Origin of the sequence: Enterovibrio norvegicus, from assembly GCF_002876705.1 — a bacterium.
GTDB classification, from domain to species: Bacteria; Pseudomonadota; Gammaproteobacteria; order Enterobacterales; family Vibrionaceae; genus Enterovibrio; species Enterovibrio norvegicus_B.
Window position 1 is genome coordinate 1 of the sequence record NZ_MDAG01000016.1, and the last position, 45,287, is coordinate 45,287.

Annotated in this window: 32 protein-coding genes; 19 read left to right on the forward strand and 13 right to left on the reverse strand. The window is 48.2% G+C overall.

Annotated elements, in window-relative coordinates; all coding sequences use genetic code 11:
• Positions 1 to 274: 274 nt before the first annotated feature.
• A complete protein-coding gene (locus BCT27_RS11155; protein ID WP_102395838.1) occupies positions 275 to 1,216 on the forward strand; it encodes a hypothetical protein in 942 nt (313 codons plus the stop codon).
• 389 nt (positions 1,217 to 1,605) lie between these two features.
• Positions 1,606 to 2,952: an NADP-specific glutamate dehydrogenase gene (gdhA, locus tag BCT27_RS11160; RefSeq protein WP_102316727.1), complete on the forward strand. Its 1,347-nt coding sequence runs from the start codon at positions 1,606 to 1,608 to the stop codon at positions 2,950 to 2,952.
• 91 nt (positions 2,953 to 3,043) lie between these two features.
• Here the strand turns inward: gdhA and BCT27_RS11165 are convergent, their stop codons facing one another.
• On the reverse strand, positions 3,044 to 6,586 hold the full coding sequence (locus BCT27_RS11165) for a beta-propeller fold lactonase family protein (protein WP_102395839.1): 3,543 nt from the start codon (positions 6,584 to 6,586) through the stop codon (positions 3,044 to 3,046).
• A 173-nt stretch (positions 6,587 to 6,759) separates the two neighbouring features.
• Between BCT27_RS11165 and BCT27_RS11170 the strand changes: the two genes are divergently transcribed.
• The 5 genes from BCT27_RS11170 to rodA all read left to right on the forward strand — a co-directional run bounded on the left by BCT27_RS11170 (position 6,760) and on the right by rodA (position 10,422).
• The gene (locus tag BCT27_RS11170; protein WP_102395840.1) at positions 6,760 to 6,972 is read left to right on the forward strand and encodes a hypothetical protein; all 213 of its coding nucleotides are present in this window, start codon (positions 6,760 to 6,762) and stop codon (positions 6,970 to 6,972) included.
• Between the two features lie 186 nt (positions 6,973 to 7,158).
• A complete protein-coding gene (locus tag BCT27_RS11175; RefSeq protein WP_102395841.1) occupies positions 7,159 to 7,890 on the forward strand; it encodes a phosphatase PAP2 family protein in 732 nt (243 codons plus the stop codon).
• A 166-nt stretch (positions 7,891 to 8,056) separates the two neighbouring features.
• Positions 8,057 to 8,434 carry a hypothetical protein gene (locus BCT27_RS11180; RefSeq protein WP_102395842.1) on the forward strand — a complete coding sequence of 126 codons (378 nt, stop codon included), beginning with the start codon at positions 8,057 to 8,059 and terminating at the stop codon, positions 8,432 to 8,434.
• 139 nt (positions 8,435 to 8,573) lie between these two features.
• Positions 8,574 to 9,245: a DedA family protein gene (locus BCT27_RS11185; protein WP_102391474.1), complete on the forward strand. Its 672-nt coding sequence runs from the start codon at positions 8,574 to 8,576 to the stop codon at positions 9,243 to 9,245.
• 67 nt (positions 9,246 to 9,312) lie between these two features.
• Entirely contained in the window at positions 9,313 to 10,422 is a 1,110-nt protein-coding gene (gene rodA / locus BCT27_RS11190) for a rod shape-determining protein RodA (protein ID WP_102316721.1), read from the forward strand.
• A gap of 123 nt (positions 10,423 to 10,545) precedes the next feature.
• Here rodA and BCT27_RS11195 read toward each other — a convergent pair whose 3' ends face one another.
• The 4 genes from BCT27_RS11195 to BCT27_RS11210 form a co-directional block, all read right to left on the reverse strand.
• On the reverse strand, positions 10,546 to 11,037 hold the full coding sequence (locus BCT27_RS11195; protein WP_017015266.1) for a peptidylprolyl isomerase: 492 nt from the start codon (positions 11,035 to 11,037) through the stop codon (positions 10,546 to 10,548).
• A 186-nt stretch (positions 11,038 to 11,223) separates the two neighbouring features.
• Positions 11,224 to 14,331 carry an efflux RND transporter permease subunit gene (locus tag BCT27_RS11200; RefSeq protein WP_102395843.1) on the reverse strand — a complete coding sequence of 1,036 codons (3,108 nt, stop codon included), beginning with the start codon at positions 14,329 to 14,331 and terminating at the stop codon, positions 11,224 to 11,226.
• An 11-nt stretch (positions 14,332 to 14,342) separates the two neighbouring features.
• Complete coding sequence (locus BCT27_RS11205; RefSeq protein WP_198597549.1) at positions 14,343 to 15,446, reverse strand: efflux RND transporter periplasmic adaptor subunit; 1,104 nt, start codon at positions 15,444 to 15,446, stop codon at positions 14,343 to 14,345.
• A 407-nt stretch (positions 15,447 to 15,853) separates the two neighbouring features.
• On the reverse strand, positions 15,854 to 16,840 hold the full coding sequence (locus tag BCT27_RS11210) for an ABC transporter substrate-binding protein (RefSeq protein ID WP_102391472.1): 987 nt from the start codon (positions 16,838 to 16,840) through the stop codon (positions 15,854 to 15,856).
• Between the two features lie 380 nt (positions 16,841 to 17,220).
• Here BCT27_RS11210 and BCT27_RS11215 point away from each other — a divergent pair, with 380 nt between their 5' ends.
• The 4 genes from BCT27_RS11215 to BCT27_RS11230 all read left to right on the forward strand — a co-directional run bounded on the left by BCT27_RS11215 (position 17,221) and on the right by BCT27_RS11230 (position 21,860).
• A complete protein-coding gene (locus BCT27_RS11215) occupies positions 17,221 to 18,381 on the forward strand; it encodes an ABC transporter ATP-binding protein (RefSeq protein WP_102395844.1) in 1,161 nt (386 codons plus the stop codon).
• A 207-nt stretch (positions 18,382 to 18,588) separates the two neighbouring features.
• A complete protein-coding gene (locus BCT27_RS11220) occupies positions 18,589 to 19,674 on the forward strand; it encodes an extracellular solute-binding protein (protein ID WP_102391470.1) in 1,086 nt (361 codons plus the stop codon).
• A gap of 72 nt (positions 19,675 to 19,746) precedes the next feature.
• Positions 19,747 to 21,003: an ABC transporter permease gene (locus BCT27_RS11225; RefSeq protein WP_102391469.1), complete on the forward strand. Its 1,257-nt coding sequence runs from the start codon at positions 19,747 to 19,749 to the stop codon at positions 21,001 to 21,003.
• A gap of 8 nt (positions 21,004 to 21,011) precedes the next feature.
• Positions 21,012 to 21,860, forward strand: a complete 849-nt coding sequence (locus BCT27_RS11230; RefSeq protein ID WP_017011539.1) for an ABC transporter permease — start codon at positions 21,012 to 21,014, stop codon at positions 21,858 to 21,860.
• A gap of 248 nt (positions 21,861 to 22,108) precedes the next feature.
• Here the strand turns inward: BCT27_RS11230 and BCT27_RS11235 are convergent, their stop codons facing one another.
• The gene (locus BCT27_RS11235) at positions 22,109 to 22,462 is read right to left on the reverse strand and encodes a DUF6404 family protein (RefSeq protein ID WP_017010053.1); all 354 of its coding nucleotides are present in this window, start codon (positions 22,460 to 22,462) and stop codon (positions 22,109 to 22,111) included.
• Between the two features lie 286 nt (positions 22,463 to 22,748).
• On the opposite strand from BCT27_RS11235, the gene BCT27_RS11240 reads away from it, so the two are divergent.
• From BCT27_RS11240 to BCT27_RS11255, 3 genes are all read left to right on the forward strand, one after another.
• A complete protein-coding gene (locus tag BCT27_RS11240) occupies positions 22,749 to 23,651 on the forward strand; it encodes an AraC family transcriptional regulator (RefSeq protein WP_102391468.1) in 903 nt (300 codons plus the stop codon).
• 382 nt (positions 23,652 to 24,033) lie between these two features.
• A complete protein-coding gene (locus BCT27_RS11245; RefSeq protein WP_102395845.1) occupies positions 24,034 to 24,798 on the forward strand; it encodes an AraC family transcriptional regulator in 765 nt (254 codons plus the stop codon).
• 730 nt (positions 24,799 to 25,528) lie between these two features.
• Complete coding sequence (locus BCT27_RS11255) at positions 25,529 to 26,008, forward strand: Hsp20 family protein (RefSeq protein ID WP_198597551.1); 480 nt, start codon at positions 25,529 to 25,531, stop codon at positions 26,006 to 26,008.
• A gap of 102 nt (positions 26,009 to 26,110) precedes the next feature.
• On the opposite strand, the gene BCT27_RS11260 is transcribed toward BCT27_RS11255, so the two are convergent.
• The 5 genes from BCT27_RS11260 to BCT27_RS11280 all read right to left on the reverse strand — a co-directional run bounded on the left by BCT27_RS11260 (position 26,111) and on the right by BCT27_RS11280 (position 31,460).
• Positions 26,111 to 26,566 (reverse strand): GNAT family N-acetyltransferase, encoded by a 456-nt coding sequence (locus tag BCT27_RS11260; protein WP_102395847.1) that lies wholly within the window; start codon positions 26,564 to 26,566, stop codon positions 26,111 to 26,113.
• A gap of 73 nt (positions 26,567 to 26,639) precedes the next feature.
• Positions 26,640 to 27,326, reverse strand: a complete 687-nt coding sequence (locus BCT27_RS11265) for an SDR family oxidoreductase (RefSeq protein ID WP_102395848.1) — start codon at positions 27,324 to 27,326, stop codon at positions 26,640 to 26,642.
• 683 nt (positions 27,327 to 28,009) lie between these two features.
• Positions 28,010 to 29,053, reverse strand: coding sequence for a choline metabolism transcriptional regulator GbdR (gene gbdR, locus BCT27_RS11270; protein ID WP_241905188.1), 1,044 nt, complete (start codon positions 29,051 to 29,053; stop codon positions 28,010 to 28,012).
• Positions 29,054 to 29,460: 407 nt separating this feature from the next.
• Positions 29,461 to 30,375: a pseudouridine-5'-phosphate glycosidase gene (locus tag BCT27_RS11275; protein WP_102395849.1), complete on the reverse strand. Its 915-nt coding sequence runs from the start codon at positions 30,373 to 30,375 to the stop codon at positions 29,461 to 29,463.
• Entirely contained in the window at positions 30,369 to 31,460 is a 1,092-nt protein-coding gene (locus tag BCT27_RS11280; protein ID WP_102395850.1) for a PfkB family carbohydrate kinase, read from the reverse strand. The genes BCT27_RS11275 and BCT27_RS11280 overlap by 7 nt, the downstream gene beginning before the upstream one ends.
• Positions 31,461 to 31,729: 269 nt before the next feature.
• Here BCT27_RS11280 and BCT27_RS11285 point away from each other — a divergent pair, with 269 nt between their 5' ends.
• The 4 genes from BCT27_RS11285 to BCT27_RS11300 are packed head-to-tail and all read left to right on the forward strand — an operon-like array spanning position 31,730 to position 37,037.
• Positions 31,730 to 32,275: a formate dehydrogenase subunit gamma gene (locus tag BCT27_RS11285; RefSeq protein ID WP_102395851.1), complete on the forward strand. Its 546-nt coding sequence runs from the start codon at positions 31,730 to 31,732 to the stop codon at positions 32,273 to 32,275.
• Entirely contained in the window at positions 32,272 to 33,870 is a 1,599-nt protein-coding gene (locus BCT27_RS11290) for a formate dehydrogenase beta subunit (protein ID WP_102395852.1), read from the forward strand. The genes BCT27_RS11285 and BCT27_RS11290 overlap by 4 nt, the downstream gene beginning before the upstream one ends.
• Before the next feature lie 21 nt (positions 33,871 to 33,891).
• The gene (fdhF, locus tag BCT27_RS11295; RefSeq protein WP_102395853.1) at positions 33,892 to 36,765 is read left to right on the forward strand and encodes a formate dehydrogenase subunit alpha; all 2,874 of its coding nucleotides are present in this window, start codon (positions 33,892 to 33,894) and stop codon (positions 36,763 to 36,765) included.
• Between the two features lie 35 nt (positions 36,766 to 36,800).
• Entirely contained in the window at positions 36,801 to 37,037 is a 237-nt protein-coding gene (locus BCT27_RS11300; protein ID WP_017010068.1) for a formate dehydrogenase subunit delta, read from the forward strand.
• Positions 37,038 to 37,133: 96 nt separating this feature from the next.
• Here the strand turns inward: BCT27_RS11300 and BCT27_RS11305 are convergent, their stop codons facing one another.
• Positions 37,134 to 38,699, reverse strand: coding sequence for a glycoside hydrolase family 16 protein (locus BCT27_RS11305; protein ID WP_102391457.1), 1,566 nt, complete (start codon positions 38,697 to 38,699; stop codon positions 37,134 to 37,136).
• Positions 38,700 to 38,812: 113 nt separating this feature from the next.
• Positions 38,813 to 40,207 (reverse strand): carbohydrate porin, encoded by a 1,395-nt coding sequence (locus BCT27_RS11310; protein ID WP_102316702.1) that lies wholly within the window; start codon positions 40,205 to 40,207, stop codon positions 38,813 to 38,815.
• 678 nt (positions 40,208 to 40,885) lie between these two features.
• On the opposite strand from BCT27_RS11310, the gene BCT27_RS11315 reads away from it, so the two are divergent.
• Positions 40,886 to 45,287: hypothetical protein (locus BCT27_RS11315; RefSeq protein ID WP_102395854.1), on the forward strand; the 4,402-nt coding region annotated here is incomplete at its 3' end.

The window sequence follows — 45,287 nt, forward strand, 5'->3', positions numbered from 1 at the left end:
ACACCGAGCATGGCGTCAGTAAACTCGCCCGAAGGGAGGCCCTCAGTGCGTCCACTTCATCGTTAAATTCCTGTGAAATAGAATGACTATTCCTACAAGAATTTGCCTTGAACTGAACGCACTGATGGCCTCTGAAATCGAGCATCTTCAGGTTGTTTGGGTATATGCGTTAGGCGAGCCTGAAACAAAGAAGCCGACTTTGTCGTCGCGCGAATAGATACTTTGTTCGCATTCCAACGTAAACTGCCCTCATTCGTTCAAGTATATAGCCGCCATGCAAACTGACTCTCATACCCTGATTGATATCCCGTTCAACTTTCGCCACACCTGTTGGTTTTGTGGCGAGCCAGCCTCTCGAGAGTTGAACTTTCCGCGTCGCGCCAATAAAAACGTAGAACATGCATTGTTGGCGATCCCTGCTTGCAAAGAGTGCGAGGCAATCTCACACCCTCGTGACATTAAATCGATTTGGCAATTGCGCGCCCATATCAAACAGCAACTGATGACCAAATACACCAAACACCTGGCAGTCGGTGAGAACTGGACGAAGGAAGAGCTCGAAGACAGTGAGTTTTCAGGCTCGATATTGGGTGGATTCGGAGAAAGCGCATGGCAGATGTATGAAATCGCCAAGCAGCGAATCGCTTACGAAGGTTGGCCGCTTATCGTCGATGGTCTGCCTTTTTACGCCATTGATGACACGAGCAGTTTTGAATTTGACGGCATGCACTATGCCTCGCTTGCTGCGTGTGTCGAATTCTTCGTGAACGCGAGTGATGTAGACAGAGACCTGCTGACGCAAGTGGTGGATATTGTTACGCCAGCCCGGTTCGGCTACGCATTGAAAATCGCCAAACTCAACAAACGCATTTCTCCCGCACGACGCACCCAGATCATTGATGACATCGCCGTTCAAGAAGTCGAAGACCGAGAAGCCGAGCGCGAACGGTTGGCGATGAATGCCCAAGATCATGCCGTTGTTGAAGTCACGGTATCAGGTGCCATCGCACCCACCTTCGCCATTCAATGGGCGATGGACAGGGGCGCACATACGCTATCAGCCCTGTGCCTGTTGGAAGATGATTACTTTGATGACTTTCAACACCTCGGCGGCGCTGCGGCTTTCGCATCCTACAATGGTCTGCAGTTGTATTTAGAAGCCAGAGAAGATGCTGCGTGGGTGGAGGAGAGTGATCCCAATAAGGGTATGTGGTGAGAATGAGCAGGCGGGGTGACTTAGTGTTTCCCCACAATCCTTAAACCAACGCTGTTAACCCTGCTTGTCTGTCGTTGTAACTTCCCTTTCTCTCAGGTTTTAAAGTGGTAGGCGTAAATCGCATCAGGCAATATGCATTGTTTACACACCTTAAGGCTATCTAATTAGCTGTTTTTTCGAAGTATGTGGCTCTACCGATTTACATTACTCCTAAGTCAAAATAAACAAAACAAAATACTTTAATCTCGGACTTAGATGTGTGATTAAAAATCATCGCTTCTTATTTATAGCGAGGGTGATGAACCTGATATAACCGTCGATGGAACAAAATATACCCACCTAAGTGCATATTAATTCATAGGGGGTGACTTTCAGAGACGGAGTTCGTGATGACAGAAGTGATGCTTAAAGACGCGTTTTTGTCGCGTGTTGCTAAAAACAATCCCAATCAGCCTGAGTACCTTCAGGCGGTGACAGAGGTAATAGCCTCTATATGGCCTTTCGTTGAAAGGCATCCAAAATACATTGAAGCGGGGATCCTTGAGCGTCTGGTTGAGCCGGAGCGTTTAATTCAATTCCGCGTAAGCTGGGTTGATGATAACGGCAAAGTGAACGTCAACCGCGCGTTTCGTGTTCAACATAACTCTGCGATAGGGCCATACAAAGGAGGAATGCGTTTTCACCCTTCGGTCAATTCTTCGGTACTCAAGTTTTTGGCCTTTGAGCAGACGTTTAAAAATGCGTTAACAACCTTACCAATGGGCGGCGGTAAAGGCGGCAGTGATTTTGATCCGAAAGGTAGAAGTGACAACGAGATCATGCGTTTTTGTCAGGCATTGATGCTTGAATTACACCGTCATTTAGGCGCTGACACTGATGTGCCTGCGGGCGATATCGGCGTGGGAGCGCGTGAAGTTGGCTTTATGACTGGTATGATGAAGAGGCTTTCTAACAGCGCTGAATGTGTATTCACAGGCAAGGGACTGACTTTTGGTGGCAGCTTGATTCGCCCAGAAGCGACGGGCTATGGCCTGCTTTACTTTGTTGAGGCAATGCTAAAAGAGAAAGGGCAAACACTAACAGGTAAGCGTGTGGGTGTGTCGGGTTCAGGCAATGTGGCGCAATTTGCCATTGAAAAAGCGATGCAGATGGGAGGGACCGTGATCACGGCGTCTGATTCATCCGGTACTGTCTATGACCCCGAAGGCTTTACGCCCGAAAAGCTCGCGATTCTGATGGACATTAAAAATGTAAAACGTGGTCGCGTTGCTGATTACGCACTTAAAATGGGTCTGACCTACGCTGAGAATGCGAAGCCTTGGCAATATGAAATGGACATTGCGCTTCCTTGTGCAACGCAAAATGAACTCACAGTTCACGATGCCGAAATGTTGGCTGGCAACGGCGTTCAACTGGTTGCTGAAGGCGCGAACATGCCAAGTACGACAGATGCCGTCGCGGTGTTCAACAATGTCGGTATTCTCTATGCGCCCGGCAAAGCAGCCAATGCGGGTGGTGTGGCAACGTCAGGTCTGGAAATGAGCCAAAACGCGCTTCGTCTCGGTTGGAGCCGAGAAGAAGTTGACCAGCGTTTGCAAGAAATCATGCGCCGTATTCACGATACATGCGCGGAGTATGGCCGAGATGAGTCAGGGACAGTGAATTATGAACTTGGTGCGAATATCGCGGGGTTTGTGAAAGTGGCAGATGCGATGTTGGCGCAAGGTGTGTGCTAATGCTTGATTGCTATAGCGCCCCAATTTATCGAATGGAATAAGAAAAACGGCCCTGTTGGGCCGTTTTAGTTTTGTGTGTAAGTCAGTTCAATTATGTGAAATCGAAAAGGTCTTCATTCAAGGTATCTGCTGAGACGTTCTCTAGCGTAATGGTTGCTGCACCGTCGTTAACTGAAATTACTGTGTCAGCGCCGCTTTGTGTGAATGACAGCAGGGCGTAATCATTCGCAAGTGAGCTGTCGATTTCGATATTGTCTTGGCGTGAATTGAAATCAGTGATGATGTCGTTACCGGATTCACTGTCAAAGTAGAAGGTATCGTCGTTCTTACCACCGGTTAGCGTGTCGTTACCTGCGCCGCCAGTGAGGAAATCGTTACCGTTTCCGCCGAGCAAGGTATCGTTGCCCTCACCGCCATCGAGCATGTCATCGCCTTGATTACCTTCCAGTAAATCGTCGCCGTCTTCCCCGTAAAGTGTATCGTTGTTGGTCGCGCCTTCAAGGCTGCCCGTGTCGTAGTTGAAGAACAGTTCTACACTTGCGGTTGCGCCGTCAGCATCCACTAAGAAGTAGCTGCCGTCTTCCGTTTGAACAATCACCGGTGGCGTTTGGTCGTTCTGAATGCCTGTGACGTTCAATTGGAATACGAAGGCGCCATCTTCACCAATGGTATACAGATCCACACCTGCTAAGGCATTCGGCATTACAAACACAGGTTCGCCATCCACATAACCTGCCGAAGACATGTAAGCGCCCGCACCATCTACCGTGTCTGTCAGTGTCATTACGCCATTTGATCCCAACTCAAAGAGTGACGCCTGATCGCTGCCATTGCTTGATGTGATCACATAGGTTGTGCCATCAGCTTTTTCGTAGAAGTTTGCAGAGTTTCCGCCACCTGCTTTAACAGATTGAGAGTCCACCAACGTGAGGTTGCCTGTCGCGCTGCTAACGGCATAGGTATTCACACTGTCATTACCGCTAGAGACGACGAAGGTGCCGCTCTCTGTGGTGATAATATCGATACCAGACACAACATCACCTGCCTCGATGGACGTGCCTGTTTCAGCTATTTTTCCCGTTTCAGGATCGTACGTCAGGATATCTATACGATTATTTTGCGCACGTGTTGCGTATATGTACTCCGTTCCGTCGTTCGCTTCATAGGTGACGTTTTCGCGCACGATGCCACCGCGCAACCCCGTCTGTGAACCACCAAAGTAAGACAGACCGCCATCTAAAGACAATTCACCGTTTTCAGAAATGTGCCATGTGGTGATGGAGCCACTGTTTTGCGAAGTAACGAACAGGGTCTCTTGGCCATCAATGTTCGAGACGTTGGACTGGGTTAAACCGTTGCCCATTGAGCCAACAGACAGGCCAGCACTTGCAAATTGCGCGGTGATGTCGCCGCCAGATGTTGAGGTGACGGTTCCCGTGCTGTTGTTGTAGCTGATGCGGTCGGTTTCGGTGAGTGTGCCGTCATTTTCAACGCGCGAAATGATGGTGGTGCCGCTGTAACCGAAACTGGTGGAGATGACGTATGGTACGCCGTCAATATCAACCGTGGTGGTGTTCCAGCTTGAGTTGGTTTCGTTGGTGACGGTGTTGTTACTTGCACCGATCGAGATGGTTGATGACGTGCCGTCGTCGCCGACGAGGTGGTCGTTGCCATCACCGCCATGAAGCTCGTCGTTATCCGCGCCGCCTTTCAGTAAGTCGTCACCGGTTCCGCCATCAAGATAATCATCCCCTTCTTCGCCGAACAGTTTGTCGTTAAACGCGTTGCCGTGAACGAAACCTGTTGCGAGTTCGACAGTGGACGCATTGCCGTCACCATCGACCAAGAAGTATTTACCGTTTTCGGTTTGAACGATGACAGGAGGCGTTTGATCGTTTTCCATGTCAGTAATGGTAGTGCGCAGAACCAGCGTGCCGTCTTCGGCGATGGTGTAGAGATCAACACCTTCTGTGGCATTTGGCATGACGAAGACAGGTTCGCCTTCCACGTAACCCGCAGAAGACATGTACGCACCGCCGCCATCAACGGTGTCGGTCAGTGTAAGAGATCCGTTAGCGCCTACTTCAAACACGGATGCTTGGTCGCTGCCGCTGCTTGATGAAATGGCGTAGGTTGTGCCGTCAGCGGTTTGGTAGAAGTTTACAGAGTTGCCGCCGCCTGTTTTTACGGATTCTGTGTCTAGCAGCGTTAGATTGCCCGTTGCTGAGTCCACAGCATACATGTTGACGCTATCATTTGCGCTAGACGCGAGGTAAGTGCCGCTGTTGGTCGTAATGATGTCGATGCCAGATACCCAATCGCCTGCTGCAACAGAGGTGCCTGTTTCTGCGATTTTACCCGTGGCCGGATCGTAGGTCAGAATATCGATGCGATCATTCTGAGAACGGGTGGCGTAGATGTACTCGGTGCCATCGTCGGCTTCGAAATTCACGTTTTCACGCACGATGCCGCCGCGCAACCATGTTTGAGAACCACCGAAGTGGGACAAACCGCCGTCTAAAGACAGTTGACCATCTTCAGAGATGTGCCACGTAGTGATCGAACCGCTGTTTTGTGAGGTTAAGAACAAGGTAGCTTGGCCATCAACCACAGACATGTTTGATTGTGTCAATCCATTGCCGAGTGCACCCACCGACAAACCAGCGTCGGTAACTTGTGACGTGATGTCGCCACCAGAGGTGGACGTTACCACGCCTGTGCTGTTGTTGTAGCTGATGCGATCTGTTTCGGTGAGTGAGCCGTCTGTTTCCACGCGTGAGATGATGGTTGTGCCGCTATAACCAAAGCTGGTTGATACCACGTAAGGGACGCCATCAATGGTGATTGTGGTGGTGTTCCAAGCGCTATTGGCTTCACCGTCTGTTGCTGGGCCTGCCGCTTCAATGCGCACAACGCCATTTTCGCCAAGGGTACCTGAACCTGCATTGGGGTCAGTGCCGTCATCGCCAATCAGGCGATCATTACCGCTGCCACCAAACAAGGTGTCGTTATCGTAACCACCGTCTAGTTGGTCGTTACCGTTTCCACCGCGCAGGGTATCGTCACCTTTATCGCCGTAAAGAAAATCATTGCCTTCTTGGCCCCAAAGGGAGTCATTGTCGTCACCACCACGCATTGTGTCGGCGCCGTCGCCTCCCCAAAGCACATCGTTTCCTTGGTCGCCATTCACGGTATCGTCGCCGTCGTCACCGAAGATGACGTCGTTACCCTCGCCGCCATTAGCCACGTCGCTATCGTCGCCAGCGCGGATTTTGTCGTCGCCAGTGCCGCCGTAAAGGGTATCGCTGCCTTCGTTACCGAAGAGGCGATCTGCGCCGCTGCCACCTGAGATGGTGTCATCACCTAGGCCACCTTCAACGAGGTCGTCGCCATCATCACCAAATAGGTTGTCGTTATCGAAACCGCCGCGAACCCAATCGTTACCGGCATCGCCATGTACTTCGTCTGTTCCGTCACCGCCGATCACCGTGTCGTCGCCGTCACCGCCGTAAATGAAATCCGTATCGCCGTCGCCTTGAATGTAATCATTACCGTCGTGACCATAAATTGTGTCTACGCCCGTGGTTCCTCGAAGTCTATCGTCACCGTTTGTCCCATTGATGATGTTTGACATTCCTTTTATCCCTCTGTTGATGAATGCGCTTCTTGTTGTGGTTATTAAATGAGCGCGTGGTTGAGTGACATTAATATAAGTGTGGTTATTCTGACGTTGAAATTAGAAATGCCTCACTATTGAAACAGGGTGATCATATGTAAGGGGTGAGGATGTAAATAAAGGAGAAAAGCATGAGGGGCGAGTTATGGCGAGTGAATAAGCCTGCATGTTTAATCGGCAACGAAAAGTACTCAGAATATGAAGGTGCATTAAAAGCGCCAAAATACATTGGGTTATTGGACGGTGCTTTTTGTGGCATATCAATTCAAAATTTTTCAGGTTATGCGCAATGTAAATGTGCAGTTCTAAATGATGAAAAAAGCATGAAGTTGATGTTTTGGTGATGGTTGGAATAGGAATCACTCACTGAGGGTTTCGCTGTTTTCGCCGAAATGGTGTCGGATCTTGTGAAAGCCATGTAGAAAGTGAAATCTAAGAATTCACCGGGTTCTTACACGCAACCTTTGGCTTGGCGGTAAACTGCTGAATCCAATTATCTTGTTCTTAGAGAGTGAAAGGTCGCGCTGTTTATGGTTTTTCAGAAAAAATACGGATTGATGTGCGCTGTATTGCTTTGCATGTTTTTGTCTTTCTCTGCGCTTGTTTCAGTGCGCTTTTCGTTCGTTGGTGAAGTGAATGACGCGCTCGGTGCAGCGTTTTCTTTTTTGTCCTGGTCTGCGGGATCTAAAGGGTTCTTGTTCACCACTGCATTATTCTGCGCGATCCCCTTTTTCTTAAAATGGCCTCGTCAGCGAGTGCTGGTGTGTTTGTCGTGTTTTGCGTTTGTACTCGGCGCGAGTTTCGTGACCAAAACCGTGCTGAAATCGGTCACTCAAGAAGCTCGTCCCTATACGCATGTATTGCAGGATCTAGGCGCTGTGGATTCTGCGGATGGTTTCTATTCGTTGTCTTCAGCACAACGTGTCAAGGCGATTGATACGGTGAAGGACTCAGTAAGCGAATGGCGTTTGCCGCATTGGGAAGGGGAAACAAACTATTCGTTCCCGTCTGGGCATACGATTTTTGCGGCTTGCGCTGCAATTTTCTGGGGTGCTATTTTGTTGTCTGAAGGCTATCGCTTGCTCGCTGTATTGTTGGCAATGTGGGCGGGGCTTGTAGGCATGAGCAGACTTTGGCTTGGCATGCATTGGCCTGTGGATCTTTTCGGTTCACTCATCTTCGCGACGGGCATTTGCTTCCTTGTTCCCTTGGCAGAAAGTGTGATTTATCGGCAAGGTCGAATACTAAATAACCAAGCGTGATATGTAGGTTGATGAGAAGGGCGTATGCCCTTTTTTTACGCTTACTCATTAGATTTTTAATCCGTGGGTGTTTGCTCAACTTTACACGCATTGTCCCTGACAAAAATGTTGTCTTTTTTCAGGTTTAGAAGTAAATAGTTACTACCTTCATTCTCTTGGTTCTCGCGTGGAAAAACTGCTCAAAAAGCTACCATTTATCATGGTATTGCTTACTGTGTTATTTTGCAGTTACGCCCTTGGTGTGATTGGGTTAAGTCATGCTAAAAATGTGATAAATAAGGCTGTCAGCCAAGAATCCGCACCAGACACTAAAATCGATACATTAGCCCCGCGTATTGCGTCGCCTCGAATACTCGTTTCAGCGTCAGACCCACTGAATAAAGATCCTCTCTCTTGGCCGATGCTGTTTGCTTCTTTTGCAAGCCTACTGGTGTTGCGACGCATCTTGTATGGGTTTCCAAGAACACATTTGTCCATCGACTCCGATCGCTTAGGAGGTTGGCAAGACGCTAATCTGCAATATCGATTTATTCACTCCCGCTAAAAGCCCAACGTCGAGCAACACATCGACGCCCCTGTTTTCTGTGATCACGCCTCACGTGGCGGAACACGTCGTGTAGAACAATAAAAACCAATGACTCCGTAACACGCATTTCTTGAACCTTGGTATTTTTGGAGAAACCATGTTTGAAGCAATCCAAGAAGTTTTGGTCGCCATTTGGCACCAAGATTTCAACGCACTTCTCACCCCGGGCAGCGCAACCCTTATCTATATTCTCGTGGCGATTCTCATCAGCCTTGAGAGCGGTTTTCTCCCTGCAGCACCTTTGCCATGTGACAGTATCGTCGTGTTAGTTGGCACCTTGTCAGCGGTGGGTGTGCTGGATCCTTTCCTTGCGTTCCCAATGCTGATCATTGCGGCTTCCATGGGCAGTTGGTTGGCATTCTCTCAAGGTCGATGGCTGAACAGATTGCCGTTGGTGCAGTCATGGCTGTCAAAAGTGCCTGAGAAGCAAATGCGCACAGTCGATGCGCTGTTATGCCGTCATGGTCTGGTTGCGTTGTTTATCGCGCGTTTTGTGCCAGGGGTGCGCTCTGTGCTGCCAATGATGATGGGGATGCGTGTTCATGAGGCACCGCGTTTCCACTACTTTGCGTGGTTGAGTGCAACCATGTGGGTGTTCTTGCTGTCGGGATTGGGTTACCTCTTACCGTCGCTGCCTGAGCCGATCAGTCGTTTGGTGACCATGGGGCTGATGGCAGCACCTGTGATCACTCTGTGTATCGCGATTTTGACGGCGGTAACGTGGCGCATTCGTAAAGCGCTGCAAGGTAATTTGAAACCCTCCGCATAAGATTGCATTTGTGCGCGTTGGCGTTACTATGGCGCGCTTTTTTTAACTGAGTGAGATAGAGAGTTCCGTGTTTAGCTTTCGCTTGCGGATAGATTATCCGCTGTTTTTTGCGATTTGTGCGTTGATTGCCTTCGGATCGCTAAGTGTGTGGAGTGCGAGTGGCTATAGCTTGCCCACGCTAGAACGCCATTTAGCGCGTGCCGCGTTGGCCATTTTGGCACTCATAGGTTTATCAGCCATTCCTGCAAGAAGCTATAAAGATTTTGCACCCAAGCTCTTCATTATTGCAGTGGTGTTGTTAGTTGGGGTTATCGTTGCTGGTGACACAGTAAACGGTGCAAAACGTTGGTTGGCGCTCGGCCCAATCCGTTTTCAACCCTCTGAGCTAATCAAAGTGGCTATGCCAATGATGGTGGCATGGCTCATTGTGAAAGACCCAGGGCGACCGGGGTTTCATAAAATCGCCATGTGCGGGTTAGTCACAGCGCTACCTGCTGGATTGATTGTTATTCAACCTGATTTGGATGGTGCGATTTTCACCGTGATGTACGCGCTGTTTGTGCTGTATTTAGCGGGCATGAGTTGGAAAATTATTGGTTCGGTGTTGGCAACGGTGGCAGCGACTGTGCCTGTGATGTGGTTTTTCTTTATGAAAGACTATCAAAAAATGCGTGTCACTCAGTTTCTGAATCCTGAGTCTGATCCCTTGGGTTCTGGCTATCAAATCATCCAATCTTTGATTGCGATAGGTTCAGGTGGCGTGAAAGGCAAAGGGTTCATGAGCGCGACACAAGGACAACTGGGCTTTATTCCTGAAAGCCACACTGACTTCATTTTTTCGACATTTGCGGAAGAGTGGGGCTACTTGGGCTGTGTTGTAGTGATCTTGTTGTACTTGTTTATTTCAGGTCGAACTCTGTGGCTTGCGAGCCAAAGCCCATCCGCGTTTTCTCGTCTTGTGAGTGGCGCGTTGGCAATGAGTTTCTTCCTGTATGCCTTTATCAACCTTGGCATGGTGAGCGGGTTGCTGCCGGTGATGGGGAGTCCGTTGCCGTTCATTAGTTACGGTGGCACGGCGATGATCACGCAAGGTGCGTGTTTTGGTATCATCATGGCGCTGTGCTGTGGGGTACAACAAGCAGAAGCTACATGGTCTCAACGCAGCTTTGCACGTTAGTCGTTAGCGAGTTGAACGCACCTTAATCGAGTAGCAGAAATCAAAAAGGCAGGTTTAAAAACCTGCCTTTTTTGTGTCTGTTTTTCACTGAATGCTGTGTCGTTAAACAACGGTAAGTCAGTGTTATTTGATGGTCACGCTTTGGATAACGATCGGATCCATCGGCACGTCATCGTGGCCTGCAACGCGCGTGGTCATTGCGTTACCAATGTTGTTTACCACATCCATACCCACGGTCACTTTACCAAACACGGCGTAACCCCAACCTTGGTTGGTCGTTGCGGTGTGGTCAAGGAAATGGTTGTTTTCCAAGTTAATGAAGAACTGCGCAGTTGCTGAATGTGGGGCATCTGTGCGCGCCATTGCGATAGAGCCTGTGACGTTTTTCAAACCGCGGTTTGCTTCGTTCACAATCGTTTCACGTGTTGGTTTTTCTTTCATTTTCGCGGTGAAACCGCCGCCTTGGATCATGAAGCCTTTGATCACACGGTGGAAAATCGTGTTGTCGTAGAAACCATCTTCGCAGTATTTCAGGAAGTTTTTAGACGTGACTGGCGCTTTGTCCATGTCGAGTTCGATTTCAATGTCGCCGAAGTTGGTAGATAAAATAATCATAGGTCGTGACCGATAAGGGTTAAATCAAGGGGGGCGCAGTATACGCAAAGCAAACGAGCACGCAAAGCCAAGATGCATGTAAACGCGCCTCGTTTAGTGAGTTTCCCTCAATGGCATGACGCGGATAAAACGGACATGCTCGGCGATGTATGCCGAGCATGGATACCGGTCTATCGGTGTTAGCGATCAATGGCTTGGTTTTGGCTCGTTATCTCCAAATTCTTCTTCGGCCTCGTCCATGTCTCCTTCGTGCAGTTTGTGTTGATCGGCAATAAAGGTGTACATCACGGGAAGCACGAACAAGGTGAACAAGGTGCCCACGGCGAGCCCTGCCACAATCACGAGCCCGATGTTGTAGCGGGATGCTGCGCCCGCACCTGTGGCAAACAGTAAGGGGATCAAACCTGCAATCATGGCGGATGTGGTCATTAAAATAGGACGAAGACGCACAGTTGCCGCTTCAATGATCGCGGCTTGTTTAGACGCACCTTTCAATATTTGCTCTTCTTTGGCGACTTCACACATCAAAATACCGTGCTTGGTGATAAGCCCTACGAGGGTAATCAATCCGACCTGCGAGTAGATGTTCATCGAGGTTTCCCCTGATATATGTGTCCACCCCAAGGCAATTAATGCGCCACTGATGGCAAGAGGAACGGTGAACATGATCACCAAAGGGTCACGAACACTTTCAAACTGGCTGGCGAGCACCAAGAAGATGATGGCTAATGCCAGCGCGAAGGTTTGGTATAAGGAACTGCCTTCTTCCACGAATTGACGCGCTTCGCCCATAAAGGAATAGGTGTAACCCTGCGGTAAGTCAGTGACCGCTAACCCCTCAAGGAAGGCGATGGCATCGCCCATTGCAACATTTGGGGCAGGCACGGCTTCAATCGAAATGGAGTTCATTTGGTTGTAGTGGGGCAGTGATTTCGCTTGTCCATCCACAGTGAAGCTGACCAAGCTAGAGAGCGGAACGGCGGATCCGTCTTGCGTCGTCACGTAGAATTTATTGATGTTACTCGGGTTGGCGCGGTTAACCCGATCAAGTTGCGGAATGACCTCATAAGAACGGCCATCAATGTTCACGCGATTGATGTACCCGCCACTCATCATGGTGCCTAACGTCGCGCCTATCTCTTGCATGGTTACGCCATATGCCCCCGCAGCATTTCGATCAATGTGCAGACGCACCAAGCCCGAATCATATTTTAAATTCACGTCCGAATAGACGAAAAGCGGGCTGGCTTTCACTTTTTCTAGGATCTTGTTGCCAATGTTGAACAAGGTTTCGAAATCAGCGGGGCTGGTGATCACGAACTGAACCGGCAAGCCGCCAGATGCGCCGGGAAGTGAAGGCATTTGATAGGCAGTTGCATTGATGCCCGGAATGTCTTTCGCTGCCTTATTGATGTTGGCGGAGATCTCTTTTTGGCTTAAGGCTCTGTCACTCCACGGTATCAATGGGCCAATCGCAATGCCTTGGCTACTGGTCGGCACGCCGACAAGGGCTAGCGACGCTTCTGCTTGTGGTTGATCGGCGATGATGTTCGCGATCAATTTCATGTTGGCTTGAATGTAATCGTTGTTTGACGTGGAAGGTGTGCTGCCTATTACCACAACCACGCCCTGATCTTCATCAGGCGCGAGTTGGGAAGGTACAAAGGTAAACAGCATGGGAAGGGCGACGAACACGGCAATCGCGAAGGCAACCACGACGCGTTTGTGTTCCATGACTGCATGTAAAGCATGTTCATAGCGTTGGGTTAACCCACCCAAGACGCGCTCGACGGTGGCCTCAAAGCGGCTCGGTTGGGTGTGTGGTTTGAGCATTTTGGAGCACATCATCGGCGATAAAGTGAGCGCCACGAAGCCGGAGATAAACACAGCGCCAGCGAGTGTGAGTGCGAATTCTTTGAACAATGCCCCTGTTACGCCGCCCATCAGTGCAATCGGTGCGTACACGGCAGCAAGGGTGATGGTCATTGAGATAATAGGGACGGCGATTTCTCGTGTCGCTTCGAGCGCGGCTTTGAAAGGTTTGGTGCCCATCTTGATGTGTCGATCGACGTTTTCCACCACCACAATGGCATCGTCTACCACCAGCCCGATGGCCAATACCATGGCGAGCAAGGTCATCAAATTCAGCGTGAAGCCAAAGGCTTGCATGACGACAGCGACGCCAATGAGTGACAAGGGAATGGTAACAATAGGAATGACAACGGCGCGAAACGATCCAAGGAACAGCAAGATCACCACAATCACAATGAGTGCAGCTTCGCCAATGGTTTTAACCACTTCATCGATCGAGTCTGTGATTGCCAGCGTGGAGTCATACAGTACGCTGGCTTTCATGGTGGACGGCAAGTTGTGTTGAATCGAGGTGAACAAACCACTGATGCCTGCTGCCACGTCCAACGGATTGGCGGTTGGGGTGGCGTTAATACCGATAATGACCGCTTCTCGTCCGTTGGCTAACGCGCGGAAGCTGTCGTTACTTTTGCTCATGTTCACTTCGGCCACGTCACTGAGCAGCACAACTTGGCCTTTTTGGCTTTTGATGATGAGGTTGCGTAACCCTTCTACCGTGTCAACTTGGCTGTCGATCGTACTGTTTAGCACAGTGAAATAACTGCTGAACTGGCCGACCGCTGATTGATAGTTGTTTTGCTGCAAGATGCCGACAAGATCGGAGGTGGAGAGATCGTACTGCCCCAGCTTTTCCGGATCTGGCCATATTCGCAAAGCGAAAGGGGCGCCGCCCATCATGGAAATATTGGACACCCCGTTGATGGTCGAAAGTTGGGGGTTCACCACCCGCTCAAGGTAATCAGCAATCTGACTGGAATTGAGGTCTTCACTGAAAAACGACAAGTACATGATTGACGTTGTTGAGCCCGTCGATGAAGTGACTGACGGATCGTAAGCTTCTTGCGGCAATTGGTTTGTGACGGAATTGATTTGGGAGAGGACGTTCGCCAGTGCCTCATCTGGGTTGGTGTTCAGCATCATGTTCAATACGATGCTTGAACTGCCAAGCTCGCTGGCGGAGGTCATGAAATCGAGGTTGTCCACTTGAGACAACGCTTGTTCTAAAGGCTGGGTGATAAAGCCTTCCACCAATTCTGCATCTGCCCCCGGATACGCGGTGCCAACGGTGATGACGGTATTTGTCATTTCTGGGTATTGCCGCACTTGCAGATCTTTTAACGCATTCAGGCCGAGCAACAGCAATAAGATGCTGAGTGATGCCGCCATCACAGGGCGGTAGATGAATATATCTGTAAATTTCATCGTCTGACTCCTTACAACTGTGGCATGGAATCAGGAACAGAAATGGGGTTTGGCACAATCTTCACTTTGGTGTTGTTGCCTAAGTTTAAAATGCCTGTGGTGACAACGTCTTCGTTGAATTTCAGCGCCCCCGATACCAATGCGTTGTTACCGTTTCGCGCAACCACTTCAACCGTGACCTGTCTTACCCGTGTTTCGTCGTCTTTCTTCTCGGTGACATACACTGAGTTACCGTACAAGGCGAAGACGATGGCGGTTTGTGGAACCACAAACTGTTTGTCCAAATCTGTCAGTGCAACGGCGACGTCGGCAAACATACCGCCGCGTAATGACCGGTCCTCATTGGGCAGTTCAGCTTGAATGGCGACTAAACCTGTTTGGGCGTTGACCACAGGTTCAATGGCGTTGATTTTTCCTTCATAAGTGCGGTCTGGGTATGCTTCCACGGTCAGTGAAATAGGCTGACCGATGCTGATTTTACCGAGTTCCGATTGCGGCACACTGAATCGTACACGCATGACGGACAAATCATCGAGACGAACAATGTCAGAACCTACAGAGGCATATTGACCGAGATTAACGTTGCGAATACCGAGTAAACCATTAAAGGGGGCTTTGATTTCTCGGAGGGCAATGGTGGCTTGCAGGCTCTCAATACTGGCAAGCAGCGCCTCATATTTTGATTGCGCCGCTTCAACACTTTGTTCTGATACTGAGCGCTCTTTGTAGAGTTTGACGAGGCGGTTGTAGTCATCGCGCACCGACGGCAATTGCACTTGCTGTGCTTTCAGATCGGCGGCTTGCACGGAAGCATCAAGATTGACCAACACGGTGCCTTTTTCCACGGATTGGCCGTTTTCAAAGTTAATGCCGGTGACGATGCCCGCGACCTCATTAGAGATATTGACCCCTTGGTTAGGTTCGATAAACCCGATCGCACTGATATTTTGCGGCCACACTGTTGGGGTGAGCGTTTCAATCGTCACGGGATAAACAGGCTCTGGCAGGTTGGCGAGGGTATTTTTAATCTTATTGTTCACGAAAAGGTTAAAGCCAATAACGGTGCCAAAGGCGAGCACGACCACCACCAGCATTCCTAAGACCCATTTGTTCATGCGTAATGCTCCCTGCTCGAGTTAGTGTGTGTTGACAAGGAATTATGTTGGTGTACGTCAGTGAAACGTGGTGGCTGAATGTCCATTTTTACTGCCTCTCCAGTGCGGTAGGAAAAAGTATAAGCAACCTGTCACATTGGGTTGTGTCCATCTTGGGACGAATGAAACGCGAGAATTGCGCGGCAAGGAATAAACATTTGAGGTGTGAGAAATGAACAATAAATCAGACAGTTGAAGGAGGCGCGATGTGCGAGGGAAAAGTCAGAACGCGTTGATCTTTTTCATTGAGGGTGTGAAAGACACGAAAAAGGAGGCGTTGCGCCTCCTTTGGTTTTTAAAATGTCCCCGCAATATATATCGAAAACAGTGTCGATAAATGACGGTGAACATTTGTCGAGATGATGTACCTACAATGCGTCTTTCACTTTAGCTGCAACGTCAGCTGGCACCCATTGGCTCCATAGCTGCGGGTAGGATTCAAGGAATTCCAGCGCCGCGATTTCACCATCTGCTTGGTTTTCTTCCATCCATGCCATCATCGCGCTCATGTCAGCATTCGGGTACGCACGATTGGCGATGTATGCGTAAGCCTCAGGGGATTCCGTTGCGAAAGACTCCGTTGTGATGGTGTTTACGGCAGACGGTGGGTAAGCCGTCACGTTTGGCGACTCACAGTCTTCTTGTGTAATGCATTCTTCGTAATGCACGGGATCGGCTTCTACACCGAAGTCGACTTTTACCATGTCGTAGCGACCAAGCACGGGCGTTGGAGACCAGTAATAACCAAACCAGGGTTTCTCGCGGTCATACGCACGGGCGATTGAACCTGCCAGCGCAGCGCCTGAACCTGGGTCTACCATTTCAAAACCGGCGTCTTCAAGATTGAGTGCATTAAATAGATGGCCAGCGGTGATTTGGCACGTCCAGCCTGACGGACAGGTCATGAAGCCTGATTTACTGTCATCTTCTGGGTGAGGGAAGAGCTTGGCATTCGCCTTCACACCCTCAATCGTGGCAAGTTCGGGATGTTTCTCGACCATGTATTTTGGTATCCAAAACCCTTCTTCGCCGCCTTCAGCAAATGCTTTACCGGCAAAGCGGAGTTTTTTCTCGCTCACGCCTTTTTCAAGCATTTCCTTGTGTGAGTTGCTCCAGAATTCAGGGGCAATATCTGGTTCGCCTTTTTCCGTCATGGAGATGCCCGTTGGCATGGTATCTCCCGGCACAAGTTCAGCGTCACAGCCGTAGCCATTCTCTAGAATAAATTTATCTACGTTTGCCATGAGTGTGGCCGAATTCCAGTTCATGTCCGCGATGGTGACGTTGCCACATTCATCTGCAGATGCGAAAGGAGAGAGAGCTAGCAGCGCAAGCGGAAGATAGCGTTTTTGCATGTGAAAATCTCCGGCAGTCGACGATGTTCGTCTTTGTTATTTTTTGTGTGGTAAACCTTATGCCAAAGCAACATCAAGGTGCAGAACTCAGGGCGTTTTACGGGTGTTGTGAGCGCCTCTGAACTCAAGCATCTTCAGGTCGTTTGAGTATAGTTTTCAGCGTAATGCCTTCAGTGAAAGACGATAACAAAGTGTATGAATGAAGCGTGTGAATTTAACGGTAATCGTGACGTTTGTTAGATTTTGCTAATTCAAAGTTAAAAATGAGTGTTTCATAACTGGGAGCAGGATGAATTGATCAGTCTCTCATTGGGGGTGCATGCTCTTTGATCAATGTTAATGCCATGTTATACGCTCTAAGTTGGTTAAAAGTGTAAAGGATGGCATTCACCATGCAAGATGCTGGGAACGGACAAGGAAACATCCGCGAAATCATTCAGGAACAGACAAGCGACAGTGGTTCTCCTTTTGTGCGTTTCGACAATGTTCAAAAGAGTTATGACGGGAGAAGTTTGGTCGTCAAAGGGTTCGATCTTGATATTCAACAGGGTGAATTCATCACGCTTCTCGGCCCATCTGGTTCGGGGAAATCGACTGTTCTTATGATGATGGCGGGTTTCGAACAACCTACCCATGGTGAGATCTACCTGAACAACCAACCGATTAAGACGTTGCCTCCTCACAAACGTGGCATTGGATTGGTATTCCAAAACTACGCGTTGTTTCCTCATATGACGGTGGAAGAAAATCTCGCCTTTCCTTTGCAAGTTCGCAACCTTTCTAAATCTGACACCGAAAAAAAAGTGAAACGTGCCTTAGACATGGTACGTCTTTCTGAGTTTGGGCATCGCCGTCCGGCCCACCTTTCGGGTGGTCAGCAACAACGCGTTGCCGTGGCTCGCGCTTTGGTGTTTGAACCAGAATTGGTATTGATGGACGAACCACTCGGTGCGCTGGATAAAAACTTGCGTGAAGAGATGCAGTACGAAATTAAACACATTCAGCAAGATCTGGGTGTCACCATGATTTATGTCACGCATGATCAATCCGAAGCACTGACCATGTCTGATCGTATTGCTGTATTTAATGACGGTGTCGTCCAGCAACTAGCGACACCAGAAGAATTATACGAGCGACCCGTGAATGCGTTCGTGGCGCAATTTATTGGTGAGAACAATCGTTTGAAAGGCGATGTCATCGAGTTAAGCGATTCGCAGTGCCGCGTAAAAGTACCGAATGGCGACATCATTACGGCGAAACCCGTGGCGGTGGACAGCATGGGGTCGCAGTCAACCTTGTCACTTCGCCCTGAACGTATCGTCATTAACCCTGAAGATGGCGCAATGGCGAATGTGTTTGATGCGAAAGTCGAGGAAGTGATTTACCTCGGCGATCATTTGCGCACTCGCGTGAATGTTTGCGAAAACAACGAATTTATTATCAAAACCCCCAATGCTGACGGTCACCCAAACTTGCGCCGCGGAGAAATGATCCGCGTCGGTTGGGCTGAAGAAGATTGTCGCGCATTGGATGCCTCATAGCATCACCTCATCCTGTTTAAATTGGCGTGTATGCCCAGTTTGAACGTGACGTAAAAACGTACAACACATGGAAAACGAGGACTGAAAGACGGGCACTTAGGAACGCAGTTTTTTGCATGGCATGAAAGAGGACTATTGATGCCATGCAAAAGTGGATTCCTACACCTGTCTAGATGTTAACAAGCGATAGACTTGAGGAAGAAAACAATGAAAAAACTCGCGTTGCAAGTTGCAATCCTGACAGGACTAACGGGTGTTGCATCCGCGTCTTTTGCAGAAGAGTCGTTAAATGTTGTGTCTTGGGGTGGTGCGTATACTGCCAGCCAAACGAAGGCATATCATGAACCTTGGACGGCTAAGACGGGTCAGAAAGTCATCAATATCGATAAATCTCAGAACGGTCTTTCAGGCCTGCGCGCGCAAGTTGAAGCGGGCAATGTTAGCTGGGATTTGGTAGACATTCTGCCTTCTGATGCCATTGTCGCGTGTGATGAAGGCTTGGCTGAGCCTCTTGATCACGATGTATTGCTTGCTGCTTCGCCAGATGGCACGCCAGCGACAAAAGACTTCCTTGCGGGCTCTTTGGGGGAGTGTTTTGTTCCTTCCATTGTTTACTCGAACATCGTTGCGTTCAACACCGAAATGTTTAAAGGCAAGCAGCCAAACTCTATCAACGATGTGTTTGACCTGAAGGCTTTCCCCGGCAAGCGTTCACTTCAGAAAAAACCGATCAACAACCTTGAGTGGGCTTTGATCGCGGATGGTGTACCAGCGGGTGAGGTTTACGACGTGTTAAGCACCGAAGAAGGTGTTCAACGTGCCTTCAAGAAACTCGATACCATCAAAGATTCTGTGATTTGGTGGGAAGAGGGCGCGCAGCCACCACAACTTCTTGCTGACAAAGAAGTGGCCTTTGCTTCTGCGTACAACGGCCGAATCTTTAACGCGGCGGTGAATGAGAAGCAGCCGTTTGACATCATTTGGGACGGCCAAGTGTTTGAGCTAGACGGTTGGGTTGTGCCAAAAGGTAAGCTAGACAAAGTGAAAGATTACCTGCGCTTTGCGACAGACTCTCAGCGTTTAGCTGACCAAGCGAAATACATCTCGTATGGCCCAGCAAGAAACTCTTCCGCGGCGATGGTGACAACGCATGCGGATACGGGTATCGACATGAAACCGCATATGCCAACCTTTGGTCCTAACTTCAGCACTGCAATTCCGAAAGATGATGAGTTCTGGGCTGACAATGGTGATGAACTGGCACAACGCTTTAACGCGTGGTTAGTACAGTAACGTAACAAAAAGTCGGCGGATGACGTACGGTTATCCGCCGACTTTTTGTGAGCAAGCGGTTGGAGAGAGCACGTGCAGGGAAGTAAAACACAAGAATTGACGACAGCAGATGGCGTTTCACTTCGCGTCAGTCAAGAACGATCAATTCGACGCAACAAAATCAAAGCGTTTTTATTGGTGGCTCCGCTACTGATATTCCTGCTGGTGGCGTTCGTTTTACCCATTGTCGATATGCTAAAACGCAGTGTCGAAAACCCCGAAGTACTCACTTACCTTCCCAGCACGACTGTTGCGCTGCAAGAATGGAATGACGACGAACTGCCAGATGAAAGTGTGTTTGCTGCATTGGCTGTGGATCTAAAAGCAGGTGCAGAAGCGCGAACCATTGGTAAAGTCGCGTCACGACTAAACTACGAAAAATCGGGCATGCGCTCGCTGATCATGAAATCAGCGCGTAAATCCAAACGCTTTAAAGAAGGGGCATACAAAGAACAGTTGTTGAAGGCAGATAAACGCTGGGCAGATGTCGGAGTGTGGAAACTTATTCAGCGTGAGTCTAGTCCTTATACGTTCTCTTATTATCTTAACGCGGTTGACCACAAATACGCTGACAATGGCGACATCGTGGCACAGCCCGAACATCTCCAAATCTATAATTCTCTCTTCTTCCGAACGATTTACATGAGTATCGCGATCACTTCCTTGTGTTTGTTGTTGGGATACCCGATAGCCTATTTGTTGGCAAACCTGCCACTTCGTCAGGCGAATTTGCTGATGATTTTGGTGCTGTTACCGTTCTGGACGTCATTACTTGTGCGTACTGCAACATGGATTGCGATTCTTCAACAGCAAGGCGTGTTGAATGACCTCATGGTGGGGGCTGGCATTCTGTCGGATGAAGACCGGATACAGATGATCTATAACCAGACCGGCACCTTGATTGCGATGACACACATATTGCTGCCGTTCATGATATTGCCACTCTATTCCGTCATGAAAACCATCTCTCCAAGTTACGTGCGTGCAGCGCGTTCTATGGGCGCGACACCGTTTACCGCGTTTAGGCGTGTTTACTTCCCTCAAACATTGCCCGGTATTGGTGCTGGCTCGATTTTGGTGTTTATTCTCGCGATTGGTTACTACATCACCCCCGCATTGGTGGGCGGACAAACCGGTACCTTTATCACTAACTTTATTGCGTACCACATGCAAACCTCGCTGAACTGGGGCTTGGCAGCCGCCATTGCGTCGATTCTTCTGATCATCGTTATCGGATTGTATTGGCTTTATAACCGCCTGATTGGCGTCGATAACGTGAAATTAGGGTAGGAGATAACATGGCTATTCCAGAGTGCGCCACCACGAGTGAAAAGGTTTGGTATGTTGCGTTTCGTATCATTTGTGCCGGTATATTCTTATTCCTTATTGGCCCTTTGTTGGTCATTATCCCGCTAAGTTTTAATGCTGAACCCTATTTTACGTTCACACCTGAAATGTTGAGCTTTAGTCCCGAAGGCTTTTCTCTGCGTTGGTATGACGACTTCTTTAGCTCCGAATCTTGGCAGACCGCCATTAAGAACAGCCTGATTGTGGCGATAGCATCGACGATCCTTGCGACAGTGCTCGGAACCACCGCCGCGCTTGGTTTATCAAGCCGTTACATGCCATACAAAGATGCCATCATGGCGATTCTTATCTCGCCAATGATTGTGCCGTTGATCATCTCAGCGGCAGCAATGTTCTTCTTCTTCTCCCGATTCCAAATGACACATACGTACATTGGCGTCGTGCTTGCACACACAGCATTAGGTATTCCGTTTGTGGTTATCACGGTGACGGCAACCTTGAGCGGCTTTGACCATTCACTTACCCGCGCTGCGGCGAGCTTGGGGGCAAACCCGGTTTACACTTTCTTTAAAGTTGTCCTGCCGCTGGTAACGCCCGGAGTGATTTCTGGTGCGTTGTTCGCGTTTATTACGTCGTTCGATGAAGTGGTCGTGGTGTTATTTATTGCAGGGCCTGAGCAAACAACGTTGCCGATTCAGATGTGGTCGGGGATCCGTGAAGAAATCAGCCCAACGATCTTGGCTGCAGCAACCTTGCTGGTGGTCTTATCGATTGCATTGCTGACAACGTTAGAGTTTTTACGCCGTCGAAGTGCACGTTTGCGTGGCATTGAAGAGTAGTCTGTGGCGCGCAGTTGTTGAAAAATAGGTGTGAAACCGGTGTAGGTTTTTGGCGGCGGCTTATTGATGTTTGTCAGTAGACCTTCGTTTGATGGTTTTTCTTAGAAAGGCTGGCTTGCCAACGACCCATTCCCCCAAATAAGGTCATTGGCAAACCAAGCACAAATCGCAGATTATTTTCTCGCTTCTCGCTTCTCGCTTCTCGCTTCTCGCTTTAGATAATCTCGTATCTCGTATCTCGTATCTCGTTAACGCATTACCTCTTTCCAGCTCGGTACACCTTTGCGCTTCGCAGAAAACTTGTACCAGCTCGCCATCAATAGGCCAAAGACAACGCCCGTAAACAATGATGCGTTGAATGCGTAAAACACAGAGACACCTAAGCTGCGCCACTGCATAAACCACATGATCACACCCCAAATGGTGCCAAACCATGCAATCCCGAACAGCACGTTAACGGCAAACGCGCAAAATTGCGGTGGCGGAACCTTAATGCCAACGCGACGCGCTAAACGGTAGATGATTGGGCTGATAGAAGAAGGAAGAAAGCCCTTTTCGAGCAGTACTTGGTGTGCGTGGTCTAATTGTTGTTCGAATTTCATTCTGACTAACTGTATTCAATAGATTGCATGCACTTTAACGCATTGAAATTCGTAGGGTAGGGGCAGTTTAGCGTTCGGTGAGCTTGCTCTCACTCGCCAATCCAAGATGGGCGATTCGTGAGACAAACATAGAAGTTATTATGGATTTTTGGGTGATTTTTAAGCATGCAGCAAGGCTTGGCCTTATCTCGGTCTATGTACCATTTCACTTACCATAGAGAAGACTTATTGGAATGAGTTCGATAGTCTCGAGTTACGTTACGCATCTTTGGAGCATCATTCAGCCATGAAAGTGGATTATAAGAAGCGCCTATTGCCTGTGATTCGGTTTTTGGAGGCAAATTTCAACGAACCGCTCAATCTGATTGAAGTGGCTGCGCTTGCCAACCTATCTCCCTACCATTTTCATCGAATGTTCAAAGCGGTGCAGCAAGAAACCCTGGCCGACTTTATCCGTCGTCTACGGCTAGAAGCGGCGGCCGAAGAGTTGTTCAAGGCCAAGCCTCCGGTGCTGAACGTTGCGCTTGATTATGGGTTCTCATCGTCACAGAGCCTTGCTAAAGCCTTTAAACAGCACTTTGGTGTTACACCTTCAGCGTTCAGAGACTGTGAAGACTGGCAAATGTTTGGTCAGCTTTCTCGAAGCAGCAAGATTGGACACACGTTGCGCAAGATTGGAAACGCAGATCGAGACACAGAATTATATATTGACTCAACGACATCAACGAGGAGTGAATTTATGGAAACGCAACATTTTGAGCCAGCCAAATTGGCGTATGTACGTGTCACAGGCCCTTATGGTGAAGGCTATGAGCCAGCGGCAGGTAAGCTCTATCAATGGGCTGGGCCGAAAGGACTTGCTGAGGCCACTTGTCTCTTTATTTACCACGATAACCCCGAAATTACGCCAGCTGAGAAATGCCGGACCGACATTTGTTTGATGGTGCCAGAAGACACGACTGTGCAAGGGGACATCGAACTGCAAGACTTTCCAGGGGGGAATTACGGTGTGATGCGCAAAACCATCACCGATTTTTCGCAGTATTCTGGGGCGTGGGATGACATCATGACAGACATGATTAATTCTGGTCTTGAGCCTGATAATCGCCCTTGCTTTGAGTGGTACCACACTTACGACCAAGAACATCACATTGCTGATGTGAGTTTTTGTACGCCGATCAAGGCCTAATCTGGCTCTATGGCTATTTCATTTCTTTATAACAGCAGTTCTGTCTCAGTGCTGCTGTTGTGCCTTCTATATTCCCTTTGACACTCTTCAACCTCAACCTCAACCTCAACCTCAACCTCAACCTCAACAGACCTTAAGCACTCCAGAAATACCCTATACCCATAAAGTAATCCGATAGACGTGATAGCGCCGTATAGATTTCTATTCGACGTATCGATGTAAACGCTATCTCACTTAAAGGTGATTTCAGCGTAAGCCCCTAAGGCACGGTTTTGTCTACGGGATTGTTACTCTGCGGAACGGTTTCTTAATGTAACTACTGCTCAACGGAGCTATTACTCAAAGGAGCCATGGTTAAAAGGAGCTATGGCTAAAAGGCACTATGGCTGATATTTCTGAAACGACTTCGTTCAATGCTGATCATTTGAACAACTTGGTGATTGGTGTTGCGGCTAACGTGGGCATACATGATGTGTGTATGCATCATCATGCCAAACCGCAACTGCTGTTCGCATCATCTGGTTGCATGAGCATTATGCTGAATGGTGCTTGGTGTGTATTGCCACCAACCCGTGCGGCATGGATCCCTGCGGGCATTGATCATTGTACTGAAATGTTAAACGTAGAAGCCTATCGTTCTCTCTATTTCCACCGTGACGTCGCACCCATGTTGCCATCAGAGATAAAGATCATCTCGGTTAATGGGTTGATGAGGGAGTTGATTGAGCGCATGGCGTATTGGGATTGGGAGATGCCAATGCAGGCACAAAAGCCTGCGTTTTCACTGTTCTGTGAGGAGCTCAAATCCGCAAAGGAAGAACAGTTCTCGTTGATATTGCCCACGGATCGACGCATCGTGCGATGGTTACAGGGCGTGTTAGACGGTGAGTATTTGCCTGCGCCATTAAATGAAATGGCACAGGATATTGGCGCGAGCGCCAAAACCATCAGCCGGATTTTCACGCGGGAAACGGGCATGCCCTATCAATCATGGCGGCAGCAATGGCGTTTGCAGACGTCTGTTGAGCGTCTCTCACAGGGTTACAGCGTATCAGACGTTGCAAGTGGGCTGCATTTCTCCAGCGACAGCGCCTTTATCAGTTTTTTTCGTAAGATGACTGGAAGCACACCCGGGAGATATGTTTAACATTCTCTATCCGTTGTGCTGAACCTTCTCCAAAATGCCTTAACACCAGAGATGAACGCTCAAAATTTACACTGTAATTTTACCGTCAGTTTGATGTTGAATTATTGTAATGAGAGTTATTCTCATCTAATCTTAGTGGCAAGGCAGAGATTGGAGCGTCATCATGGTTCATGGAAATATCGTTACTCATCCTCCAGCAGAGATAACGCCGAAAAGGCGAACGGTACAGATAGAGATATCAGTTGATAGCTTGGAGAGGCTGTTTCTCAATGGGCAATTGTGTGCTGCAGAGTTTAGTTGTCTTGATGTCGAATCTAAGCAAGCAGTCCAAAAGTTATGTTTGAATGCATGTGTTCATCGTCTTCAAAAGGCGCAATAACCTACGAATCACCATGATTGATTCGTTAATTAATTGTTGGATTTCTTTGCTGTTATATTGAAATTTAAAATATTTATAGATCTAGCCTTGAAAACAGTCTTTCCTGCCACCATATCTTTAAGATTATAGATTTTATTTATGTTTAAAATTAATGTTTCTTTAATTTTCAAATGTGAAAAATAACGCCTTGTATTTCTTAATCTTAGAGGTTAATTAAAAATATTTTCCAATTTAGCCTTGAAAGTGAATGGGGTGGACACCAAATAGAGTGATGTAAGGTTGTGGCGATATTCGTGCGGCCTTTATATGAAAATTCTATTAACCATATCGCTTCATTTGGAGGATATTATGATGAAAACTATCGATTTAACCCCACTGTACCGTAATAGCGTCGGCTTTGATCGCTTTGCATCTTTGTTGGATAACGCATTCCGTGCAGAAAGTGCTGCAGGCGGTTACCCTCCGTACAACATCGAGTCTCTTGAAGAGAATAACTATGCCATTACCCTTGCTGTTGCTGGGTTTACGCAAGATGAGCTAGACATCAATGTTGAACGTGGCGTACTGACCATTCGTGGTGAGAAAGCAAAAACCGAAGACAAGCATTACCTCTACCAAGGTATTGCTAACCGTACGTTTGAGCGAAAGTTCAACCTCGCTGATTATATCGAAATCACAGGTGCTGATTTAGAAAATGGTTTATTGACCATTAAGCTTCTAAAGCGTATTCCAGAAGCAATGAAACCAAGAAGCATTGCAATTAATGGACAGTCGCGTGTTGCGCCTAAATTTGAGCAATCCATTGAAGAAAAGAACGCTGAACTCGTGTGATTCTTCTGTTCATCTTGAACGATAGATTACATTTAGTTTTGGGTTAAATAATAGTAGGGCCATTTTAATTAATGGCCCTTTGTTGCGTTTTTTATTTTAAGGCTATGTTAGTTTTAGGTGCATGTTTATATGCTCAACGCCTGTTCTTTTCGATAAATAGGTGTCGCCTGAGACAATAAACCCAACAGAACGATAAAGACGAATAGCATGCAGCCTTGCACTCAGTGTGACATCCGTGGCTGACCGTGCTCGTAAGTATTGAATGGCTTCGGTGACAAGTCGATGTCCTAACCCTTTTCCTTGATCTTTTGGCGTTACGACCATTTGCGACAATTGATAGTGGTTTTCCGATGTTTCAGTCAGCCGTAAATAGGCCACCAGCGTGCCTTCTCGCGTGAGCGCGAGGTGATTACTGCTCGCTTCAGCGTCATCAAAAAGCACGTCCCTCGAAAGATTGACGGGCTCGAAGAACAAAGTGAACCTCAAATCCAGCGCATCTTGATAAAATGGTTCGTCGCGATTGAGCGTAACAAATTCAACATCACTGTTAGCTTTCATTCATGCCTCCTTTCTTTTGCGTTTTCATGCCCTAAACGATGCGCCTTGTTGTCTTAAAACGGCGAGAAGTTACTCACCAGACGTGCTTTTTGCCTTCCCACGTAAAGAACTTACCGCTGTCTTCCATGGTTAAACGGTGAGCCAGTAAGAGAATACCCGATGCGCTCTGTTCTGCAGTAATGTCCGCCTCACTGCCTCCCATGTCCGTTTGTACCCAACCAGGATGAACAGGGCAAACAACAATCTTCTGTGCCTTCAGTTCTAGCGATAATACCTGCATGACTTTGTTGATGGCAGCCTTAGAGCTTCTGTAAGCAATCATGCCTGTAGATTCTCTATGCAGCGCCCCCATTTGGCTGGAAACCGTCACAACGCGTGGTGATGAACTTAGGGATAGATTCTTTAAGAGGGCGTTTGTCACCATCAGTGGAGCAATGGTATTCACTTCGAATGTGTGTAACCAGCCTTGTGTGTCCATGTCGTTGTAAGACTGTCTATCAGGACCGATGACACCCGCGTTGTTAATGAGGATGTCTATGGGCTGATTCGCTAACACTTCTGGCAGACGGGCGAGATCAGTCGCGTTGGTAACATCAAGTTGTAACCATGTGAGTCTGTTTTTCTCGTCGTGGGTAAGTGGAAGTTCAGGAGGCGTATCACCGCGATAAGTGGCAAGTACGACATCTTTGTTTTTCAGGCTTTGCTTCACGAGTTGTAAGCCAATACCCCTGTTACCGCCAGTGATGAATAATGTTTGCATATTTCCCTCGCATTTGTGTCTCTATAAATGGGCACATCATGTTACGGCTAGGTGATCATTTGATGTCAGTAACTTTCACATTTAAGACGCTTGTTGGCAACGCTTACACGTGTTTTCCCCTTATAAATTCAATGCATTACGATGACTTTAAGAAGTTACCCACAGAAACGGTGGATAACCCTTTGGGTAACATTGGATTAATACAAATGTCATCTTGAATAAAGTCGTTGAGTGCTTTTGTCAGGCGGCTTTAGCACAATTGCCTAAAACATGATTCGCCATATTTGGAGGCCGAAAATGCTCGATATTGCTCGCACATTTGACGCCTACTTACATCAAAACTGGGTGAATTTACATCCAACTTTATTGGCAAGAAAGAGGCGAAGAGACTTGAAGAAAACGCGGTGGTTAAAAAGTATACAGCCCTTGTGGGTGACGGGTGACGGGTGACGGGTGACGGGTGACGGGTGACGGGTGACTAGTAACAGGTAACAAGTTACGGCGTTCGATGGTATATGAGAGAAAACAGAACATCACATGGCAACATTGGCGGTGAACATTGGACAGCGCCGACCAATAAACGGCGATAGAAACAGAAACGAACGAAAAACGCCCTCGTTGGGTTTCGAGGGCGTTTACGTATTTACTGAGCCATTTATTCAAGCAAAGAAAGGGTTGCCTGATTAAATCGCGATCTGCTCTTTGTTTTCTTCGTCCGCAACAAAGAGCTTATTCTTGGTTTGTTGTTGCGCGGTTTTTTGGCTCAACCCCAAACGTTCTTCTCTTGGCGGAATACCAAAGTAATCACGGTAGCACTTGCTAAAGTGTGGCGTAGATACAAACCCACACGCAATCGAAATTTCGATGACGGACAGGTTGGTCTGCGTGAGCAATTGCCTTGCGCGGCTTAGCCTCAAATGCAAATAATAGCGAGAAGGTGAGCATTGAAGATGGCGTTGGAAGAGGCGCTCAAGCTGCCGACGAGACAGCTCGACAAGTCCTGCAAGTTCATCAATGCAGAAAGGCTCTTCGAGGTTAGCTTCCATCAGGGAAACCGTTTCAAGTAGCTTGGGTTGTGCTGTGCCAATCAAATTCCGCAGCGGGACTTTCTGCACATCTTCCGTGTTTCGCACGCGCTCGCACACAAACATTTCAGAGATGGCAGCGCTCAGCTTGTTACCATGCTCGCGAGTGACCATGGTAAGCATCATGTCCATTGGCGCTGTGCCACCCGCGCTAGTCATGCGCGTGTCACTGATCGTGAAAAGCTTGTTGCTGATGCGAACGGTAGGGAAGGCTTCTTGCAGTCCTGCTAGGTTCTCCCAATGCACAGAACAGGCTTTGTCATGCATAACGCCTGCTTTTGCAAGGACATAACTGCCCGTACAGATGGCACCAATTTTAAGATGTTTTCTGTCTTGTTGAGCAATCCAACTGAGCAACTTGGGGGAGCAGTTTTCGTGGACATCAATCCCGCCGCATATGATCACAACATCAAGGTCCATACTGTTTGGGATCTTGTCGTCGACATTAATGGCGAGTGAATCGCTGGCTGATACAGGCTCTCCGTCTTCGCTGAACGTGTACCAACGGTAGAGGGTTTCCCCAGAAAGTTGGTTCGCCATTCGTAACACTTCGATTGCTGACGCCATTGCAATCATGGTGAAGCGTTGGCAGAGGAAAAATCCTATTCTCACTGGTTGGCGGAGTGATGATACTGATCCCATCGTAAATCCCTTCTATCTCTTTGCACTGCTCAATTATTTTATTGATATCAAGGTTGAAATGATTACAACACGTAGAGAATCGCATTCGACAGAAAAACGGCATCTCTTCTCTGCATATACCAATGTTAAAAAAAAGTAAATGTCGCGTTGACAGTTAAAAGGAAATAGACGTGAAAAAGACTTATAAATAGCGTTTAGAACGCGGTCGTATCATAAATGAAGCAATCTATTCTGGGTGTCTTGTTGTTACATGTCGTTAACAATGTTTAGTGCTGTAAAGAAAAAATCGATGTTATCTTTGTTTTTTTGACGTGCTAGAAAATGCTGGCGAATCAACATAGAAGAGTTGGGTGTAAAAAAGGTGCGGCACTGAAAGTTAAACGCATGCCGCACCTGGATAGAGGGAACTAGTCGCAATAAGCAACGGCAATCTTCGACGCGAGCGCCGCGTTGTTTAAAACTAAGGCGATATTGGCCTTTAAACTTTCGCCCTGTGTTTTTTCAGCGACTTTGGCGAGCAGAAAAGGGGTAGAGGCTTTGCCTTTGATGCCTTGGGCATCCATTTCCTCAATGGCACTTTGAATGACATGGTCAATGTCTTCATTTGCCATGGCATGTTCCGTTGGAATCGGATTGGCAATGATGGCACCGCCTTCTAAAGACATCGCCCATTTCGCTTTTAATGCATCGGCGATTTGCTGCGGCGCATCGAGGCGGTAATCAACGTTAAATGCGCTCTCTCTGCTGTAAAATGCAGGTAACGTGTTGGTTTGGTATCCCACCACGGGCACACCCTTGGTTTCGAGGTATTCCAAGGTTAAACCAAGATCTAGAATGGATTTGATACCTGCACAGACTACAGCCACTTTGGTTTGAGCAAGTTCTTCCAAATCCGCTGAAATATCTAAACTGTTTTCCGCACCGCGATGCACGCCGCCTATGCCGCCTGTGGCAAACACACGAATTCCCGCCATGTCCGCCAATATCATCGTTGAAGCAACCGTTGTGGCGCCATCGCCTTTTGTGGCAACGATGAATGGGATATCACGTCGGCTGGTTTTCATTGCCTTTTGACCCTGTTGGCCGAGATAGGTGATTTCTTCTTCAGAGAGCCCGACTTTTAGGCGGCCTTTCAAAATGGCGATGGTCGCGGGTATCGCGCCGCTATCTCGTACTTTTTGCTCTACGCGTAGCGCGGTTTCAACATTTTGTGGGTAGGGCATGCCGTGAGAAATGATGGTGGATTCTAACGCCACGACAGGTTTTCCCTCTGCAATCGCGCGTTCGATATCAGGATGGATATCGAGATACGGGTTTAACATGGCACGTCCTCTATGCGTTGTTGAACCAACAATTCATTGATGTTGGGGTTGATGGTGTTGGTGTGTTCCAATGCGATGGCCGCGCAGCCCGATGCAAAATGACAGGCTTCGATGTCTGATAGCCCTGCGAGTTGGCCATGAACAATGCCTGCTAAGAATGCATCACCCGCACCGTTGGCGTTAACGACCTTAACCGGTAGCGGTCGGACTAATTTTTCATTGTTCTGCGTACGGTACAAAACACCGTCTGCTCCCATGGTGAGAAATAGCCTTTGTACGCCGTGCTGAATGAACCAATCCGCGATGTTGTCAATGTCTGACTCCGATTCAAGCGGCTGGCCTGATATGGCTTGTGCCTCGATCAAGTTAGGTTTCAGCGTGTGGATTCGAGACAGATAAGGCTTTGCTTTGTTTGCTTTGGCTGATGAGACTGAGTCGAGATAAATGTTCTTGTCAGAGAATTTGCTAAAGATATACGCGAGCGTGGTATCTGAGAGGTTGGTATCCACAATGACAGCCGCGGCGTTTCGAATGAGCTCGACGTATTGCGACAGCAACCCCACGTTTAAGTGCTTTAAGATCGACATGTCAGACACTGCAGCCACCATGTCGCCCTGATTGTCGAGTAAAGACAAATAGGTGGACGTGGTTTGGTTGCTGATCTGGTTGACGGCGTTGATATTCACTCCCGCCATTTTGGTTTGATTCAGGATCAAATCACCGTAGGCATCATCGCCAACGACGGATATAAGTCTGACATCTGTCCCTAACCGTGCGAGGTTTTCGGCGATGTTTCTGCCTACGCCGCCAGCAGAGCCTTTCACTTTCCCTGGGTTTGAATCACGTTCGATGAATGCATGATCAGGTTGGCCAAGGATGTCCATGTTCATGCCACCAATCACCACGACATATTGTTGGTTGGCGATGAAATACCCTTTCCCTTGGATTATCCCTTTCTTCGTCATGTTCATGATATGAACAGCGACAGCTGATCGGCTAATGTTGAGTAAATCCGCAATGGCTTGCTGCTGGATGAAGGGGTCGCCTTTTATCAGCTGCAATATCTCATCTTCACGTGATGTCATCGTTACCTCTACAGCTCAGGATAAACATATGTTCAGTTGTTAAACAAGTGTGAGTGTTGGTGTGTTTGAGTTAATAGTCAATTGCAAACAAACAACAATTGATAAGATTGTGAACAGCGCATTTTTTTCGCTTGGATTAGCAAGTGATTAGGTGTTGTTTGCGTCCTCTTGCACGTCGCAACTCGACCATGAAACGTCTCAATTCGCCAACAGGCGAGGAAGTAAATCGCACTACACTTAGACTATTGGTCTACTCGCAAGGAATGCAAATGGAAAAGACGACACCTCCCACATCATCATGTGGTGCGTCGTTGGCGATCCCTCCGCTAACTGAATCTCAATGTCAGGTCGTGAATGAAGCATTGAATTTACTCAGCACAACGCCGGGCGCATTGTTGCCTGTGCTGCATCATATCCAAAAGGCACTGCGCTTTGTTCCGCCTGCCGCCATCCCTCAGATTGCCAGAACGTTGAACCAATCTGAGGCCGATGTTCATGGCACCATGAGCTTTTATCATGAGTTCCGAAATTCGCCGCCTGGTGCAACCGTCATTCAGGTGTGTCGAGCAGAGTCCTGTCAATCCATGGGTTCTCTCGCGCTTGAAGCCTACGTTCGTTCGCGACTCGGCATCGATTTTCATCAAACGACGCGCGACAACAACTTCACGCTTGAACCGGTTTATTGCTTGGGAAATTGCATGAATTCTCCATCGATCCGCGTCGAAGATGAGATCCATGGCGATATGAATGCAGCGCGTTTTGATGCGTTGGTGGAAGGGTGTTTAACACAAGTGATCGAGGTGAAAGCACCATGACATATAAAATCTATGTGCCCCTTGATACGTCAGCGGTTTCACTTGGTGCTGACAAAGTGGCAGCCAGAATGGAACACCTCGCCGTGAACAGCGGTGAAGCAGTGTCCGTGATTCGAACGGGATCCCGAGGCATGTTCTGGCTGGAACCCATGGTGGAAGTGGATACGCCGCAAGGCCGTGTCGCTTTTGGGCCTGTGTCGGAAGACGACGTGGATGCCCTTATGGCATTGCGCTTTTTTGATATCGAAGGTTCAGGAAAGGGAGGCCAAGAACACGCTCTTTATCTCGGTCCAACCGAAGCGCTTCCTTGGTTGAAGAAACAACAACGGCTCACCTTTTCACGCGTGGGCATTGTCGATCCTTTGGATGTGAATGACTACAAACGTCATGGTGGGTTTGAAGGGCTCAAGAATGCCTTGGCAATGAATGCACAAGAAATTCTGGATGCGGTGAAACAATCCGGATTAAGAGGGCGTGGCGGTGCGGCTTTCCCGACGGGCATTAAATGGCAAACCGTCGCCGATCAGCAAGAAGGCCAAAAGTACGTCATCTGCAATGCGGATGAGGGGGACTCTGGTACGTTCGCAGACAGAATGTTGATGGAAGGCGATCCGCTCACTTTGATTGAAGGCATGATCATTTGCGCCATTTCCGTTGGTGCAACACAAGGCTATGTCTACACACGCTCTGAATACCCGAAAGCTTGCGAGATTTTTATCAAGGCGATAGAAAAAGCCTATGAAGCGGGCTATCTCGGTGAGGACATTTGCGGTTCTGGCCATCATTTCGATCTTGAACTTCGTATGGGCGCAGGCGCGTACATTTGTGGCGAAGAAACCTCCTTGATGGAAAGCCTTGAAGGTAAACGCGGCATAGTACGAAACAAGCCACCACTGCCTGCGATTGAAGGCTTGTTTGGTCGCCCAACGGTAATCAACAACGTGATTTCGTTAGCGTCTGTCCCAACCATTTTGGCGAAAGGCGCAAACTACTATGAAAACTTTGGGCAAGGCCGTTCTCGAGGCACCATGCCGTTGCAATTGGCGGGCAACATTAAACGTGGCGGCTTGGTAGAGTTGGCGTTTGGTGTATCGCTCAATGAGCTGATGTATGACTTTGGTGGCGGCAGCAAAACAGGCCGCCCGCTAAAAGCTGCGCAATTGGGTGGGCCGCTCGGGGCGTATTTGCCGGCTTCGCAGTGGGATGTCGACATGGATTATGAGGCGTTGTCTTCTAAAGGCGCGATGCTCGGTCATGGTGGCATCGTGGCGTTTGATGATCAGGTCGACATGAGCCACATGGCGCGATTCGCCATGGAATTCTGCGTGCTGGAATCGTGTGGTAAATGCACGCCTTGTCGGATTGGTGCTGTACGTGGTGTGGAAGTGATTGACCAATTGGTCGACGCGACAGGCGATGAAAAGCTTGAGCGACATGAATTGCTGCAAGACCTCTGTGACACCATGGAGTTGGGTTCTATGTGCGCCATGGGTGGAATGACACCGTATCCTGTGAAAAGCGCCCTCTTGCATTTTCCTGAAGATTTTGGCCTCGCGGCCATTCACCATACCAACGCTGCGGGCAACGGCGAATAGTTTTCGCCAAGGAGTATTACAATGGTTGAGTTTTACATTCCCATTGATCAAGACCGAAAAGATTTTGGTACACCCAATGTCACCGGCGAAGATCTTAAGCAAATTACGTTAAACATTGATGGCTGGCCTATCACCGTCCCAGAGGGGACGTCGGTGATGCGTGCGGCATCCATGTTGAATATTCAAATCCCCAAATTATGCGCGACTGACAGCTTGGATGCGTTTGGATCGTGCCGCATGTGCGTGGTGGATATTGAGGGCATGCGCGGAAAACCCGCGTCTTGCACCACACCTGTGTCGGAAGGCATGAAGGTCACCACACAAAATACGGCACTGTCAAAGTTACGCCGTAACGTCATGGAGTTGTACATCTCTGATCACCCCCTTGATTGTTTGACCTGTGCCGTGAATGGCGATTGTGAATTACAAGACGTCGCCGGTGCTGTCGGCCTGCGTGATGTGCGATATGGCTTCGAAGGTGAAAACCATCTTAAGATGGAAAAAGACACGTCAAACCCGTATTTCACCTTTGATAGCAGTAAATGCATTGTGTGCTCGCGTTGCGTGCGCTCGTGCTCCGACATCCAAGGTCAGTTTGCGTTAACCGTTGAAGGCCGTGGGTTTGATTCTCGCATTGTGGCGGGTAGCAACAACTTTATGGATTCTGAATGTGTGTCGTGTGGTGCGTGTGTCCAAGCATGTCCTACGGCAGCATTGACGGAAAATAGCGTGATTGAGCAAGGCACGCCGAGTCATTTTCGTGTCACAACGTGCGCGTATTGCGGCGTAGGTTGTTCGTTCAGAGCGGAAATGAAAGGCGACCAGCTTGTGCGTATGGTGCCGAACAAAGACGGCAAAGCGAACCAAGGCCATTCTTGTGTGAAAGGGCGCTTTGCATTTGGTTATGCAACACACAGTGATCGCATGCTTGACCCAATGATCCGTGATTCCATCGATCAACCGTGGCGCAAAGTGAGCTGGGAAGAGGCCATCGCCTTTGCCGCCAACCGCATTAATACGTTACGTGACAAATACGGCGCGAACGCGCTGGGCGGGATCACCTCTTCACGTTGCACCAACGAAGAAACCTACTTAGTGCAGAAATTGGTTCGAGCAGGGTTCGGGACGAACAATGTCGATACCTGTGCGCGTGTTTGCCATTCACCAACGGGCTACGGCTTGAAAACCACGTTAGGTGAATCCGCAGGGACACAGACGTTTGATTCGGTGCAAAAAGCGGACGTGGTGGTTGTGATTGGTGCGAACCCCACTGATGGGCATCCTGTTTTCGCCTCGCAGCTTAAACGTCGCCTACGCAATGGCGCGAAGTTGATAGTGATTGACCCTCGCGAAATTGATTTGGTGAATGCACCGCATGTGCGCGCCAAGTTCCACCTACAACTTCGTCCGGGCACCAACGTTGCTGTGCTGAATGCATTGGCGCACGTGATTGTGTCGGAAGGGTTGGATGCCAAAGCATTCATTGACGAGCGTTGTGATACGGCGGAATTCGAAAAATGGCGCACATTTATTGCCGATGAGCACCATTCGCCAGAAGCGATGGAAAGTGAAACTGGGGTGCCAGCCATGCTTATCCGCGAAGCGGCTCGGCTTTATGGCGGTGCGAACAACGGTGCGATTTACTATGGTCTTGGTGTGACAGAACACAGCCAAGGCAGCTCCGCTGTGATGGCCATTGCTAACCTTGCCATGGTCACGGGCAACATTGGCCGTGAAGGTGTAGGTGTGAATCCGCTTCGTGGGCAGAACAACGTGCAAGGCAGTTGTGACATGGGCTCGTTCCCTCATGAATTGCCGGGCTACCGACATGTTTCAGACCCAGACGTTCGCGCGTTGTTTGAAGGCGAGTGGGGCGTGAAGATTGATGACGAACCAGGGCTGCGTATTCCTAACATGTTCGATGCTGCGATCGCAGGTCGATTCAAAGCCTTGTATGTGCAGGGCGAAGACATCGCGCAATCAGACCCCAATACGCAGCATGTAGAAGCTGCACTCTCTTCGCTTGAATGTTTGATCGTGCAAGACATCTTCTTAAATGAAACCGCGAAATTTGCGCATGTGTTCTTGCCAGGTGCAACCTTCCTCGAAAAAGACGGCACTTTCACGAATGCTGAACGACGAATTTCTCCGGTAAGAAAAGTCATGGCACCTCTATCAGGGAAAGCAGATTGGGAAGCAACTGTTGCGCTGGCGAATGCGCTGGGTTGTGAAATGACGTATCAACATCCGTCAGAAATCATGGATGAAATTGCCAAGCTGACGCCGACATTTCATGGTGTGAGTTATGAAAAATTGGATGAGCTAGGTTCTATTCAATGGCCATGTAACGATGATGCGCCGCAGGGTACGCCAACCATGCACATTGACGCGTTTGTGAAAGGCAAAGGCAGCTTTGTGGTGACGGAGTATGTTGCATCGCAAGAGAAAGTGAACAAGCGTTTCCCATTGCTGCTGACCACGGGCCGGATCCTGAGCCAATACAATGTTGGCGCGCAAACCCGCAGAACGGAAAACTCGCGATGGCATGAAGAAGATGTGCTTGAGCTTCATCCATTAGACGCGGAAGATCGCGGCATCGTGGATGGAACGCCGGTTCGCATTCGCAGCCGTGCAGGGGAGGTAACGTTACCTGCGTTAATCAGTAATCGCATGCAACCGGGTGTGGTTTATACAACCTTCCACCATCCTGTTTCGGGTACCAATGTGATCACCACGAATAACTCTGATTGGGCGACCAATTGTCCAGAGTACAAAGTCACCGCAGTACAAGTGCTGGTGGCTGCAGATCAAGCACAGTGGCAAGAACGCTTCCGCGCGTTTGATGAAGAGCAGCAAGCACACGTGTCAGCGGCTTATCAAGAAGATACAGACTGAGTGTCACTCAATAAGAAAGAAGGAAGAGCCTGAGTATGGATGGCGAAGCACATAGAAACGAACAGCTGTATGCGATGGCAAACCAAATTGCCGATAATCTTGCCCATGGACGAAGTGAAGAAGAAACCATCGATGAAGTGGCATCCCATATTCGTCGTTTTTGGTCTCGAGACATGAAAGACAGTTTGTTTGATGCTCTCGAATCGGGCGAACTCAATCCGCTTGCAGAAGAAGCGGCGTCAAACTTAGCAAGAGAATATCAGTTTAAATAGACCCAATCTTGAATAGCGGCGAAAGCAACTGAACCTTATGTGTGATCCAATAAAAAAGCGGCTGATTCAGCCGCTTTTTTCATACCAAAGGATGGGTTACTTTTCGTATCGAATGTTATCGATGTAAAGCACCATTGGCCCTGTTGGTTCAATAACGAAGATGTTTTTCAGACCTTCTACATTGGCTTTCGCGCCAGGTGCAAAACGGTTACCGTTATTGATCAAATCAGCGAAGTTAATACGCACTTCACGCCATTGACCAAGAGGTGGGATTTCCACATCTACGTCACTCGCTGCCGGCCAACCGCTGTCGACTTTCAGCATCAAGTTAGCGTTTGGATCTTTCTCTTCAACCAGAAGGTCAAAGACAATTTCACCACCGCTCATCCACTCGCCCATGTTGACTTCTGGTGATTCGAAGTAGAAGTTACCGATGTCGCCAGTCTTCTTAATCGCCAGGATGTCACCACGACCTTCAGCTTGCTTGGTTTCAACATACACCTTGAACTGCGGATCGTATTCTTTCGAGCGCAGGTGCTTGTCTAGGCTATCGCCGTACAGCAAGAACTCAGGGCCTGTTGCATAGTCTGGACCCGGAATGATGATTTCAGGTGCTGGTGTACCCGCAACAAACTTGGCGTCTTCCGACACTGTCGCACAACCTTTTCCGTTAACCGGATCTTTCGCACATTCGTAGACACGAACGTAGTCAACCTCCATGGTTTGCGGGAAGATTGAGTCATCGATGCCGCCTTCGTTGGCATTCGACGCCCATGAACCGCCGATAGCAAGGTTCAAGATCATGTGGAAACGTTGGTTGAATGGTGCGTCTTCTTCACCAGTTACAATCTTGCCACCTTCTTTGTATTGACTGAACCAACCATCAGAACGCTGTGTTGCGTAGTGGATATCATCGATATACCAACGCATTTCGTTCTTCTCCCACTCAATGGCATACGTATGGAAGCCATCAGCAGGGTTGACGTGATCAGGGAGATGATATTCTGCCGCAGTGCTCACGTTGTCAGGCCATTCGCGGCCGTAGTGCAAAGTACCGTGAATACGTGCTTCTTCCTTACCCGCTTCAGCGCCCAACTCATCCGTCGCTGATTTTAGGTTAACCGCTTCGACGATGTCGATTTCGCCAGAGGCAGCCCAGCCGCCGTAGACATAATCAGTCGGTAGCATCCAGATTGCAGGCCATGTGCCTTGTCCGAACGGAAGTTTAGCGCGCACTTCAAAACGACCATACTGCCAGTCGCCTTTGTTCATGGTTCTGAGGCGAGCAGAGGTGTAAGGCAGTGTCGCTTTATGACGGCTCTTCCCTTGAGGATCTGAGGAGCCGGTGAATTGGAAGTCACGCGCAACAATGTGCAGTTTGCCATCTTCTACAAACGAGTTAACCGGGCGATCTGTGTAGCACTGACGCTCAGCATTACCACCGCCGTAACAGTTTTCTTCGTGACTCCATTTGCTCTTATCAATGGCCGTACCACTGAATTCGTCGTTCCATACCAGCGTCCATGTTTTTGGTGCTTTGATCATTGGACCACTGGTATCAGGCCCTTGAGAAATGGGTTGATAGACTTTCGACGAACACCCAGCCACTGCAGCAACTACTGCAGTCGCAATCAGTGCGCGACGATAGGGGAAATTAGTCATTTTCGTATCCTTACAGGTCGAACTTTTGGCGCTCAAAAAATACGCAACACATACAAACTTAAGATAGCTGCCGATTACTCAAAACATAGAAGTAATTGGCATCACCTCATCTGTTACCAGTAGGCATCTGCCTGAATACCAAAGACGAAGTCATCCGAGAGTTTTACATTTGGGTCGGTTTCGTCACCCGTTGTCCAAGACAATGGAAGGTAAGTGGCAGTGAATCGAATTTCTGCGGTAGACAGCCCATCAGAGAGAACGAAAGTCGGCGCAACCGTGAGCTTAGACTGATGCCATGTACCGCCATTTTGCGTATTTTCGTAATAGCCGGCTTCGGTCTGGATGATGAAGTTATCTCGTACTGGGAAGATGTTACGCATCATGACGGAGACCCAATAGTTGTAGCCGCCATCGGCGCCTTCGTCATTGGTGCCTTCATCATTGTATTGTGCTTGGATAGAAGGGAAAAATCCGATTCCGTCGCTGTTGGTGTACCCACCCCACAATATAGCGCGTGCGGAAAGCGCATCTTCTTCACGTTGAGTGATGAGGTAGTATGGGTCGCCGAAGTAATCACCCCATTCACCCGTATGATAACCTTGAGTTAACGATCCTGGGCGAAGAGAACCATAATCCGTAATAGTTCCGCCAAGTAGGTTACCTGACCCTAGGCCGCGACCTACTTGGGCAATGGCATAAGAAAAGGCATTACCTTTGAGCCCGAAAAAGTCGAGCATATGATAAATAGCGGTGGTGTCGTAACCCGTTTCTGCCCACTCTTTACCGTTTAGCCCCCAGTTATCTGGCAAATACTTGTAATTTGCTTGAACTGTCAATGCACCTAAAGTGTAGGAAGCATGGAATGTGTGCATTGAGTTATTCTGGTTATCAAAGATGTTGGCGCGTTGCTCATCCGTAACATAACGTTGGTTTTGAGAGATAATGATGTCGTCTTCGGTAGAAGCTTTTTCTACGAAGTCTTCATACTCACCATAAGTAAGACTTATATTTCGATCGCTGGAAATGTATGCGAGATCCAAAAATGAATCACCGATTTCAATATCTTGAATACCGACGCCAATACCTTCTAAGTCGGTATAAAAGAAGTCTGTCATGAAGACATAGTTTTCTTCAGCGAGCTTTCTCTTACCCCCCCATAAGGTGCCTGATGGTAAAACACCATCCATTTCCAGATAGCCAATGAGATCATCAAACTCAGTGTCACCCACACCAATGTGGATACGAAGCTGTTGGTCATCATTAATATTGGTGATAGTAGTAAAACCAAAGTTACCATCATTGTCGGATTCTAAACCTAGACGACCCAACAGTTCTTTTTGCCCACCAATATCTGCTTTCTTAAAATCATTTTCTTTACTGGCAAAAAAGCCAGCGCGAAAGTAACCGTGAAATTCGACTTCGTCGATAATAGCGGCGTTGGCAACAGGTATGCTTGACAATACACCTGCAACACTTAGCGCCGCTATCGACAATTTTGACTTTTTCATTCTGACTCCGTGAAGAGATCTTAAAGGTTGTTTCGCAAGAAAGCGCTTTCTTTCTTTGCTTGTAAAAACCCTGAAAGGTCCACCGAAATTACCTGACACCCAGAGAGGCATTTTCGAGAAAAGTTCGAGGTTGACTAGCTGTTTAACTTTCAATGTCGGCGATGATCAACATGGTTTTGTTATAGCTCTCAAAGAAAGCGCTAGGCAACATGACGTTAAAAAGGTCTGTCTTTAACTGCAATCAGTTACTGCAAAAACCTTTAACCAATTCACATAATATTTACATTTGGCCTTAATTATTAGTCATAGAGACCATGATTATCGGCCTTGTCTCAAGAATGAATCACATTTTAATGTGACGTATCATTATTGAGTCTTATTGCAAAGAGAGCGCTTTCTTTTGTGAGTGTTTCTATTAATTGGAAGCATGAAATCAAATTCATGTTGTGCATAGCTATCTGTTAACAATATTTTTACACACTAAGCGATGGTTTTAACTCATCGCAGAATAATGTCAGCTCGCTGACTTTATTTTTAACTATTGCTGAAAGCGCTTTCTTTCGACTAGTTACGACACCCAACTCAAGCAAGTTTCTCCAGTTCGCTGGAGAGTTCTGAATTCCATTGATTGCCCTTGTGCAAAGTGGATATGACGTAGACTGAATTACGGACAATATGATGAAGAATATATTTGCGAAAATGCTGCTTATGTCTTCTGTCGCGCTGAGTGGGTGTGGCGGTGGAGATGATGAAGCTGGTGGATCCCCCCCAGATGTGCAGCCTTCAGGTGCCGACACATATGAGGTTCATAGAGTCGGAGAAGGTGCAAGTAGTAACCTGACTGTCATTCCTTTTCAAAATGAAGCGGCGTCGGAAGCTCAAGGTAGTTTTGTAGGCACCTCATTTATGGGCACGTCTAATGATGCCTTGAGTGTGCCTGCGCCTTCATCAACTAATAGTTTTGTTGAAGCTGAATGGGGTTGGGGTACAGCATTAGTCACAACCGACAACTCGGCAGAAGCAGCCATCAACTTATCTGGGTTTAACAGCGGATATTTAAATTTTGAGGCCAAAGCTTCTAAAGCCTCACTTCCATTTGTTTTGGGCTTTCAAACGGGGCTTTCAACTAGTATTGAAGGTAACGAACAAGGCCAGCGACCAGCAAAAGAAGCTGGTGCAGATTTTGAATCAAACGGCAGATCTATTACCACCGAGTGGGTTAGCTATAAAATTCCCATGTCTGAATTGATTGGTGATCAGATAATTGATCTATCTGATGTCACAATGCCTTTGTTTGTTAGGAGCGAAGGCATAAACGGTGAAGTGATTGAGCTGAGAAATGTTTTTTATGGAAAAACATTCGATTCTCAACCTGATACTTCAGACACTGGCGGCGGAAACAACATCATTGGTGGCGAACCTCAAGTTGGTTACATTCTTTACACCGGTCAAGAAGCCAATGTTGCTTTTGAAGAATTGCAGGCATGGAATGGCGCAGGAATCTCAGAAGTTTCTGGTGGTACTTATGACCCTGTACTTGAGCTAACTGTCACTGGTGGCTGGGGCGCTTTAGCGTGGGCTAGCTCATCAAGCGTTGTCGATTTCACTCCGTACACTCATGCACAATTCAAAGTGAAGACTGATGCTTCTCAAGTACGAGTGTCTATCACTGGTCAAAGCGATGGCGAAGTTGCGGACGATTACGCGCTTTCAACAGGCACAGCATTAGCTGACGGCTGGGTACAAATGGAAATACCGGTCCCTGCCTTTGCAGATGTGACTACATTCGCGGTGGTGCTAGGACAAGATGGCACCATGGAAGTTGCAGACATTGCTTTGGTTAACAATTCTAGAGGAAATGTTGGTCCAGGTTATATCGCTTACAGCGATCAAGACGACTCGTTCAGCATGGCTTTTTGGGGTGACAACTGGGGAAGCGGTGCAACGTTAGCCGACCTTAATGACGCGCCTTACTCGAAAGCCTTTACTGTTACTAGCGGCGCAAATTGGGGCGCTGATGCAGCAGCAGTTGCTTGGGGTAACGAGCCAGAAAATGCGGTAGATGCTTCTGCGTTCTCTTACCTTCGTTTCAAAGTCGAACCAGGTTCTTACTCTGCAGTTGACGTTGTTTTCCAAAGCGCAAGCCAATCGGAAGTTAAAAATACATATAACTTCTCTAGCGGCGATACCTTGGATAATGGTTGGGTGCAAATGGAAGTTCCATTCCCGGCATTCTCTGATATGACGTGGATTGGTCTTATCTTCAACGGTGCAGGTTCAGTGAACTTTGCTGATGTTGTTCTGGTTTCTCAAAGTGGTTCTGACGGTAATACTGATGGCGGCACCGGTGGTGGAACTGACGGCGGCACCGATGGTGGCACTGACGGCGGCACCGATGGTGGAACTGACGGTGGCACTGATGGTGGAACTGATGGCAGCAGCACTGACTACTCAGTAGCGCCTGAAATTGCGCCACAACCAACGGTAACGGGTGACTTCCCAGTTTCAACCGTTACTGGTGGTGATGCATCAGGACAGCCTGTGCTTGGCACTGCTGCACTTCCTGCGATCTCTTACGGCGCATTCCGCACAGACGTGCGTTCTAACGAAAATGCCCCAAGCGTTGCGGAAGTTAAAGAAGACCTGAAAATCATGCATGCAACTGGCATTCGTATGCTGCGTACATATAACACTCAGGACTTCGTAGACACTGAACGTTTACTTCAAGCGATTGATGAGCTTCAACAAGAAGATCCTAGCTTCGAAATGAACGTCATGCTTGGTGTGTGGATTTCAGCACTCAATGCATTCTCTAATGTAGAAATAGACAGTTCACAAGAACATGCCAACAACCAATTGGAAATGGATAAAGCGGTTGAGTTCGCTCAAACCTATCCAAACATTATCAAAGTGATTGCGGTTGGTAATGAAGCAATGGTTGAGTGGGCGAGCAGCTACCGTGTTGAACCAGGTATTATCCTGAAGCGTGTTAACGAACTTCAAACAATGAAGGCCGACGGCACAATCAGTGAAGATATTTGGATCACCAGCTCTGAAAACTGGGCGGTTTGGTCTATCAACAATGGTTACTATCAAGCGCATGAAGCAGACATCAAAGCACTGATTCAAGCAGTTGACTATGTGTCCGTTCATGTTTATCCATTCCACGATACTTTCCATGACGGTGATTTCTGGCCAGTTCCTGAGTCAGAGCAATCGCTTACTCGTCAAGAACAAGCTGACAAAGCCATGGAGCGCGCGTTCAACAAAGCGCTGACTCAGATCGACGCCGTTAAAGATAGCGTTATGGCAATTGACAGCACTAAACAGATCCACATTGGCGAAACAGGTTGGTCGACTGAGTCGAACACTGGTTTTGGTGCTGGTGGAACGGGTGCTTCTGATGAGTACAAACAGAAGAAATACTATGATGCGATGAGCCAATGGGCTATCGACTATGGTGCATCTGTATTCTTCTTCCAAGCATTTGATGAACCATGGAAAGGTGGTGCTGAAAACACTGGCGATCCAGAGAAGCATTTTGGCCTGATCGACATTGATGGTAATGCGAAATATGCCATCTGGGATCTGGTTGATGCTGGTGCGTTTGAAGGCATCACTCGCGGCGGTAATGCGATTGTTAAGTCAAACGGCGGTGTTGAGCAAAACGTCATTGACGCGATTCACGCCATTCCATACGAAACGGGTTCTGATACCTCCGGTACTGGATACGTTATGTATACCGGTAAGGACACTGTTCACGGCTTCGATGATATTCAAGTATGGTCGCAAGACGGTTCGGGTGCTTCTATCGGCGCTGGAAGTGACAGCACTTATTCACCTGTTCAGGAACTTACGGTAACGGGTGGTTGGGGTTCTGCTGCTTGGTTGTTTAACACAACACAAGTAGACCTTACGCCATACTCACATGCCGAGTTCAAAGTAAAAACTTCTGCTGCTAACGTTGATGTCACCTTTATCAACCAAGCAGATGAAACAACAGCTAACCCATACTCACTGTCGTCGGGCACTTCGCTTGATAACGGCTGGGTTCAAATGAGCGTGCCAGTGCCTTCTTATACTGATATGAAGACATTCGCACTGACGCTCGGAGAAAATGGAACACTTGAGATCGCTGACATTGCATTCGTGAACAACGATAGCAATGGCGGTACTGACGCTCCAGAAACGGGCTACGTACTTTACACCGGTCAAGAGACAAACATTGTCTTTGAAGATGTTCAAGTATGGAACAATGCTGGTTTAAGCGAAGTCGCTAATGACACGTACAATCCAGTACTAGAGCTAGACGTAACAGACGGTTGGGGTGCGGTTGCTTGGGTTAGCAGCTCAAATCCAATTGATATCTCGTCTTACACACATGCGCAGTTCAAAGTACGTACAGATGCAAGCGTCGTTCGATTGTCTATTCAGAGTCTGTCACAGGACGAAGCAGCGAATGACTACTCACTGTCACAGGGTACTGCCCTGACTGACGGCTGGGTGCAAATGGAAGTACCATTACCCGCATTCACAGACTTGACAACCTTCGCGATGGTATTGAGCCAAAACGGTACGTTGGAAGTTGCAGATGTTGCTTATGTGAACAAAGACAATGGTGGTTCTGCGCCAGAAGTTGGCTACATCCTGTACACAGGCCAAGAAACCAACCTTGTTTTCGATGATGTTCAAGTCTGGAACAATGCAGGTCTTGGTGATGCTACCAGTGACTTGTATAACCCAGTACTGGAATTGACAGTCACTGATGGTTGGGGCGCATTGGCGTGGTCAAGCGCGCTTAACCCAATTGATGTTACGTCATACACACACGCACGCTTCAAACTTCTGACAGATGTTGCTCAGGTTCGCATCTCGATCCAAGGTGTAACTGATGGTGAAGTGGCAGATGACTACTTGCTTTCAAATGGAACAGCGCTGACAGATGGCTGGGTACAAATGGAACTACCACTGCCTGACTTCGCGGATTTAACAACCTTCGCAGTTGTCCTGTCAGAAAACGGTAGCTTCCAGATTGCAGATGTTGCGTTTGTAAACGCTGATACTGACGGCGGCACCGATG

Bases quoted from the DNA above. Each gene is read 5' to 3' on its own strand.
- BCT27_RS11205 (WP_198597549.1), bottom strand. From the start codon at position 15,446: ATGAACAAATGGGTCTTAGGAATGCTGGTGGTGGTCGTGCTCGCCTTT.
- BCT27_RS11210 (WP_102391472.1), bottom strand. From the start codon at position 16,840: ATGCAAAAACGCTATCTTCCGCTTGCGCTGCTAGCTCTCTCTCCTTTC.
- BCT27_RS11260 (WP_102395847.1), bottom strand. From the start codon at position 26,566: ATGAAAGCTAACAGTGATGTTGAATTTGTTACGCTCAATCGCGACGAA.
- BCT27_RS11305 (WP_102391457.1), bottom strand. From the start codon at position 38,699: ATGACTAATTTCCCCTATCGTCGCGCACTGATTGCGACTGCAGTAGTT.
- gdhA (WP_102316727.1), top strand. From the start codon at position 1,606: ATGACAGAAGTGATGCTTAAAGACGCGTTTTTGTCGCGTGTTGCTAAA.
- BCT27_RS11310 (WP_102316702.1), bottom strand. From the start codon at position 40,207: ATGAAAAAGTCAAAATTGTCGATAGCGGCGCTAAGTGTTGCAGGTGTA.
- BCT27_RS11155 (WP_102395838.1), top strand. From the start codon at position 275: ATGCAAACTGACTCTCATACCCTGATTGATATCCCGTTCAACTTTCGC.
- gbdR (WP_241905188.1), bottom strand. From the start codon at position 29,053: ATGGGATCAGTATCATCACTCCGCCAACCAGTGAGAATAGGATTTTTC.
- BCT27_RS11170 (WP_102395840.1), top strand. From the start codon at position 6,760: ATGAGGGGCGAGTTATGGCGAGTGAATAAGCCTGCATGTTTAATCGGC.
- BCT27_RS11300 (WP_017010068.1), top strand. From the start codon at position 36,801: ATGGATGGCGAAGCACATAGAAACGAACAGCTGTATGCGATGGCAAAC.
- BCT27_RS11195 (WP_017015266.1), bottom strand. From the start codon at position 11,037: ATGATTATTTTATCTACCAACTTCGGCGACATTGAAATCGAACTCGAC.
- BCT27_RS11255 (WP_198597551.1), top strand. From the start codon at position 25,529: ATGAAAACTATCGATTTAACCCCACTGTACCGTAATAGCGTCGGCTTT.
- BCT27_RS11240 (WP_102391468.1), top strand. From the start codon at position 22,749: ATGAAAGTGGATTATAAGAAGCGCCTATTGCCTGTGATTCGGTTTTTG.
- BCT27_RS11245 (WP_102395845.1), top strand. From the start codon at position 24,034: ATGGCTGATATTTCTGAAACGACTTCGTTCAATGCTGATCATTTGAAC.
- fdhF (WP_102395853.1), top strand. From the start codon at position 33,892: ATGGTTGAGTTTTACATTCCCATTGATCAAGACCGAAAAGATTTTGGT.
- BCT27_RS11215 (WP_102395844.1), top strand. From the start codon at position 17,221: ATGGCATTCACCATGCAAGATGCTGGGAACGGACAAGGAAACATCCGC.
- BCT27_RS11175 (WP_102395841.1), top strand. From the start codon at position 7,159: ATGGTTTTTCAGAAAAAATACGGATTGATGTGCGCTGTATTGCTTTGC.
- BCT27_RS11280 (WP_102395850.1), bottom strand. From the start codon at position 31,460: ATGACATCACGTGAAGATGAGATATTGCAGCTGATAAAAGGCGACCCC.
- BCT27_RS11235 (WP_017010053.1), bottom strand. From the start codon at position 22,462: ATGAAATTCGAACAACAATTAGACCACGCACACCAAGTACTGCTCGAA.
- BCT27_RS11285 (WP_102395851.1), top strand. From the start codon at position 31,730: ATGGAAAAGACGACACCTCCCACATCATCATGTGGTGCGTCGTTGGCG.
- BCT27_RS11230 (WP_017011539.1), top strand. From the start codon at position 21,012: ATGGCTATTCCAGAGTGCGCCACCACGAGTGAAAAGGTTTGGTATGTT.
- BCT27_RS11265 (WP_102395848.1), bottom strand. From the start codon at position 27,326: ATGCAAACATTATTCATCACTGGCGGTAACAGGGGTATTGGCTTACAA.
- BCT27_RS11220 (WP_102391470.1), top strand. From the start codon at position 18,589: ATGAAAAAACTCGCGTTGCAAGTTGCAATCCTGACAGGACTAACGGGT.
- BCT27_RS11290 (WP_102395852.1), top strand. From the start codon at position 32,272: ATGACATATAAAATCTATGTGCCCCTTGATACGTCAGCGGTTTCACTT.
- BCT27_RS11185 (WP_102391474.1), top strand. From the start codon at position 8,574: ATGTTTGAAGCAATCCAAGAAGTTTTGGTCGCCATTTGGCACCAAGAT.
- BCT27_RS11275 (WP_102395849.1), bottom strand. From the start codon at position 30,375: ATGTTAAACCCGTATCTCGATATCCATCCTGATATCGAACGCGCGATT.
- BCT27_RS11165 (WP_102395839.1), bottom strand. From the start codon at position 6,586: ATGTCAAACATCATCAATGGGACAAACGGTGACGATAGACTTCGAGGA.
- BCT27_RS11200 (WP_102395843.1), bottom strand. From the start codon at position 14,331: ATGAAATTTACAGATATATTCATCTACCGCCCTGTGATGGCGGCATCA.